The following is a 56046-nucleotide window of genomic DNA, read 5'->3' as shown; positions in this document are numbered from 1 at the left end:
GTGATGGTGTTGCCGTACTGGGTGGTGAGGCTGTGCCGGTCAACCCCTGTTCCAAGTATGAGGACATGAAGTTCTCACCGGATGCCGATGGCGTCTACGAGTTCTATCTGAATATGGCGGGTGAAACACCGACGGTATACGTCAAGAAGCCCTGATCTATCTCTGAGTGTTAAATCTCTCAGTAAATTAATCAGTTAAGTGCCTCGGCCCAGAAATCTGCTGGCCGGGGCATTTTTTTAGGTTAGAATCGGCGCCCTCATGGCATCAGGTGTACTATATGTTGTGTCATTAATTTTAGATGGCACCATTAGTTGTGTTTTCTGCTGTTGTTATGATGTCGATGCATTCACATAAGGTTGATTGAAAATGGCTAAATCGAACCCGGTGCTGGAGAGTGAGCTTGGCTCCCGCCTTATCCCCATGCAGGAAACGTCCCTCGAGATATGGGATAGCAAGTATCGCCTCAAGAGCAAGGATGGCACTCCCATCGACAGCTCTATCGATGAGACCTACCAGCGGGTAGCCCGTGCGTTGGCAGAGCAGGAGCTGGAACCGGAGGTCTGGTATGAGCCGTTCCTGTGGGCACTGCGCAATGGGGCCATTCCGGCGGGCCGCATCACCTCCAATGCGGGGGCGTTCGAGCACAAGCCTGCCACTTCAACCATCAACTGTACTGTTTCTGGCACCATCGAAGATTCGATGGACGATATCCTCGGCAAGGTGCACGAGGCCGGTCTGACCCTGAAAGCCGGGTGCGGTATCGGCTATGACTTCTCGACCTTGCGCCCGCGCGGTGCCTTTGTCTCCGGTGCCGGTGCCTACACTTCCGGCCCGCTCTCCTTTATGGATATATATGACAAGATGTGTTTCACCGTCTCGTCAGCCGGTGGCCGTCGCGGCGCCCAGATGGGCACCATGGATATCCGCCATCCCGATGTGATCGAGTTTATTCAGGCCAAGCGCGAAGATGGCCGCCTGCGCCAGTTCAACCTCTCTCTGCTCATCACCGAAGATTTCGTCAAGGCGGTGAAAGAGGATGCGCCCTGGTCGCTGATCTTCCCCTACACCGCCAAAGAGGTGGAGCAGGATGGCATTGGGCTGGATGATCCCGCTCAGGTGCTATGGGCCGACTGGCCCAACAAGGAAGGGGTTGTATTCAACGAGTTGGGGCAGGTCGCTTGCAAGGTCTACAAGACCATGCCAGCCCGCAAGCTCTGGAACGTTATCATGACCTCCACCTACGACTATGCAGAGCCCGGTTTCATCCTGATCGACAAGGTCAACCAGATGAACAACAACTGGTTCTGTGAGGAGATCCGTGCGACCAACCCCTGTGGTGAGCAGCCTTTGCCGCCTTATGGCGCCTGCCTGCTGGGTTCGGTCAACCTGACCCGCTTCGTTCGCGATCCCTTCACTGACAAGGCGGCCTTCGACTGGACAGCATTTCGCAAGGTCGTGGCCATCTTTACCCGCATGCTCGACAACGTGGTGGAGATCAACCAGCTGCCGTTGGCCAAACAGCGCGAGGAGATCACAGCCAAGCGCCGTCACGGCATGGGCTTCCTGGGGCTTGGTTCGACCCTGACTATGCTGCAGATCAAGTACGGCTCTGCGGCATCCGTGGCCTTTACCGAGCAGGTATCCCAAGAGCTGGCGATGACCGGCTGGCAGGAGTCACTGCGCCTAGCCAAGGAGAAGGGCTCTGCCCCCATCATGGAGCAGGAGTTTGAAGTGACTGGCAAGATGCTGCGTCTGCGCCCGGAAATGGCGGCTGATGGCATCAAGGTGGGTGACAAGGTGAAGGGCAAGGTGCTGCATGCGCGCTATAGCCGCTATATGCAGCAGGTTGCCGAAGTGGATCCTGCGCTGGTCGCCGAGCTGGCCGAAGTGGGTGGGCGTTTCACCCATCACAGTAGTATCGCGCCGACCGGCACCATCTCGCTGTCTCTGGCCAACAACGCCAGCAACGGCATTGAGCCGAGCTTTGCCCACCACTACAGCCGCAACGTTATCAAGCCGGGCAAGAAGAGCAAGGAGAGCGTCGATGTCTACTCCTTCGAGCTGCTGGCCTACCGCGAGCTGGTGAATCCGGCCGCCATGCCCTATGCCGATGATGAGGCGAGCCGTCTGCCGGACTATTTCATTACTGCCGATGACATCAGCCCGGCGCAGCATGTGGACATTCAGGCGGCGGCCCAGCGCTGGATTGACTCCTCCATCTCCAAGACTGCCAATGTGCCAACCGATTTCCCGTTCGAGCAGTTCAAGGACATCTACATGTATGCCTCGGACTCTGGCCTCAAGGGCTGCACCACCTTCCGCTTCAATCCGGAGGCTTTCCAGGGCGTGCTGGTGAAGGAGAAGGATCTGGAGAACACCCTGTACGATTTCACCCTGGAGGATGGCTCCGTCATCTCCGTCAAGGGGAACGAAGAGATCGAATACGATGGCGAGCTGCATACGGCCGCCAACCTCTACGACGCCTTGAAAGAAGGCTATTACGGTAAATTCTGAGAACGACATTATGGTCAAGAAGATCGACAAGAAAATCGTCGCCTACAAGGTGCGTACCAAGGATGAGCCGCAAGAAGATCTCTCTGTGCAGGATGACGTAGTGCATATGCACGAAACCGTGCTGCGCCCGGAGCGGCTGATGGGCACCACCTACAAGTTGAAGACGCCGGAGCATGTCTCCGAGCACTCGCTGTTCATCACCATCAACGACATCATTCTCAACGAGGGCACGGTTCACGAAACTCGCCGTCCGTTCGAGATTTTCATCAACTCCAAGAGCCTGGAGCACTATCAGTGGATCGTGGCGCTGACCCGCATCATCTCGGCGGTATTCCGCAAGGGGGGGGATGTCACCTTCCTGGTCGAGGAGCTGCGCTCGGTGTTTGATCCAAAGGGCGGCTACTGGAACAAGGGCAAGTATGTGCCGTCGCTGATCGCCGAAATTGGCAACGTGATCGAGAGCCATCTCACCGAGATCGGCATGCTCAAGGCGCCGGGACTGGATGAGCATCAGCAGGCGTTTCTGGCTGAGAAGCAAGCTGAGTTGAAAGCCGCTCAGGAGGTCGAAGAGCAACAGGCGGGCAGTGGTTTCCCGGCCAATGCGGCGCTCTGCTACAAGTGCCACACCAAGGCGCTGGTGCTGAAGGATGGCTGCATGACCTGCCTCAACTGTGGCGACTCCAAGTGCGGCTGAAAAACATGCCCAAGTAGTTGAACAATAGAGGAAAGACCGGCCACAGTGCCGGTCTTTTTATTGCTGTTTTTATGCGCAATCAAATCAGGCGGCCCAGTGATTTGTTGCACGATAGTAAAATCGGGCGTAGCGTTGAGGGTAATAAAACTGTCACGGCCGTGTGGTTTCAATGACATCTGAGATTCACACACGTGGCCCTTCAGTGCCAAGGAGGATGCTTATGGACAATACGGACCGAAAGCTGTTTATCCTGGATACCAACGTTCTGCTTCACGAACCCCTCGCTATCTACTCCTTCAAAGAGCACGACGTGCTCATCCCCATGACGGTGCTGGAAGAGCTCGATAACATCAAGGATCGCAACAAGGATGTCAGCCGCGACGCGCGGGTGGCCATTCGTGCGCTGGAAGATGTGTTCCGCGATGCAACCCCGGACCAGATCACCCAAGGCGTGCCGCTGGCTGGCGAAGCGAGCGGCAATATCTGCATCTTCAGTGATCACCATCTGCCGCAGGATGCCGAGGTCTTTACCGACAAGGAGGCCGACAACCGTATCATCAACGCGGCCCTCTATCTGCAAAAGCACGAGTTGAAGCGTCAGGTGGTGCTGGTCACCAAAGACATCAACATGCGCCTCAAGGCCAAGGGGGCCGGGCTTGCTCACGTTGAAGATTACCGCAGCGACCAGCTGATCGACGATATCCGCCTGCTGGCCAAGGGCTTTCAGGTGGTGCCCGGCAGCTTCTGGGAGCGGGTTGGCGAGTGCGAGAGCGAGACCCACGGCCGCGACACCATCCATGTGATTGATGCCAACCTGCTGGAGGGAGTTCACGTAAACCAGTATCTGGTGGATGAGGAGAATTTCTTCGCAGCCCGGGTGCTCAGCCACGATGGCAGCAAGATCCGCATCAAGGATCTGGGCCGCGAGCGACTGATGTCCCGCAAGGCGTGGGGTGTCCATCCCAAGAATGTCTATCAGGGGATGGCGTTGGATGCACTGCTCGATCCGCACATCGATCTGGTGATCCTGACCGGCCCGGCAGGTTGCGGCAAGACCTTGCTGGCAATGGCTGCTGCGCTGGAGCTGGTGATTGAGAAGGGCATTTACGAGAAGGTGATCGTCACCCGGAATACCCCGGAAATTGCCGAAAGCATCGGCTTCCTGCCCGGCACCGAAGAGGAGAAGATGATGCCCTGGCTGGCGGCGGTGACCGACACCCTGGAGGTGCTGCACAAGCAGGACGAGAACATGAGCGGCTCGCTCAGCTACATCATGGAGAAGGCCAATATCCAGTTCAAATCGGTCAACTTCATGCGCGGGCGCAGCATCCAGAACACCTTCGTGCTGCTGGATGAGTGCCAGAACCTGACCGCTTCCCAGATCAAGACCATCATCACCCGTTGCGGCGAAGGCACCAAGATCGTCTGCTCCGGTAACCTGGCACAGATCGACTCCAACTACCTGAGCCCGGTGACCTCCGGTCTCACCTACATCGTCGAGCGTTTCAAGGATTTTGACGGCAGTGCCAACATCTTCCTCAATGGTGTGGTGCGCAGCCGACTGGCTTCGTTCGCCGAGGAAAATCTCTGATTTAGCTGACTATCTTCATATGAAAAAGGGAAGCCACTTGGCTTCCCTTTTTTGATCCCGTCACCAGTTCAGTGTCCTTGGGTCACTGTCCAAGGTAGCGCAGCAGCCCCGGGTGGTCGCTGTTTTGCAGAATATCCGGCTTGCCTTGCAGGGCGATGCGCCCCTCGTCGACAAAGAGCACCTGATCGGCAATCAGCTGAGTATCTTCCGGATTGTGGGAGACCATCAGTACGGTAATGCCCTGTTCGCAGGCTAGCCTCGCCACTTCCGCCAGCATCTCCCGGCGCAGGGCGGGATCGAGGGCAGAGAAGGGTTCATCCAGCAGCAGCAGCGGTTTGCCGCGCACCAACGCGCGAGCCAGCCCGACCCGCTGCTGCTGGCCGCCGGAGAGCTGCTCCGGCAGACGGTTTAGCATCTCGCCAAGACCGACCCGCCCGGCTGCATCGATCACCTGTGCCCGTTGGGCGGCACTCAGGCGCAGCCCCGGGTGCAAGCCGATGGCGATATTGTCGAACACCGACAGATGGAGGAACAGGTTGTGATCCTGAAACAGGGTGGTGACTGGTCGCTCGGCCGGGCCCAGCGGCAGCAGATCTTCGCCATCGAAGCTGAGGCGGCCCGACTCCACCGGCACGAATCCGGCGATCATCCCGAGCAGGGTCGATTTACCTGCGCCGCTTGGGCCGATCAGTGCGGTGATCTCCCCCTTGGGCAGGGTTGCGCTGAAGCTGACGCGCCAGTCGGGGTAGCTGGTCACCAGCGTATCAATGTTCAGCATGTTTTCCTCCAAGCCCCCGTTCCACCAGCCAGAACAGGGAGAAACAGAGCGTCAGCAGCAGCAGAGCGGTGGCGGCCGCCTCGGTCAGGCGGTAGCTGCCGAGCTGTTGGTAGAGCAGCCAGGGCAGGGTGGTGAGCTCCTGACTGCCAAACATGGCGATGGCGCCGAGATCCCCCAGCGAGAGGATCATCGAAAGCGCCATCGCCAGTGCCAGCGGGCGGCGCAGCAGCGGCCACTCCACCAGACGCAGGCGATGCAGGCCGCGTACCCCCAGGCTATCCGCCAGCCGGTCGTATTGGCGCACCACCAGCTGCATGGGGGCGGAGAGGGTGCGCAGCACGTAGGGTAGCGCCATCAGGGCATTGACCAGTACCACCAGCCAGGGGCCAAGGGCAAAAACATCAGCAAAGGGCATAAACAGGATAAAGAGACCGGTAGAGAGCACCACCGCCGGGATCATCAGGATCACCGAGCCGCTGGCCTCCCACAGGGCGGCAGCCCGCCGCTTGCGAGCCCGTATCCGTAGATGACGGCTGGTCAGCAGCAGTGCACCGCCGAGCAAGGTGGCCAATGCACCGGCTGCCAACGCAATCAACAGCGACTGGCCGCTCGCCTGCCACAGTTTGGCGGAGGTGAGCGCCGTCAGCAGACCGGGGTGGAGGCCGGCGACGATGATGGCCAGCAGCGGTGGCAGAAAGATGGCGAGCCCGATACCGAGCGAGAGCAGATCCACCACCGCCGTGCCCGGCTGATGACGGTCCGGCCGCAGGCAGGGGCGACGGGGTGTCACCCTGCTGGCCGGGGTGCTCTGCAGCTTGTGCTGCAGGGCGAGCAGGGCGGCGGTCAGGATGAGCTGCACCAGCGCCAGTCCGCCCGCGGTGGCGAGATCGAAGTCAAAGCGCAGCGCCTGATAGACGGCCACCTCAAGAGTGGTCGATTTCGGCCCGCCCCCCAGCGCCAGTACGGTAGTGAAGCTGGTGAAACAGAGCATAAAGATGAGGCTGGCCAGCCCAGGCAATATGCCGCGAATAAGTGGCCACTCCAGCAGCCGGAAGATATGGGATGAGCGCATGCCGAGCTGGCTGGCGAGGCGCCAGCTCGATTCGGGGATGCTCTCTATGCTCTGCAGCATCAGGCGGGCCGCCAGCGGCATATTGAAGAAGACGTGGGCCAGCAGGATACCGAACAGGCCGTAGAGATAATTGCCGGGATCCAGCCCCAGTGATCGCAGTAGCTGCGGCAGCCACCCTTGCTTACCGTGTACCGCTACTATGCCGAAGATGGCGATGATGACCGGTAGTACCAGCGAGAGGCCAAACAACTTGATCAGCAGGGTTCGGCCAATGAAACGGCGCCGCGCCAGCGCGCGGGCCACCGGAATGGCCAGCCCGAGACTGAGCAGGGTGGAGAGCAGTGCCTGCCCCAGGCTGAACCCCAGCACATGACGCAGATAAGGATCTGCGAGCAGGGTGCGGGGTGCCAGCGAACCGGCCTGCCACAACAGGGCCACCAGCGGCCCGAGGGATAACAGCAGGATCAACAGGGTGGCAGTACTGCCCGGCAACCACCAGAGGGGACGCTCCTGTGGTTTCAGATGACGGCTCACTGGGTGACGGCTTGCAGCCACTCGCGGATCCATCCTTTGCGATTGGCGGCCACCTCATCGCTGCTGAAGGCGAGCGGCTTGGCTACGGTGATCATCTGCTCGAAGCCCTTGGGCAGCGGCGTGTCGATCACCGGATACATCCAGTTGCCGGTCGGGATTTCCTGTTGGAAGGCGGGGCTCACCATAAATTGCAGGAACTGGTCAGCCAGCTTCTCCTGTTTGGCTCTCTTCAGCTTGGCAGCCACTTCTACCTGACGGTAGTGACCCTCCTCGAAGGCGGCAGCCTGATACTGGGGCTTGCTCTCGGCAATCAGGTGATAGGCCGGAGAGGTGGTGTAGGAGAGCACCATGTCCGCTTCGCCATCGAGGAACATGCCATAAGCTTCTGACCACCCCTTGGTGACGGTGACCGTCTTTTTGGCAAGCTCGGCCCAGGCGGCAGGCGCCTTGTCGCCGTAGACAGACTTCATCCACAGCATCAGCCCCTGCCCCGGGGTGGAGGTGCGGGGATCCTGATAGATCACCTTGAGATCGGGCCGCTCCACCAGCTCTTTCAGGCTCTTGGGTGGTTGCTTGAGTTTGTCCTTGTCATAAACAAAGGCGAAGTAGCCGTAGTCGTAGGGGACGAAGGTATCATCCTGCCAGCCACCCGGCACCTTGATGCCGTCGAGCTTGGCGGGATGGGGGGCGAACAGGCCGCTCTGCTTGGCTTCACTGATGAGGGCATCGTCGAGCCCCAGTACCAGATCAGCCTTGCTGTGGTTGCCCTCCAGCCGCAGCCGGTTGAGGATGGCGACCCCATCTTCGAGGGGAACCAGATTGAGGGTGCAGTCGCACGCTTTCTCGAAGGCCTGTTTGATCTTGGGCCCCGGACCCCACTCGGCAGTGAAGGAGCTGTAGGTGTAGACGGTGAGGGTGTCGGCGGCGAACACATTGGCCGACAGCAGGCCGGTGGTGACCAGCAGCAGGGTCTTCATGGGTGGCACTCCCTATTACTTGTTAATAACGAGGTGCCAGCGGGTGAGGGCGCAAAAAATGAGCGCCATGCCTCAAATTCCTCCGCCAGCATTATCTGGATCAGGTACACGGGTATAATCTCAGCGGTAAACCGCACCCCGTTTGAGAAACGAACCGCATTGTATTAACGTTCTTTTGGGTAGACCAGCACAATTGTGCAATACCCATGAGATGACGCCCACCCAACAGAGGATGTTCGCGTGCTTACCAATACCAAGGAAAGGCGTGCCTTTGCGCGCATGGTCATCAATGCTCCGGTCACCGTCTATCAGCAGCAGCTGGTGCTGGAGGGGATCTGCCGGGATCTCAGTGCCAACGGCATGGGGATTGCGGTCTCTGAACACCAGCTCGACATCAATCAGCCCATCCGGATCAGTCTTGCCACCAACAACAACCTGTTGCCTCCCTTTGAAGCCCATGCCCGTATTATCCGAGTGCTGGAGGAGGAGAGCGGGTTGCTGCTGGCGGTGGAGTTTTTGCCTCAGGGTTAATCCTCTCTCCCCATCGGCAGAGGGAGGGGATTAGCCTTTTTCCTGAACCGGCTGCACACTCAACTGCTTGCTATCGACCAGCGTTTTGCTGGTCGATGCTATTTGGCCTGCAGGCAAGGTGGCGGGACCGGTAGGTTCGAGCAACAGGTAGTTCTGCCCCTGCCAGTTGAGGGTCACATCCCCCGGCTTGGCGGGCAGGTCAACGGCCAGCAGGGCATGGCCGGGGACGAACACCATGGCCTGTTTCAGCTCGGGAAAGAGTTGGGCCAGCATGGCGGCCATCAGGGTTACCTTGCTGTCGCAATCACCCCGGTTCTGCTCCAGCACCTGACGGGGAGATAGAAATCCCTTGCCCTGCCTGCCGTTCAGGCTGTCGAGCTGCTGATAGGGGATGCTCTGGATAAAGGTGAGCATATGGGCCACGGTCTTCTGGCGCGCTTCCGTTTCGGTACTGCCCTGCTGCTTGAGTTGATCCGCCAGTGGAGCCAGCCCGCTGCGACTCTCCAGCGCGATGCGCACATGATCCTGCTTCACCGCCAGCTGCCCGTCCGGGGTGTTGAAGTACTGGAAGTAGTGTTTGGTCAGCCACGCCTGCTCCTCTTTGCTCCGCTTGGACTGCAGAAAGGCCATCGCCTCGCGCGCCTTGTCCTGATTGCGGCTTTTCAGATGCAGCTCCAGCGAGGGACGGGCGAGGGTGAACTGCACCTCGGGGTAGTGCTGGCGCACCTCCCGCAGCAACACTTGCAATACCTCCTCCTGCATTCTCGCCGGGCGATAGGCGATAAGAGGCGGCAACTTGCCCTGTTCGAGCCGGTAGGTGAGCTGCTGGGGTTTGCCTTCGCTATCCTGCCAGCCGACGCTGATCTGGCCGAGGCTGTTGTTGAAGCTGGTTTGGCTGGCACCCGCAGGCAGGGCAAGCAGCAGGGCACAGAGCAGAGGAATTGCCGTCGGTCTCTTCATCATCCTTTCCTGTGGCACGGGCCAGTTCCGGTGGCCCAAAGTGGGAAGCGTAGCGGACAGTAAAACAGGGAGCCGAAGCTCCCTGTTGATTCTACTCGTTTTTTTGCAACTGGCGCGTTAAATCCAGCTCGGCTGCTTCGCCTCAAAGGCGCTGATGGCGGCCTCGTGCTGCAGGGTCAGACCGATGGCATCCAAGCCGTTGAGCAGACAGTAACGGCGGAATTCATCGATCTCGAAACCGAAGCAGAGGCTACCTGCACGTACCTGATTGGCTTCCAGATCCACCTCGATCTCGATGCCCGGTTTGGCGGCCACCAGCTGGAACAGGGCATCGACCTCCTTCTCCTTCAGGCGCACCGGCACCATGCCATTGTTGATGGCGTTGCCGTAGAAAATATCGGCAAAGCTCGGGGCTATGATGGTCTTGAAGCCGTAGTCGGCCAGCGCCCAGGGGGCGTGCTCGCGACTAGACCCGCAGCCGAAGTTCTCGCGGGCCAGCAGAATGCTGGCACCGGCGAATTGCGGCTGGTTCAGTACAAACTCGGGGTTGGGCTGCTGGCCGGCATCGTCCAGAAAGCGCCAGTCGTGGAACAGGTGCTTGCCAAAACCGATGCGGTTTACTTTTTGCAAAAACTGTTTGGGAATGATGGCGTCGGTGTCGACGTTGGCGCTGTCGAGGGGGACGACGATCCCTTTGTGCTGTTTGAATCCTGTCATCGCTCTTTCCTCTTACAGTGCGCGAATGTCGGCGAAGCGGCCGGTGACGGCGGCGGCGGCGGCCATGGCCGGGCTGACCAGATGGGTGCGGCCGGCGCGGCCCTGACGCCCTTCGAAGTTGCGGTTGCTGGTGGAGGCGCAGCGCTCCCCCGGTTGCAGCCGGTCGTTGTTCATGGCCAGACACATGGAGCAGCCGGGCAGGCGCCACTCAAAACCGGCCTCGATGAAGATCTTGTCCAGACCCTCGGCTTCGGCCTGCGCCTTCACCTGCTCTGAGCCAGGCACCACCAGTGCCTGCACGCCAGCGGCGACCTTTCGACCGCGGGCGATGGCGGCGGCGGCACGCAGATCCTCGATGCGGCTGTTGGTGCACGAGCCGATGAATACCTTGTCGATGGCGACATCGGAGAGCTTCTGGCCCGGTTGCAAGTCCATGTAGGCCAGCGCCTTGCGGGCGGATTGCTGCTCCATCAGATCGCTGAAGGATTCCGGCGCCGGAATAGGCTCGTTGACGGCAATCACCTGACCCGGATTGGTGCCCCAGGTGACTTGCGGGGCGATATCGGCGGCGTCCAGCACCACTTCGGCATCGAAGTGGGCACCATCGTCGCTCTTGAGGCTCTGCCAGTAGGCGATGGCCTGCTCCAGCACCTCGCCCTTGGGAGCAAACTCCTTGCCGCGAATGTAGTCGATGGTGGTCTGGTCGGGGGCAATCATCCCCGCCTTGGCACCCAGCTCTATGGCCATGTTGCACACCGTCATCCGCCCTTCCATGGAGAGGCTGGCAATGGCCTCGCCAGCAAACTCCACCACGTAGCCGGTACCACCGGCGTGGCCGACCTTGCCGATAATGGCCAGCACAACGTCCTTGGCGCTGATGCCCTCCGCCAGCTTGCCGTTGACCGAAATGCGCATGGTCCTGGCGCGACCCTGTTTCAGGGTCTGGGTGGCCATCACATGTTCCACTTCGGAAGTGCCGATGCCGAACGCCAGTGAGCCGAAGGCGCCGTGGGTGGCGGTGTGGGAGTCACCGCAGACGATGGTGGTGCCGGGCAGGGTAATGCCGAGCTCGGGGCCCATCACATGGACGATCCCCTGATATTTGTGGTTGAGATCGTAGAGGCGAACCCCGAACTCCTTGCAGTTATCGGCGAGCGTCTCCATCTGGATGCGGGCCATCTCGCCGGAGGCGGCGATGTCCTTGGTGGTGGTGGAGACGTTGTGATCCATGGTAGCCCAAGTCAGATCCGGGCGGCGCAGCTGGCGGTTCATGGCGCGCAGGCCGTCGAATGCCTGCGGGCTGGTCACTTCATGCACCAGATGGCGGTCGATGTAGATGAGGGGGGTCTCCCCCTCCACTTCCCGTACCACGTGGGCGTCGAATACTTTCTGATAGAGGGTCTTGGCCATTGCTTCTCTCTTCCTTGTTCTCTGTTATGCGGCTCAGATCCGGGCGGCGATCTGGCTACCCATCTCGGACGTGCTCTGCACAGGATGGCGGGCGCTGGCCTGATGCAGGTCGGCGGTGAAGTAACCCTCGGCCAGGGTCTGGGCCACAGCCTGCTCAATGGCCTGGGCGGCAGCCTCCATCCCTAAGCTGTAGCGCAGCATCAGGGCGGCGGAGAGGATCTGGGCGATGGGGTTGGCAATCCCTTTGCCGGCGATATCCGGGGCCGAACCTCCGGCCGGTTCGAACAGGCCGAAACCTGATTCGTTGAGGCTGGCGGAGGGGAGCAACCCCATGGAGCCGGTGATCATGGCGCACTCGTCGGAGAGGATGTCACCGAACAGGTTGGAGCAGAGCAGCACATCGAACTGGGACGGATCCTTGATGAGCTGCATGGTGGCGTTATCGATGTACATATGGTTGAGGGTTACGTCCGGATAGGACTTGGCGACTTGCGTCACCACCTCGCGCCACAGAATGGAAGAGGCGAGCACATTGGCCTTGTCAATGGAGGTGACCTTGCCACGGCGCACGCGAGCCGATTCGAACGCTATCTTGGCGATGCGCTCAATCTCGAAGCGATGGTACACCTCGGTGTCGAACGCCTTCTCGTTCGCTCCTTCTCCCTCACGCCCCTTGGGTTGGCCGAAGTAGATGCCGCCGGTCAGCTCGCGCACGCAGGCGATGTCAAAACCGCGATCGGAGATATCGGCGCGCAGCGGGGAGAACTGTTCCAGACCGGTGTAGATACGGGCCGGACGCAGGTTGCAGAACAGCTTGAAGTGGGCGCGCAGGGGCAGCAGGGCGCCACGTTCCGGCTGATCGTTGGGGGGCAGATGTTCCCATTTCGGGCCGCCTACCGAGCCAAACAGCACGGCATCGGCCGCTTCACAACCCGCGATGGTGCTTTGCGGCAGCGGGGTACCGTGGTTGTCGATGGCGATGCCGCCCACGTCATGGCGATCATACTCGAAGGCGAGGCCGAACCTGGCCTGCACCTTCTCCAGCACCTTGACGGCCTCGGCCATCACTTCCGGGCCAATGCCGTCACCCGGCAATACTGCGATCCGATAACTGCTCATACACTCTCCATCCTGATATTGTCGTTGAGATCCCTCTGTCCGGTTTCCCCGACGCTGCGCGCGGTTGCCGGTTCAGACGTTCCCCGTCCTGATGTTGTCATTCCATGCCGTCTGTGTGGCTGCGAGTCCTGCTCAGACGGTTTCCGATGTGATGCTGTCATTCCATTCCGTCTGTTTGGTTCCGAGCCCTGTTCAGACGGTTTCTGATTTGATGCTGTTATTGCGTTCCATCTGCTCGGCCACCTGATTGGCGCGCCAGATGCTGTTGATCACATGGAGCAGGGCATGGGCCGAGGATTCGATGATGTCGGTGGCCAGCCCCATGCCGTGGAATTTGCGCCCCTTGTACTCGGCGACGATATCGACCTGACCGAGGGCATCTTCCCCTTCGCCCTTGCTCTTGAGGGCATATTTGTCGATGCGGATCTCATAGCCGGTGATGCGGTTGATGCACTGGTAGACCGCATCCACTGGGCCATTGCCGGTGGCCGCTTCGCAGATCAGATCCTGTCCCACCTTCAATTTGACCGAGGCGGTGGCCAGTACCGAGCTGCCGCTCTGGACCCCGAGATACTCCAGCTTGAAGTGTTCCGGCTCTTCGTGGATCTGGCTGAAGAAGGCCAGCGCTTCGAGGTCGTAGTCGAACACCTGACCCTTCTTGTCGGCCAGGGTCAGGAATTTGCCGTAGAGGTGGTCGAGGTCGTAGCTGCTCTCGGCGTAGCCCATGGACTCCATCCGGTGCTTGATGACGTGGCGGCCGGAGCGGGAGGTCATGTTGAGGTTGTTCTGGGTCAGACCAATGCTCTCGGGAGTGATGATTTCGTAGGTATTTTTCGCCTTGAGCACTCCATCCTGATGGATGCCGGAGCTATGGGAGAAAGCGTTGGCCCCGACGATCGCCTTGTTGGGCTGCACCGGCATGTTGCACAGCTGGCTGACCAGCGTGCTGGTGCGATGAATTTCGTTGTGGCGGATATTGGTTTGCACCCCGAGCAGGTCGGCGCGGGTTTTGAGGATCATCGCCACCTCTTCCAGCGAGCAGTTGCCCGCCCGCTCGCCGATGCCGTTGATGGTGCACTCGATCTGGCGGGCTCCCATCTGCACCGCGCCGATGGAGTTGGCCACCGAGAGCCCCAGATCGTCGTGGCAGTGGACCGAGATGATCGCCTTGTCGATGTTGGGTACCCGGTTGAACAGGGTGTGGATGATGCCGGAGAACTCGGTCGGCACCGTGTAGCCCACGGTATCCGGGATATTGATGGTGCGGGCGCCAGCCTTGATGGCGGCCTCCACCATGCGGCAGAGATTATCGATCGGCGTGCGGCCCGCATCCTCGCAGGAGAACTCCACATCGTCGGTGTAGCGCAGCGCGTGCTTGATGGCGCCGATCCCCATCTCCAGCACATCCTCGAAGCTCTTTTTCAGCTTGCTCTCCACATGGATGGAGGAGGTGGAGATAAAGGTGTGGATGCGAAACGCCTCGGCGACCCGCAAGGCTTCACCGGCGGCATCGATATCCTTGGGCAGGGCGCGGGCGAGGGCGCAGACCCGGCTGTTTTTGATGTGGCGGGCTATGGTCTGCACCGATTGAAAATCGCCGGGAGAAGAGACCGGGAAGCCCACCTCCATGACGTCGACACCGAGCCGTTCCAGTGCCTGGGCGATCTGCAGCTTCTCCTTGACTGTCAAACTGGCCGCCAGGGCCTGCTCACCATCACGCAAGGTGGTGTCGAATATGATGACCCGATCTGACATGTGACTTCCCTCTTCCTAAGTTCGGTAACGTGCATCCTGCGGCGGCATAAAAAAACCCGTGCAGGGGGCACGGGTTTTTGTAAATTCCGGCTATGCCTTAGCCCGGCTACAAGGATCCCGCGCGAGTTAACGCGATTAGGGAGATTAGTAGTAGCGGGGTGGCGATACGCATGACGTTGTTATTCCTTCCAGTCGATAACGCTTTTACCAATATCGAGATTTTTATGCTGTGTCAACACGGAAGGTCAGGGGCAATCTGCTGACGTATTTAATCGGATTGTAAAGGATTGCAAATTTCCTTGTCCCATATTCGGCCCATGACCGATTATCTGGTCATTCCTGCTGTGCTCTATTCTCTGCACAACCAGATCGACTTATCAGCATTAGCTGAATTATCTGAGGTGTTAAATGGAAAAACGTAGACCTGGTCGTCCGGTCGGACGTTCTGACATTCGTGACAAGTTGCTTGCTGCCGCCCGTGAGCGTTTTCTCAATACTCCCTATAGCAAGGTAACTACACGCGAAATCGCGGAGCTTGCTGGCTCCAATCTGGCAATGATCCACTACTACTTCGGCAGTAAAGAGGGTCTTTACAAAGCGGTGCTGGGCGATGTCGCCGAGCCCCTCGACCATGCCTGGCAAGATGAACACAGCAATCACAGCCTCAACGAGCTGCTCAACACCTACTATCAGGTGATGGCGCCCAACAGCGAGCTGACCTCCGCTATCTCCAGCGCATTGTCGACCGAGAAGAGCCCGGGGCGGGATTTTGTGCTGAGCCGCCTGCTGGAGCGTCAACTGCCGCAGTTCGACGCCCTGCTGGAAACCATGAAAACCAACGGCGAGCTGGGTGACAATCTGGATCCCGAGATGCTGAAGATCTCCTTCCTCAGCATGATGTGGCAGCCGTTCGTGATGAAAGATCTTTACGAACAGGTATTTGGCCTGAAAGTGGACGAACAGTTCATGGCTCGTCTGGCGGATCACAACTGCCGCCTGATGGAGACCGGTCTGCGCGGCAGCCACTGATTTTGCCGCAACATCGAGATTAAAAAGGGCCATTCGGCCCTTTTTTCATAAATCTGTTATGCCTTGTTCAACGTAACGTCATCCCGCTTTCTTACTCTGCAAGCAGAATTCAGGGAAGGAGGGGATATGAACAAGATCCAGCAATGGGACCTGCAGGTGTGCCGGGTCTGCCTGCTTCACGGCTACAACCGGCAGCAGGCGAGGGTGAGTCGTCTCATTTCCCGCACCGGCGATGGCCCGCTTTACGCTGTGCTGGCCGCCCTGCTCTGGTGGCAGGGGGAGGCAGAGCGGGAGCTGGTGCGACTGGCGCTGTTAGCCTTCGCCATCGAACTGCCCCTCTATCTGCTGCTGAAAAACAGCCTGAAACGACAACGGCCGGTCGGCTTGCCGGTCTTTATCACTCCTTCCGATCGTTACAGTCTCCCCTCCGGCCACACCGCCGCCGCTTTTCTGATGGCCACCATACTGGCCACCGGCTTTCCGCTCTGGGCGCCCCTGCTGTTTGGCTGGGCGGCGCTGGTGGGGGCATCCCGGTTGCTGCTCGGGGTACACTACCTGAGCGATCTGGTTGCCGGTGCCCTGCTGGGTGGCGGTTGCGCCGTGCTGGCGCTCGGCTGGAGCCACTCATGAGGATACTGTTCGGGGTGCAAGGCACCGGCAACGGCCATATCAGTCGCAGTCGCACTCTGGCGCGGGCACTGCGCACGGCAGGGGTCGAGGTGGATTATCTCTTCAGCGGTCGCCCCGCTGACCGCTACTTCGACATGGAGGAGTTTGGCCCCTACCGCGCCTTTCCCGGCCTCACTTTTGTCAGTCACGAGGGGCGAGTTTCTCCGTGGCGCACCCTGCAAGCCGCCTCGCCGCTCACCTTCTGGCGGGATCTGCGGTCTCTCGATTGCAGCGAATACGATCTGGTGGTGAGCGATTTTGAGCCGCTAACCGCCCACGCAGCCCGCCGCTATGGCAAGCCGAGCCTCACCGTCAGCCATCAGGCCAGCTTCAACTGGCCCATCCCGCGCTGGGGGGAGGATGGGGTCAGCCGCCAGCTGATGCGCCACTTTGCTCCTGTGGATCAGCCGCTCGGGCTGCACTGGTTTCACTTCGGTCACCCCTTGTTGCCGCCGGTGATCGACCCCATCGCCGCCGCACCGGATAACGGCGAGATCCTGGTCTATCTGCCGTTCGAGCAGACCGAGGCGATCGCCGCCCTGTTGTCGCGCTTTGGTCAGCAGCGCTTCGTCTGCTTTCACCCCGCCATTCGCACCCCGAGCCAATGGCGCAATCTGCGCTTCGAGCCGCCGTCGCGACACGGGTTTATCGCCGTGCTGGCCGGTTGTTGCGGCGTAATCTCCAACGCAGGTTTCGAGCTGGCTTCCGAGGCGCTCACTCTCGGCAAGAAGCTGCTGGTCAAACCCCTCGGCGGCCAGTTCGAGCAGCTGACCAACGGCAAGACCCTCGAGATGATGGGACTGGCGACCCTGATGGATGTGCTCGATGCCAATCTGGTGCGCACCTGGCTCGACAGCGCCTCGCCCGGGGCGGTCTGTTACCCCGATGTAGCGGGGGAGCTGGCCCGCTGGCTGGCGGCGGGAGCCGACGAGAGCGTAGCCTCTCTGTCACGGCGGCTCTGGGCACGCACCCTGTTTCCGGAGGAGGTAAGTGATCGCCTGAGCGAGCTGGATGGGGGCGACTGTTTATCCAGTTGCTGGTTATCGCAAGTGAGCGTTGTTGACTAGACTGAAAGGCGATCCCACCAAGGAGAGGACGGAGCAAATGCGCTTTACCAATGAAAACGGCGAAGTCATGAACCTGGCTGACAATCTCACCCTGCACGAGTTGCTCGATATGGGTGTCAGCATCTCGGTCAGTGAAGAGACCGATCCGGATCAGCAGATCTGGCTGGCTGAGCCGGATCAGGACAACTGAGTCATCATTCGGCATCAAGCCCACCGCTGAGCGGTGGGCTTTTTTGTGGCTGTTTTTCCCCTCTGCGGAATGATCCGCTGGCCATTCCCCGACTTCCTTCCCATTTGTCTCATGGTCGCTGCGGCAAGTCATTGAATGTTAATAGCCGGTTGAAATGTATGACTGTTCTGGTCAGATAAAGCCGTGGACAAGCGTTATGAAGCGGGTTAAGTTGGTTTTTCACCCTATTTTCGGGTGAATGACGGAAAAATCCTTTTTTTCTACTGTCGACGGGGCTGAATTGGGCCGATCTGCATTCAGATAACAACAAGAAACGGATCGGGCCGTGCCGGGAAGCACAGCATCGTCGGTGGGATTCGCTAAACGGAGCAAAGCCTGGAGGGCTTTATCATGGAGATGTTATCAGGCGCCCAGATGGTGGTTAGAGCGCTGGAAGATCAGGGAGTTGAGCACGTCTTCGGCTACCCTGGTGGCTCAGTGCTCGACATCTATGACGCTCTCTTCGAAAACGGCAAGATGGAGCATGTCTTGGTGCGGCACGAGCAAGCCGCGGTTCACATGGCTGACGGTTACGCCCGTTCCACCGGCAAGGTGGGGACTGTGCTGGTAACGTCAGGCCCGGGAGCGACCAACTGCATTACCGGTATTGCCACCGCCTATATGGATTCCATTCCGTTGGTGATCCTCTCCGGCCAGGTGCCGACCAGCATGATCGGTGAGGATGCGTTCCAGGAGACCGACATGATCGGTATCTCCCGCCCGGTGGTGAAGCACAGCTTCCTGTGCAAGAAGGCGAGCGATATCCCTGAGGCCATCAAGAAGGCCTACTACATTGCCGCCAGCGGCCGCCCGGGGCCGGTGGTGGTGGATCTGCCCAAAGATGTGCAGAACCCGAAAGAGAAATTCCCCTACCAGTATCCCGAGACGGTCTCCCTGCGCTCCTACAACCCGACCAAGTCTGGCCATAAAGGGCAGATCAAGCGGGCAGCCAAGCTGCTGGTGGATGCCCAGCGCCCGGTCATGTACGTGGGTGGCGGCGCCATCAACGCCAATGCGGACCATCTGGTGACCAAACTGGCGGAGCTGCTGAACCTGCCGGTGACCACCACCCTGATGGGGCTGGGGGCCTTCTCCGGTGTCCATCCGCAATTTATCGGCATGCTGGGGATGCACGGCACCTTCGAAGCCAACAAAACCATGCACAACGCGGATCTTATCTTCGCCGTCGGTGCCCGCTTCGATGACCGCGTCACCAACAACGTGGCCAAGTTCTGCCCCAATGCGACCGTGGTTCATATCGACATCGACCCCACCTCCATCTCCAAAACGGTGCAGGCCCATGTGCCCATCGTCGGCTCGGTGGAAACCGTGTTGGAGCAGATGCTGGAAGTGATCCGCGAGTGTGGCTTCGATAACGACAAGGAGGCGCTGGCGGACTGGTGGAGCCAGATCAACCAGTGGCGCTCCCGTCACTGTCTGGCCTACGAAAAGTCGGCCACCCAGATCAAGCCGCAACAGGTTATCGAGACCCTCTACAAAGTGACTCAGGGTCAGGCGTTCGTTGCCTCCGACGTGGGCCAGCACCAGATGTTTGCTGCCCTCTACTACCCGTTTGCCAAACCGCGCCAGTGGATCAACTCAGGGGGCCTCGGCACCATGGGCTTCGGCATTCCGGCCGCCATGGGTGCCCAGTTTGCCAACCCGGATGCGGTGGTCTGCTGCGTCACCGGCGATGGCTCGGTGCAGATGAACATTCAGGAGCTCTCCACCTGCATGCAGTACGGCGTGCCCATCAAGATCATCTCCATCAACAACCGTGCGCTGGGCATGGTCAAGCAGTGGCAGAAGATGTTCTACGGCGGCCGTCACAGCCACTCTTACATGGAGTCCCTGCCGGACTTCGTCAAACTGGCGGAAGCCTATGGCCATGTCGGCATCGCGGTGAGCGATCCGGCGGAGCTGGAGAGCGCCATGGAGAAGGCCTTCGCCATGAAGGATCGGCTGGTGTTCATGGATATCTCGGTCGACCCGGATGAGCACGTCTATCCGATGCAGATCAAGTTTGGCGCCATGGATGAGATGTGGCTGAGCAAGACGGAGAGAACCTGATGAGACACATCATTTCAGTACTGCTGGAGAACGAATCCGGCGCCCTGAGCCGCGTGGTGGGTCTCTTCTCCCAGCGTGGCTACAACATCGAGACCCTGACGGTGGCGCCGACCGAGGATCCCACCCTGTCGCGCATGACCATCGTCACCATGGGTGACGAGCGGGTGCTGGAGCAGATCCAGAAGCAGTTGCACAAGCTGGTGGACGTGCTCAAGGTATGCGACTTGAGTGAGGGTGAGCACATCGAGCGGGAGATCGCGCTGGTCAAGGCGCGCGCCGCCGGTGGTGGTCGTGACGAGCTGAAACGGCTGGCGGATATCTTCCGTGGCCAGATCGTCGACGTCACCCCCGAGCTCTACACGGTGCAGCTGGTGGGTACCAGCGACAAGCTGGACGCCTTCATCAAGACGGCCGCCCAGACCAACGAGATCATCGAAGTGGTGCGCTCCGGTGTCTGCGGTATCTCCCGTGCCGACAAAGCGCTGCGCCCCTGATGACTGGCGGGACAGCTGATGATGCGTCAGCTGCCGCAGAGGAAAGGAAAGAGGGCTCTGCGGAGCCCTTTTTGTTTGGTTTTGCTTTACGAGGGGAGGGATGATGTTCGGTATTCATGATCTTGCACTGTTTATGGTCTCGGGCTTGCTGCTCAATATTATGCCGGGGCCCGACTCCCTGCTGGTCATGCTGCGCAGCGGTTCGCAAGGGTGGCGTGCCGGTTCGGTCGCGACCCTTGGCATCGGCACAGGTGTCATGGTGCATGTGCTGGCGGCGGCCCTCGGTCTGTCGGCCCTGCTCAGCGCCTCGGCCGAGTTGTTTGCCCTTATCAAGCTGGCTGGCGCCATCTACCTCATCTATCTGGGGCTCTCCCTGCTGCGCCAGCAGGCAACGGGTGCAATGGAGGGAGGGGTCACTCTGCCCGCCCTCTCCTATGGCCAGATTTACCGGCAGGGTGTGCTGACCAATGTGCTCAACCCCAAGGTCGCGCTCTTTTTCCTCGCCTTCGTGCCCCAGTTCATCGCGCCGGATGCCCCCGACAAGGCGCTCGCCTTTATCCTGCTCGGTTGCATCTTCAATCTGGGCGGCATCATCTGGTGTCACCTGCTGGTCTTTACCACCGTCTATGCCAGCCACAGGGTACGGCTGTCACGGCGTCTCGGTCGCTGGCTCAACCGGGGCATCGGCACCCTGTTTGTCGGACTCGGGATCAAGCTCGCCAGCGACTAGCTCGCCGCTTTCTGACCTGAGGCAGATTATCGTGCGCCGCGCTGTGGTATGGTCGGCAGTCAGCTGCGGGACCAGCCCCGCTCTCTCTTTTTCAGGTCAGCCCGACTGGCCGCAGCAGCGAGATCCCTTGCCCAGATGAACATCGCCCGGCTCAAGAACTTTACCGAGATAGTGAAGAACAACTTCAACATCTCGGCGACGGCGGAGAAGCTCTACACCTCCCAGCCCACCCTCAGCAAGCAGATGAAGATGCTGGAAGATGAGCTGGGGCTCGCCCTCTTTACCCGCAAGGGAAAGAATCTGGTCGGCTTGACCAGCGCAGGCGAGCAGGTGATGGAGTTGGCCAAGGGGGTGGTGGCGCAGGTGGAGCAGATCAACCAGCTGTCGCTCGGGGAGCAACTGGCTACCAGCGGGGTGCTGCGTATCGCCACCACCCACACCCAGGCGCGCTACAAGCTGCCAGCGGTGATTACCGAGTTCAGCCGTCGTTATCCCGATGTGGCGATCCAGCTCCATCAGGGGGCGCCTGCCCAACTGGCCCAGATGGTGCAAAGCGGCGATGTGGATATGGCGATCGCCACCGAGTCCATGTACCTATTCGACGAGCTGGCCGCCGTCCCCTGTTATCGTTGGGGGCGCAGTGTGGTGGTGCCGCACGGTCAACCGCTGATCGACTGCCAGCCGCTGTCAATGGCGGATCTGGCCCGCTATCCCCTCATCACCTATGTATTCGGCTTTACCGGCCGATCCAAGATGGACAAGGCTTTCAGCCGCCACGGCCTCTCGCCGAAAACCGTGCTGACCGCCACCGACACCGACGTGATCAAGCACTACGTCCGGCTCGGCATGGGGGTCGGGGTGATTGCCAGCGTGGCCTTTGACGAGGGGGATCGGGAGGATCTGGTGAGTCTCAATATCGACCACCTGATCGCCTCGAGCGCCACCCACATCTGCCTGCGAAAACATGCCCATTTGCGTGACTACATGTACGACTTTATCCACCTCTACGCCCCCCATATCAGCCGGGAGACGGTGCAACTGCACCTTATCAACCAGCCGCCCGCTGCCAATATGGCGGAGTTGCCGTGGCTCTAACCGCGGGTTGTTTGTCGTACACAGAGCAAAAATACAGAGACAAAAAAAGAGAGGCCTTGGCCTCTCTTCTGGTTTTATCGGTATGCGGGATTAAGCGCTGCGGGTCGCCAGATTGATAAAGATCTGGGCTCCGACCAGCAGGCAGTCGTCATCGAGGTAGTAGGGATTCGCATGCAGGTAGTTGCAGATCCCCTTGGCCTGACAGCCGCTGCCGAGGAAGAACATGGCCCCCTTGCGGCCACGGCAGGCGTTAACCATGTAGCTGAAATCTTCGCTGCCGGTCATCGGCTGCCCCTGAGCGTTGATCCCCTCAGAGGGCAAGACATCGGCGGCCGCTTGCAGCAGACGGGCGCAGGCATCGGCGTGGTTCTCGACCGCCGGATACCCGGCATAGACCATCTTGGTCTTGAAGCCGCGCAGTTCGCTCTGGGCCACGATCTCCTTGAAGCTGTTCTTCAGGATCTGGTCGGTCTCGGCATCCATGGCACGGATGGTGCCGCGCGCCTGCACATGGTCGGCGATGGCGTTGGGGATTGTGCCGCCGTTGATCATGCCGCAGCCGAATACCGCCGGGCTGAACGGACTGGTGCGCTTGGCGACGATGTAGTCCATATCCTCGATGATCCGCACCGCTTCGCGGATGGCATCCAGCCCCTTGTGGGGGGTGGATCCGTGGGCGGAGATACCGTGCACATCCAGCGTCCAGGCGGAGCCCCAGGAGGACATGACACCGTGGTTGAACTTGATGGTGCCGGTCTCCATGGCGCCGTCGTTATGGAGAGCATAGACCTCGTCTACCCCCTTCATGCAGCCCAGTTCGACCATCTTCTCGGCGCCCGGCACCCGCATATCCTCTTCCGCCATCTGGAAGATAAAGCGGACGTTGTACAGCAGGCGATCGCGGTTGGCGGCCAGAAACTTGGCCGCGGTCAGGGCGATCGCCATATGGGAGTCGTGACCGCAGTTGTGGGCCATTCCCTCGTGGGTCGACTTGAACGCAACGTCGCTCATGTCGAGCATCTCGAGGCCATCCATGTCGGCACGGAAGGCGATGGTCGGCAGCACAGGGTCAACCACCAGATCCCCGTGAAAACCGGTGAAGCCCGGGTAGTCGGTGAGGCGATAGCCGAAGCTTGTCATCAGCTCGCGGCAGTAGGCCGAGGTCTTGAACTCGACGCCGGAGGCCTCCGGAATGGTGTGCAGATGGTGGCGCACTTCCTGACTGAAGTCGCGCAGGGCCAGCAGGGCCGGTTCAATGTGGATGTTGTTCATTAGATGATCCCTTGAATGGAAAAGCCGAGCTGGGCCACCAGCGAGGCGCCGAAGAAGCAGCAGGTGGAGACGATCATGAAGATCAGGATCACTTTCCAGGACATCTTCTTCAGCTCTTCCAGCTGACCACCCACCGAGAGACCGGCAAAGGCCAGCAGCGGTACGCAGCAGGAGAGGAAGGAGATCTTGGCGACGGCGTCAATGAAGAGGCCGCGCACCGGGGTCTCCGGCAGGCAGATGAGAATGCCGATGATGGTGGCATAGGCAAACGCCGGCAGGGAGGAGGGCAGATAGCGTTTGGCAATCAGCGAAGCGAACACCACCAGTGACATGGCGACGAAGCTGTCACCCATCAGCCAGAGCGGAGTGCCGGTGGTCAGGGTCTGGGTAAACATGGCCAGCAGGATCGCCAGAAAGACGAACCGCATATCCATTACGATGCTTTTCATGCTTTCTCTCCTTTGGCAGTCAGGGCATAGATTTTTTCAGCGAGCGGCAAACCCAGATAGGTGAGGGAGAGGGCGCCGAGGGCAGACGAGAGCAGGTTCGAGGCTGCCGCGATACTCAGCACCTGCTGAGCCAGCGCTTCGTCGAGACCGTTGATCAGGGCGCCGGAGGCGGCACTCAGCATGGAGCCTGAGCCCACGCCGGAGCCGGCAGCCAGCGCCAGCGGGTGCAGGCCGGTGAGCGGGGCGATACTGCCCAGCACGCTGAACCAGAGGGTGCCGATAACGGAGCCGCACAGGTAGATGGCCAACACACCGATGTACTCCTGAGAGCCGGTGCCGAACTTGCCCTGAATTACCGCGACGGACGGCTCACGGCTGATGGAGGAGCAGGCCCCGATGGCGCGGCGGCCAAAGCCGAACTTCACTGCCAGCGGAATGGCGATCAGGATCGGCAGCAGGTTGCCAATCTCCTGCAGGAACAGCGGTACGCCGACGCTCAAGATCATCTTCAGGTTGGGGATGATCATCCCCGCGTACTGGGTACCCAGGATCAGCAGGCTGAAGCCCACCATCTTGCCGCAGAAGCCCTCTTCTTTCTCGGTGAAGAGCTGTTTCCAGCCGGGGATGCGATCCTTGACCGGTTTGGCGGAGACAATCATGCCGATGATGACGGCAAAGAGCATCGGCAGGATCGGAATGATGGCGATGCCGATCTTGATCTCCTGTTTGCCTATTAGGTACTGGGCCACAAAGATCAGCATGGCGGTTGCCAATATGCTGACCGTGACCGTCTTGAGGGGGCTGGTTTGCTGCATAGTCTTTTCTCTTGTTATTCCCATGTGTGGCCATCGTCAGGATTGTCCAGACCGATGATGGGGGCATCATAGGGAGCTAAGAGGGGCAGGTATGTGACCTTCATCAAGCTGGCCATATGGCATTTTTTCATGGGGTATGCCCTTTAACCCTCTGGATACCAAGGGTTAAAGGCCGTTAACAGAACGTCAGCATTGGCAGGACAAGATAAGCAAACAGGAGGGAAATGGTGACACCGCCCCGCAGGGCAGTGACGCGGATCAGACGGGCGTTTTGAGCCGTGCACTGCGCAGCAGCAGGGGCAGTTGGTAGAGCACCAGGGCGCCGAGCACCAGTCCGGCTCCGGCCAGTTTGGCGCCGCCGAGGGGTTCGCTGTAGAAGAGGGTGCTCAGCAGTAGAGTCCAGACCGGTTCCAGCAGCATCATCAGGGCGGCGTGGGCGGTAGTCATCTTGCTCAATGCATGGGTGAGCAGCCAGTAGCGTAATGTGGTGGCGATCAAGACGCTCGCTGCAAACCAGCCCCAGATGCCGTGGCTGACTCCAGCCTCTGGCCACTGCTCGGTCAGCAGGGAGAGCAGGGTGCCGAGCAGGCCGGTCATCGCCAGCTGGATGCAGGTGAGCCAGGTGGGGGCAATGGATTGGGCGAAGTGGCGATGGACGGCAAGCTGGATGCCGAGGGTGGTGGCCGCTGCCAGAAACCAGAACAGCGAGAGCGACACGCCCCAGTGGGTACTGCTGGAGAGCAGCAGCAAACCGGCGATGGCGATGGGCAGGGTGAGCCAGTAGTGGCGGCCGGGCTTGGCTCGAAAGGCTCCCCAGGCGGCCAGCGGGGCCATCAGGGTGGCGACGCTCATGATAAAGGCGCCGCTGCCCAGTGCATCGCTCTGGCTGATGGCGGTGACCCACAGCAGCAGGCTGGCGCCGAGGAGGGTGCCGCAACCGGCAGCGCGCACCAGCTGGGCGCGAGTCGGCGGTGGCTCGCGCAACCAGGCCAAGGGGAGCAACAGCAGCGCGGCCAGCAGAAAGCGGCTGCCGATAAAGGCGGCAGGGGGCAGTTCGCGGATCGCCTCTTTCGAGAAGAGCCAGCCAGCGGCGGCCAGCAGGGTGACCAGTACCATCAGCAGCAGGGGAGTGCGGTTCATCGGGGTCGCCATGGTGAAATGGATGGGAGAGCATAAAGGAAAGGCGCCAGGTATTGCTACCTGGCGCCTTTCGCATCTGCCTTGAACCGCCGTCGCGGCTCGCGGCCAGCAATCAGTTCATGCCGTAACGCTTGAGCTTCTTGCGCAGGGTGCCACGGTTGATACCCATCATCACGGCAGCGCGAGTCTGGTTACCACGGGTGTACTGCATGATCACGTCCAGCATCGGCGCTTCGACTTCGGAGAGAACCATATCGTACAGATCAATCACTTCCTGACCGTTCAACTGGGCCAGGTAGTTACGCAGGGCCTGTTGCACAGAGTCACGCAGGGGGCGCTGGGTCGGCTCGGCAGCGTGATTGTGAGTAGTTGTTACCAATGCATCAGAAGTCAGGGTTTGTTCGAACATATTCGGTCGGCTCTTTAGTTATCTTGTTAACCTAATCCATCGAAATACGCTTCGAGTGCCTCAAGTTGCGCGTCTGCGCAATCCAGGGCATTGAAGTGCTTACGGAATTCTCGGCCCGTCTCTTCTTCATCCAGATACCAGCCCACGTGTTTACGGGCTATGCGCGCTCCCAGATATGCACCATAAAACCGGTGCAGGTTGGTTACATGCTCGTTCATCAGGGTGCGAACCTCTTCCCTCTCGGGAGGCGGCAGCTTGGTGCCCGTCTCAAGAAAATGACGGATTTCCCGGAAAATCCAGGGTCGTCCTTGCGCAGCTCGGCCGATCATCACGGCGTCAACGCCGGTATAGTCGAGGACATACCGGGCTTTCTCCGGGCTGTTGATGTCACCATTGGCGACAACAGGAATCGATACGGCCTGCTTAATCGCCCTGATCGTGTCGTACTCCGCTTCGCCCTTGTAGAGGCAGGCACGGGTACGACCATGCACGGCGAGGGCCGCGATACCGCAATCTTCGGCGATTCGGGCGATCTCCACGCCATTGCGGTTATCCGGATCCCATCCTGTGCGGATCTTCAAGGTGACAGGCACCTCCACTGCATCCACCACGGCCCGGCAAATTGCTTTGACCTGATCGGGGGCACGCAGCAGGGCAGAACCTGCCAACTTCTTATTCACTTTTTTTGCCGGACATCCCATGTTGATGTCGACGATCTGTGCGCCCTGCTCCACGTTGTAGCGGGCAGCAAACGCCATCATCTCGGGGTCGGCACCGGCAATCTGGACCGATCGCAATCCGCCTTCTGCAGAGTGATCCATCCTCATCCGGGTTTTCTGGGTATCCCAGACATCCGGGTTGGCCAGCAGCATCTCGGAAACGGCCATGCCAGCCCCCAATCGCAAACAAAGTTCACGGAATGGTCGGTCAGTTACACCGGCCATGGGAGCCACAATCAAGGGAGTTTCAAGCGTGTGGGGACCTATCTGCATTCCACGGTTACCATCGGCTTAGGGCGGCGTATATTACGCATTTTTTAGGCAGGAGAAAAGGTTAGTATTTGAGCGTCAGCCATTTTTTTCTGAAAAAAACGTCGCGCCAAGGCTTGCAAATTCTGGAGTTATTGAAAAACGGCCAGATTGACGGAGAGTGAGCGCTGTACCATTCGGGTCGGACGCCTGCATAATTGTCAGTCCACTTGCAGGCCCGCTTTGCGTTATGATAGCGGGCTTAAATCGAGCAAATGCTCCAAACATTTATGCAACAAAAGCGGATTGGGGATCTATGACGTCAAGGTTCATTAAATCACTCTGGCCGTGTCTGATGGGTGTCGTGCTGGGGTCGGCGCAGGCGCAAACTATCAGCTTCGGTGAAGCCTGGACCCGGGTCATCCAGCAGGATGAAGGGCTGGCTGCCGAACAGGCCGGGGTCGATCGGGCCAAGCAGCTGCGCGAGGCGGCCAAGGACATGTATCTGCCCAAGGTGGATCTGGGGGCCAGCTATACCCATCTTGATCAGCCGATTGAACTTGATGCTCTCGATCTCAATCCGCTGGCCAAGCAGAAAGATCTGATCCTGGCGCTCGGCAGCCTGTTCGGGGTTGGGGCCAACGCATTTGTCACCCCCCTGACCAAACAGAATGTGGTGACCAGCTCGGTCAAGATGCTCTGGCCGCTTTTTGCCGGTGGCCGCATCGATGCGGCGCAGGATATCCGCCAGGCGCAGGTGAGCGAGGCGCAGCAGTTGCTGGTGCTCAAGCAGCAATCCACCTTCGAGAGCCTCTCCCAGACCTATTTCGGTGTGGTGCTGGCTGCTCAGGTGGTGCAGACCAAACAGGAGATCGAAGAGGGGCTGGCCCACCATCTGGATCACGCCAAGAAGCTCGAAGCGCAGGGCCAGATCGCCAGGGTGGAGCGCCTCTCCGCCCAGTCGGCATATGATCGGGCCCGCATCGATACCCAGAAAGCGCGCCGCAGCCTCGAGATCGCCGAGCTGGCCCTTGGCCGCATGCTGAAGTTGCCAAATGCCCAGCCGGGCAGCGGCCTGTTCGTCAACAAGGAGCTGCCGCGCCTCGAGGGGTTGGTAAGCCAGACCCTGGAGGTGCACCCCGGTCTCAAGCTGCTGAGTGCCAAGAAGGAGCAGGCCAAGGGGCTGATCCGGGTCGAGCAGGGCAAATATGCCCCCGAGGTGTTCCTGTTCGGCAACTACAACCTCTATGAAGATGATTCACTCGCCTCCAAGACAGCGCCGGACTGGCTGGTGGGGGTGGGGGTCAGCATGCCGCTGGTGAGCCGTGATGGCCGCTCCGAGACGGTGCAGGCCGCCAAGAGTGCCGAGCTGCAAGTCAATCTGCTGCAAGCCAAGACCCGTCAGGATCTGGAGTTGCTGGTCGAGAAGACCTGGCGCGAAGCAGCGCAGGGGCTGGAGGAGTATCAATCCCTCTCTTCCACCCAGGCGTTGGCTGAGGAGAACGTGCTGCTGCGGGACAAGGCGTTCGGGCAGGGGCTCTCTACCTCCCTCGATGTGGTGGATGCCCAGAACCAGCTGGCGGGGGTCAAGACCCAGCGTGCGGCGGCGGCTTATCAATATGTGGTGTCTCTGGCCCGTCTGCTGGCGCTCTCCGGCCAGATGAACAGTTTCAATCAATATCAGCACGGTCAGGTAATCGAGGTGAACTCATGATCGCACTCCAGTCCGTTCCTTTTTCTATCTCTGTTTCGACCGCCAAGGGTCGCCCGTTTGTCGAGGTGAAGTGATGAGCCATCCCCCCATCAAAAAGAAGATGAGCCAGGGTAAACCGCTGTTGTTGCCATTGGCGCTGGTGATCCTGGTGGTGTGGCTCGGCTGGCGTTTCTGGCTGGCCTATCAGCCGGAGCCGGTGCATCTGCAAGGGCAGATTGAAGCGCAGCAATATTCGGTCTCCTCCAAGGTGCCGGGGCGCATCGACGAGGTGCTGGTGAAAAAGGGTGATCAGCTGACCAAGGATCAACTGGTCTTTACCCTGGCGAGCCCCGAGATCGAAGCCAAGCTGAGCCAGGCCAAGGCCGGTGAAGCTGCTGCGGGGGCGCTGGCGCAAGAGGCAGAGAAAGGGGCCCGAGCCCAACAGATCGCCGCTGCCAAGGATCAGTGGCAAAAAGCCAAGGCTGCCGCCCAGCTGCGTGGCAAGACCTATGAGCGGGTGGCCAGTCTGCATCGCGACGGCGTAATGCCGCTGCAAAAACGCGATGAGGCCTGGACCGCCTGGCAAGCTGCACGCTACAGCGAAGGGATGGCGTGGCAACAGTACCAGATGGCGTTGGAAGGGGCGCGGGAAGAGACCAAGATCGCCGCTCGCGAGAAGGCCAAGATGGCGGCGGGTTCTGTTGCCGAGGTTGAGGCCTATCTGGCCGACACCCGCATCACCAGCCCCCACAATGGTGAAGTGAGTCAGGTGCTGCTGCGCAGCGGCGAGCTGGCGCCACAAGGTTTCCCGGTGGTGACCCTGCTCGATATGAGTGATGCCTGGGCCCAGTTCCACGTGCGCGAGGATCTGCTGCCCCGTTTCCCGGTCGGTATCGAGTTCGATGCCCGCATCCCGGGCCTTGGCGATCAGACCGTGCGCTTCAAGGTGACCCATGTGGCCGTGATGGGGGATTTTGCCACTTGGCGTGCCACCGATACCCGTCAAGGTTTCGATATGAAGAGCTTCCAGGTGGAGGCTCGCCCGCTGCAACCGGTTGAGGGGCTGCGGGTTGGCATGAGTGTGCTGGTTGAACTCTGATGGGACGTGAATTTCGGCTGCTTTGGCAGGATCCGTTCAGCCGTGCCCTGATGAGCTGGGTGCCGCTGCTGCTGATGGGGATCCTCTGCTGGATCTTCTCGGCAGGGCTGGCTCGCGACCTCAAGGTTGGGCTGGTGGATCTCGACCACAGCATGCTCTCGCGCCAGCTCGCCTTCTCGCTGGATGGCTCGGCCGGGCTCAAGGTGGCGCAACAGTTTGACTCCATCGATGCCGGGGCGCGCGCTCTGCGCAGCGGCGACATCTATGCGCTGGTGGTGATCCCCAACCATCTGGCGCGGGATGCCCGTCAGGGCACCCAGCCGCAGGTGACGGTGTTCAACAACGGTCAGTTCATCCTGATCGCCAAGCTGGTCAACTCGGCGCTGGCGCAGGTGGTAGGCACCCTTAACGGTCAGGTCGGCGTGCTGGAGGCGATGGCCGATGGCAAGGCGCTGCCCGGCGCGCTCGGGCAGTCGGTGCCCATCAGCAGTCAGGTCACTGCGCTCTATAACCTCAACTCCAGCTACGCCCAGTTTCTGCTGAGTGCCATTCTGCCCGCGGTGTGGCAGATCCTGGTGGTGCTGTTCGGCCTCAATGCGCTGGCCCGTACCGATCGGCTGGGGCTGGACTGGACTACTCGCGGCGTCTGGTTTGGCCTCTGGCGCACCCTGCTGCCCCACGTGCTGATTGGCTGGGGCTGGGGGATTGTCTGGACGCTGCTGCTGTTCAAGGGCTTCTCCTATCCCATGCACGGTAGCTGGTTGGTATTGCTGGTGGGGCTGGGGCTCGCCTCGGCCGCCTGCGTCACCATGGGGGCTTTTTTCTACGGCATCATCCGGGATCCGGCCCGCGCTCTGTCGTTAGCGGGGGCTTACACTGCGCCCGGTTTCGCCTTTATGGGGGTCACCTTTCCGGTGAGTGCCATGGGGGATTTCGCCCGCTTCTGGCGCAGCCTGTTGCCGGTCTCTCACTATGTCGAGCTGCAGATTGGTCAGAGCAACTACGGTCTGCCGCTCGCATCGGCGCTGCCGCAACTGGGGGCGTTGCTGCTGTTCCTGCTCCCCTTGCTGCTGGTGGTACGCCGTTACAAGCAGCAGGCCGAGCTGGCCCGTCAATCAGCCGTTGTGGCCGTCGCCGAGAAGGAGCCCGAGTGATGCTGGGATTTGTCGATCTGTTGCGCCTAGAGCTACGCACCCTGCTGGCGGATCGCGCCATCATGCTGACCCTGTTTGGCGGGGTGATCTTCTACTCGTTTCTCTATCCCCAGCCCTATCTGCATCAGCTGCCGCGGGAAGAGGCGGTAGTGGTGGTCAACGACGATGGCAGTCAGTTGTCCCGTCAGCTGGAGTTTATGGCCGATGCCACGCCGCAGGTAAAGCTGGTGGCGCGAGCCAATTCGCTGGCCGAGGCGCGACAGCTGATGATGGCCGGGGAGGCGAGCGGGATCCTGCACATTCCCAACCACTTCTATCGGGATCTGATGCTGGGCAAGAGCGTCACCCTGAGCTACGCCGGTGATGCCTCCTACTTCCTGGTCTACGGCACCATTGCCGAAGGACTGGCGCAGGCCAGTGGCACCCTCGCCGCGCAGGTGAAGGTGGCGCGGCTGTTGAGCCACGGCGAGGCGCTGCCACAAGCGGCCATGGGCTGGAATGCGGTGGCCCTCAACGTGGTGCCGGTGTTCAACCCCACCATGGGCTATGTGAATTACGTGGTGCCGGCGGTGTTCGTGCTGATCCTCCATCAGGTGTTGCTGATGGGGGCGGGGATCCTGGGGGCGACCCAGAACCAGCGCAGTTGCCGTGGCGAGCATGGTTATTGGCAAAGCGCGCCGGTGTTGCCGCTGCTGCTGGCCAGAACCCTGGTGCTGGCTGGGTTGTTCCTGTTACCGGTGAGCTACTTCCTCGGCTTCTGCTTCGATCACTACAATATCGCCCGTCATGCCGATCCGCTAGAGCTGTGGTTGTTCGCCCTGCCGTTCCTGCTGGCGACCTGCTGGTTCGGGATTGTGCTGGGGGCGATCTTTACCCGGCGGGATCTGCCGACTCAGGTGGTACTCATCTCCTCCCTGCCGCTGGTCTTTCTGGCGGGCTTTATCTGGCCGCTCGAGCTGATCCCGGCGCCTCTCAACTGGCTGGCTCAGTGGGTGCCAACTATCCCCGCCATCGAGGGTTTTCTGCGCCTTAACCAGATGGGGGCCGACTTTGCGCAGGTTTCCCGTTACTGGTGGCAGCTGTGGGGTCTGGCGCTGCTCTACGGCGCGCTGGCCTGCATGCTGCTGCGTTGGCGGCAGCAGTCACTGCCGGTGGCCAGTCAGCCGGTCGTACAGAGTGAGACGACCGCCGGTTAAGCGGGATGGTGCAAGCGCCCGTGAGATGGCGTGTGCGGTATAGCGAAAACGGTCAGCCCTTGGGCTGACCGTTTTGTTATGTGGTGGGATTAAGCGGTTTTACTGCTGCTTTAGCCGCGCTGGATCGCGGGATCTCCGATGGCGTAGATCTGCTCCACCGCCGTCTCATCCGCCAGCAGGCGCAGTCCTTGGGCGGCCACATCGGCACGGCGTACCAGTCCATGGACCTCCTTGCCCTGACTCAGTTCGGTGCGGCCGGTGGTGTCGCCATCCTGAAGGCCCGCCGGGCGAAGAATGGTCCATGCGAGGGAGCTGGTCTGCAGCCAGCTCTCCGCCAGACTCTTGAGACGTACCTCGTGACCGAAGGCGGCGCGGGCCCGCTCCGGCAGATACTGCCAGCTGTCGCCGCAGCCGAGGGAGGTGACCAGCAGCAGCCGTTTCAGGCCGGCCTGCTCCATGGCATCGATCACATGGCGGTTGCCCTGATAGTCCACCGGCGCGGCTTGACGGAAGCTGCCGAGGGTAGAGACGACTTGTGCATTTTGCCCTGCCCGGACACATGCCTGCTGCACCGCAGCCAGATCCAGCGCATCCCCTTCGATCACCTCAACTCCCAGCGCACTCAGTTCGGTGGCCATCCCGGGGTTGCGTACCAGCGCAACGACCCGGTGACCCTGGCTCAGGGCTTGGTGAGTAAAGGCGCGGCCCAGCCCGCGGCTGGCTCCGAAAATCAGTGTGGTTGGCATAGATGAGCTCCCTTGGCAAAAGGGGCTAGCCTAGTGGCTTGTTCGCTTGCTGTAAATGAGAGTTGTTTTTATTTGTGAGCTGACAGGGAGGAGAGAGTGCGAGCCGCCAGCGACTCGCACTCTTTGAGAGGGATCAGCCGTTGTAGTTGCCGATGCTGGGGCGACGGCTGAGACCGCTCAGGTGGATATCCACCGGATTGAATGCCTTGATCGCTTCATAGCTGAAATCACCGATCGCCTGATGCAGGCTCTGGGGCGTGTGGTTGGTGATGATGATGACGCTCTTTGACAGGTTGCGACGGCGGCGCAGCAGGTGGCCGAGGAAGCTGGACTGGCTCTCCGCCATCTTGGCGCGGTTGGCCGATACCTCGTCGATGATCAGCAGATCCACCTCTTCCAGCGCGCGGCGGTACTGGTTGCGCTCATCCTGGTCGGGGATGACGTTGAAGAACAGCCGATCGACGATGGAGGCCCACTGCTGGAAGATCACCGATTTCTGGTGACGGGCGATCAGCTCATGCGCCACCGCTCCCGCCAGCGTTGACTTGCCGGTGCCGTAGTCGCCGTAGATCAGCATGCAGCCGCCACCGCTCTTCTCCCAGTGCTCGAAGCCGCTGATAAAGTAACGGGCTGTTTCGATGGGGTATTGCAGCGCCGGGTCACCGGCATCCATCTTGTCAAATACCCAGTCGGGGTTGAGGTCGGCCTGGGCGATCAGCTTCTGGATCCGCTCCTGGCGGGCTGCCTTCTGCAGCTCGCGCACCTCGGCGTTGGCCTTGGCATCATACTCCTTGCGCAGGGTCTCGTAGTCATACTGGCCGCCACCGGTCTCTTGTTGCAGGCGACGAATGCGCTCCAGCAGGCCACCCACATGGCGGCTCAATTCCGGGTCGTGAATGCGGTGATCCTGCTTGGCCTTGGCGATCTTCTGGCGCTTGGCTTCGATCTCTTCCAGCTCCTGGCGCAGGGGATCTTGCGGGTCAGTCATGGAATGCTCCTTCTGCTCGATCAGGGATGGGTAGACAAGGGGTTGATTCTGCCTGCAGGCGGGGGCCGCTATCAATCATTATCCGGCTCCTGCTGCGCTGCGGGTTCTTGCGTCTGCTGTTGGGCCAGTCGCTTGGCCTCTTCAATCATCTGTTGGGCCCGTTTGCTGGGGCCCGACTCTGCCGGGGCCGGCGTCACCTGCTGGTAGCCCTGCACCTCCATCGGTTTGCGACGGGTATAGCGGCGGGTCTTGAGGGCGCGAATGAACTTGAGCATCCATTGATGCTGGGAGTCGAACACCTCGGGGCGCCCCAGCCAGTAGGCGATAAACTCCCCCAGATCTTCTTCGCTATAGCTGGCATCGATCACCCCGCACAGACGGGCGAGGGCGGGCAGCTCCTCGTCCGGTCGCCACTGCAGATGCATCTGGAAGGGGCGCTCCGGCAGCGGGCTGCGCAATTTCTGGGTCAGCAGCGGCAACTGGAACGGGCACTGATGATAGTGCTCACTCTCGGGCTGAGCCTCGACTTGCAGCAGGCCCGCCTCCATCAGTTCATCGAACAGCTCGGTGAGCTGGCGGGCATTGACCTGAAACGAAAAGCCGCAGGGATCACCCGGATCGACCACTGCCAGCGCCCGACCCAGCTCGGGATAGTTGAGCCTTGCCGCCTGATTTTCCAGCACCAGTCGGCGCAGCTGCAGGGTATAGAGACTACGAGCCGGATGGGACAATCTGGGGTGGGCAAGGGCGCTGTATTCGGCTGGGGTCATGGTCTTCTTCACGAGCTGGAGTGGGGGCATTATCCCTTATGGCGCCCACTTGCACAATTCGGATGGCGGTCGTAGTCGTGTGGCCTCCCGAGTGAATAGAGCTGCGCGGACGGATGGGGTTCTTTTGATGCCATCGTATGATCGAGGTCTACTTTTGACGCAGGGTTTCCGCGCTGACCGTACTTTTGAGCTAGTCTTAATACCTAAATAACCAATTGACTAATAAGAGCTTTATCAAGATGTCAAAAGCCGGGCTACGGATCCTGGTGGTGGAGGACGAGGCCGTTTTTCGCCACTCGTTAGTGAGTTACCTCGCACGGGACGGGGCAACGGTGTTTCAGGCCGAAGATGGTATTGAGGGGCTATCGGCGGCGGCCCTCTACCATCCCGATGTGGTGCTCTGCGATCTCAATATGCCCAATATGGATGGCCACGAGGTGATCGCCTGCCTCTCTGCGCGCTATCCCCATATTCCGGTTATCGTCATTTCGGCCCAGAGCACCATGGAGGCGGTCGCCAGCGCCTTGCGTGCCGGTGCGCGGGACTATCTGCTCAAACCTCTTGAGGATTACGCGCTGGTAGAGCGCAGCATCGAACAGTGTCTCAACGGCAGCGTCAACCGGGCGCAGCAGCTGGAGCTGATGGATCACATCGACTATTTCAGTGCCCATGACAAGGCGGCTAGCCGCCTGCTGGCGGGGCTCAAGCCGCCGGGCTTGCAGGAGTGGGGTCCCTGGCAGGTCACGTTCAAGGGGCTGGGGCAGTTGTTTATTCCAGATACCTTCAAGGTGGAAGACAAGCTGCTGGTGCTGGTGATGGAGCTGCCGATCATGGGGACGGATGCGGCATTTTGTGGTGCGCTGGTGCGATCCTTGATGAACGTCCCCTACCGCCAGTTTCAGCAGAACGAGAGCCGGTTGCTGAGCCAGCCGCACCGGTTGCTCGACTACCTCAACCATCAGTTGATGGCGTCAGGGCTTCGCCACTCTTTTGCCATGGCGGCGCTGCTGTTTGATCAGCATGATGGGTTGGTGTTTGCCAACGCCGGGCTTACCTCTCCCCACTGGCTGATGCGCTCAGGCGGCCTACCCCTTGGCCTGATGCGCAGCAGCCACTACGCCCTGCACAAACGCAGCTGGCATGAACCGTTCGCCCTGCAGTTTCGCAGCGACAGCGGCGGCTCGCTGGATGTGCAGGTTCGTCATCACTGATGCCGCCTGATAAACAGGCTAAAACAAACAGGGCGCCGATGGGCGCCCTGTTTGTTGTTTACAATCCTGACCGTTTAGACGGTGGCGGATTGCAGTTTCTTCTCTTGAGCTTGCGGCTCTTTGGCCGGGCCTTCGGCACCGTGCATCCAGTAAACCAGGCGGTTGGCCATGGTCAGCAGGATCAGGGCGCTCAGTACCGCCGCCAGGGCGATGCCACCGAAGATGGCGATCGGACCGGCTTCACCAACGAAGGAGCCGATAAAGCCCGCAGCGTAGTTGGCCAGGGCAACGAAGCCAAACCAGGCGCCCATCATCAGGGAAGCCAGACGCAGCGGAGCCAGCTTGGTCACCATGGAGAGGCCAATCGGGGAGAGGCAGAGCTCGCCCAGGGTGTGGAACAGGTATGCGCCAACCAGCCAGAACATGGAGGTCTTGACGGTGTTGTCACCACCCTGCTGCAGCACGGCACCGACCATGAACAGGAAGCCGATAGCCAGGAACAGCAGACCCATGGCGAATTTCACCGGAGAGTTCGGCTCTTTCTTGCCGAGCTTGATCCAGATGGCCGCAACGACCGGTGCCAGAGTGATAATGAAGAAGGGGTTCAGGGACTGGAACCAGGCGGTCGGCACTTCGAAGCTGCCGATCATGCGGTCGGTATACTCCTGGGTGTAGAGGTTCATCAGACCACCGGCCTGCTCGAAACCGGCCCAGAAGATGATAGTGAACAGACCCAGTACCAGGATAACCTTGATGCGATCCACTTCCTGCTTGGTCAGCGGTGCTTTCTGTTCGGTAGTACGCAGGGCGGCTGCGCGCTGGGCGGCAGTGACGCGACCGATGTCACCCAGGAAACGTTGGGCCATGGTGGCCTGGATCACCAGAGAGAGCAGCATACCGATACCGGCGCCGACGAAGGCTGCTTGCCAGCCGTAGGCAGTCGCGGCAGCACCACAGATCACACCTGCCAGCAGGGAACCCAGGTTGATACCCATGTAGAAGATGGTGAAAGCACCATCACGGCGGTGATCGCCCTCTTCATAGAGGTCACCCACCATAGTGGAGATGTTCGGTTTGAACAGGCCGTTACCCACGATCAGCAGCGCGAGGCCCGCGTAGAACATGGTGTTGACCATATCCGGGAACATGGCGTGGGGCAGTGCCAGAGTGAACTGACCTGCGGCCATCAGCACGGCACCGATCAGAATGGCGCGACGTTGACCCAGGAAGGTGTCAGCCAGCCAGCCGCCGATCAGCGGAGTGATATAAACCAGACCGGTATAGATACCGTAGAGTTTGAGGGCATCTGCCTGACTCCAGCCCAGACCGCCGTTGGCAGTCAGGTCGGTCAAATAGAGCACCAGCACGGCACGCATGCCGTAATAGGAGAATCTCTCCCACAGTTCGGTACTAAAGAGCAAAAAAAGCCCTTTAGGGTGACCTAAAAAGGTCCCTTTTGACGGGTTATTCATTGGAACTTCCACCTGTGTCTTATATTTTTTTGAGTTTTTTATGCAAGGGCGAGAAACACGCCTCAATCCTTATAGAGCATGTGTGAATAAATTACAACATTATGATTTGCTGAGAGTTTATTTACTCTTGATTGATTTTTTGTTGCAAAAATGAAAAAGGAGCATCATTTGATGCCCCTTAAATACGTCTATAAAAAACAGATTTATCAGCGATTACAACTGCTTGACGAACTGCTTCAGCCAGCCGATGAATTCACCATTTAGCTCGTGATGGCGCACACCATATTCCACATTGGCTTTCATGTAACCCAGCTTGCTGCCGCAATCGTGGCTCTTGCCCTTCATGAAGTAGGCGTTGACTTGCTCCTGCTCCATCAGCATGGCGATGGCGTCAGTCAGCTGGATCTCGTCACCGGCACCGGCCGGGGTTTTCTCCAGCAGCGGCCAGATATTGGAGGAGAGGACGTAACGACCCACCACCGCCAGATTGGAGGGGGCTTCGTCACGGGGTGGCTTCTCGACAATGGCCTGCATCGGCAGGGACATCCCCTCGCTCAGGGCCTCGCCCTTGATGTCGGCGATGCCGTACTTGTCCACTTCGCTCTCCGGAACCGCTTCCACCATGATCTGGCTGATCTGGTTCTCTTCGAACATGTGCACCATCTCGGCCAGGTTGTCTTTTTTCGGGTCGCTGGCTACTTCATCAATCAGTACATCCGGAAGCAGCACGGCAAACGGGTTGTCACCGATCAGCGGGCGGGCGCACAACACAGCGTGGCCCAGACCTTTGGCCTCACCCTGACGGACGTGCATGATAGTGACGTCTTTCGGGCAGATCTGTTGCACCTCTTCCAGCAGTTGACGCTTGACCCGCTTCTCGAGGGTAGCTTCCAGTTCGAAACTCTTGTCGAAGTGGTTTTCGATGGAGTTCTTGCTCGAGTGGGTGACCAGCACGATCTCTTTGATCCCGGCGGCGATAGCTTCGCGCACTACGTACTGGATCAGCGGTTTGTCGACCACCGGCAACATCTCTTTCGGGATGGCCTTGGTGGCTGGCAGCATACGGGTACCCAGACCGGCTACCGGGAGCACGGCCTTACGAACAACAAGAGGAGTCTTTTTCATGGAAAACTATCCAGCGGGATTAAAGTGCGGCAATCATACCCCAAGAAAAATGGGGCAGCCACAGGCTGCCCCATTTGCAACTGATCCATTCGACTTTATTTGACTATTATCATGTCACGGTTGGCTTCCAGCGTGGCCGGGCCAATGCCATTGACATCCGCCAGCTGATCGACCGAGGTGAACTTTCCCTGTTTTTCCCGATAGTCGACGATGGCTTGTGCCTTCTTGTCGCCAATCCCTTTCAGGCTGGTGAGTTCGGCAAGGGTGGCCGTATTGATGTTCAGCTTACCGGTCTCCTTGGCGACCTCGGTCGTGGTTGTTTGCTTGGGTGCTGCCTTATCTGCGGCCAGCACAGGTTGGCTGAACAGGGGCAAGCAGGCCAGCAGCATGATTGCAGAGAGCTTCTTCATCAGCATTTCCATTCCTCCATGATGTGGATATTGCCGAGTGGCACCTTGATGAATAGCGTATCGAACGGGTCTTTTTCACTGCTATTTCTAACAGGTCAAATCCTCATGCCGATGGCGAAATATTTGCTATAAGCGCTTCACTACGAATGCCCTCATAAATCCAACCGTATGATCTTGAATCTATTTTAGATGCATCATAAAGGTGGTGGGCACGCTTTCCCGCGGCGCTACGCTCGAGACATTTCTGGCACATCACATGGCATTATTCTGTGCAAAACTGCACTGATGGCATGTTTCACTGGTCTTCAAAAGAGAACCAATAAAAAAGGCTGCTCACCTGGGGTGAGCAGCCTTTGTGATCGGTTTTTTCAGACAGGCACTGATTAGGCTTGTTCGTCAGCCTGGGCAGCCTGGATACCGGTCAGGGCGATGGTGTAGACGATGTCGTCAACCAGGGCGCCACGGGAGAGGTCGTTGACCGGCTTGCGCATGCCTTGCAGCATCGGGCCGATGGAGACCAGGTCAGCGGAGCGCTGCACCGCTTTGTAAGTGGTGTTACCTGTGTTCAGGTCAGGGAAGACGAACACGGTGGCTTTACCGGCAACCGGTGAGTTCGGTGCCTTGGACTTGGCCACGTTCTCCATGATGGCCGCGTCGTACTGCAGGGGGCCGTCGATGATGAGGTCGGGGCGCTTGGCCTTGGCCAGCTCGGTCGCTTCACGCACTTTCTCTACATCGGCACCGGCGCCAGAGGTACCGGTGGAGTAGGAGATCATGGCTACGCGCGGCTCGATGCCGAACGCGGCAGCGGAGTCGGCGGACTGGATAGCGATCTCGGCCAGCTGCTCGGCAGTCGGATCCGGGTTGATCGCGCAGTCACCGTAGACCAGAACCTGGTCAGGCAGCAGCATGAAGAAGATGGAGGAGATCAGGGAAGAGCCCGGCGCGGTCTTGATGATCTGCATCGGCGGACGGATGGTGTTGGCAGTGGTGTGCACCGCGCCGGATACCAAGCCGTCAACTTCATTGCGCTCCAGCATCATGGTACCCAGTACCACGTTGTCTTCCAGCTGCTCGCGGGCAACCACTTCGGTCATGCCCTTGTTCTTGCGCAGCTCGACCAGACGCGGCACATAGCGCTCGCGCACAACGGCCGGATCGATGATCTCGACGCGATCGGTCAGAACTACACCCTGCTGCTCGGCAACACGACGGATCTCTTCCGGGTTACCCAGCAGTACCGGACGGGCAATGCCACGCTCGGCACAGATGGCGGCAGCCTTGATGGTGCGCGGCTCGTCGCCTTCCGGCAGCACGACACGCTTGTTGGCCTGACGGGCCAGCTCGGTCAGCTGATAACGGAACGCCGGCGGGCTCAGGCGACGGGAACGGGTAGAGCTGACGGTCAGCGACTCGATCCAGTGCTTGTCGATGTGGCCAGCGACGTAGTCCTGTACCAGCTCGATACGCTCGCGGTCATCTTCCGGAATATCGACGTTGAAGTTCTGCAGGCTGACGGCGGTCTGCCAGGTGTTGGTACCGGTCATCATGATCGGCAGGCCGGTGGCCATAGCCTGTTGGCACAGCGCCATGACCTGCGGCTCCGGATGATAGTTACCGGTCAGCAGCAGGGCGCCCAGCTTGACGCCGTTCATGGCTGAGAGGCAGGCAGAGACGATGACGTCAGAGCGGTCGCCGGAGGTGACCAGCAGGCTGCCCGGACGGAAGTGCTCGACCATGTTATGGATGGAGCGGGCACAGAAGGTCACGGTCTGCAGACGGCGGCTGTCCAGCTCGCCCTTGTGCAGGATCTTGGCGGCCAGATGCTTGGCGAGATCCTTGGCGCGCGGGGCGATCAGCTGGGTGTTCCAGGGGATGCAACCCAGGATGCGCAGCGGGCTCTTGCCAAACACTTGCAGCACTTCCAGGTTGTGAGCCGCGTCGGAAGCGTGGTGATGGGCTTCGAACATCTCGGTCAGGTCAGGGCGGGTTACGCCATGCTCGTCAACCGGCGCGCCAACCTTGTTGATTACGCAACCAACGATACGGGGGTTGTTGACACCACCGAAGTTGGAGCAGGCCAGTTCGATGCGCTCTTTCAGCTTCTGGCTGGAGTCATGGCCCGGGTGGGTCACGAATACCATGTCGGCATCCAGAGCTTTAGCGACGTCGTAGTTCAGCTTGTTGGCAAAGGGCTGCTTGTCGGTCGGCACCATACCTTCGACAACCAGCACTTCGGCACCACTGGATTTCACGTGCTCTTCGAAGCGGGCAACGATCTCTTCCAGCAGGATGTCGGTGTTGCTGGAGCTGATCATGTTCTCGGCGTAGGAGAGGGTGAAGGGCTCGGGCGGATTGATGTTGGCAGCTGCGCGGATAACGGCGGTTGAGCGCTCGGCACCGGTTTCACCCGGACGCGGCTGGGCAACCGGTTTGAAGAAGCTGACATTGACACCGTGGCGTTCCATGGCGCGAACAACGCCCAGACTCACGGAAGTTACGCCGACACCAGTGCCGACCGGGATAAGCATAATAGTGCGTGCCACTTTATACCCCTTGTTCATTTTTTGGGATCAGGAAAAGGCCGCCCTGGTGGGCGGCCTCGAGTTACTGCGTCAATTAAGCGCCGACCAGTTCCAGCGCGTCGTGGGCGATAACCCACTCTTCGTTGGTCGGGATAACCAGGGCCTTGGTAGAGCCAGCCTTGGTGATCTCGCCACCCTTGCCGAAACGAGCCTTCAGGTTGGCGTCGTGATCAACGTCAAAGCCCAGCAGACCCAGCTTGTTCAGGGTGATTTCACGGATCGGGGCGGAGTTTTCACCGATACCACCGGTGAAAACAACGGCGTCCAGACGACCGTCCATGGCGGCAGCGTAGGCGCCGATGTACTTGGCCAGGCGATAGCAGTAAACGTCCATAGCACGCTTGGCTTCTTCTTTGCTGTCGTAGTTGTCTTCAACAAAACGGCAGTCGGAGGTCACTTCAGTCAGACCCTGCAGGCCGGACTCTTTGGTCAGCATGGTGTTGATATCGGCCACGCTCATGCCCAGCTTGTCGTGCAGGAAGAAGATGATGGCCGGGTCCAGATCGCCGGAGCGGGTACCCATCACCAGACCTTCCAGCGGGGTCAGACCCATGGAGGTATCAACGGATTTGCCGTTCTTGATAGCGCAGACGGAACCGCCGTTGCCCAGGTGGCAGTTGATGATGTTCAGCTCTTCAACCGGCTTGTTCAGCTGCTTGGCTGCTTCCAGGCTGATGTAGTAGTGGCTGGTGCCGTGAGCGCCGTAGCGACGGATGCCGTTCTCTTTGTAGAGCTTGTACGGCAGGGCGTACAGGAAGGCTTCTTCCGGCATGGTCTGGTGGAACGCGGTATCGAATACGGCCACGTTCTTGTCAGCCAGCGCCGGGAATACGCGGCGAGCTTCACGGATACCGATCAGGTGAGCCGGGTTGTGCAGCGGTGCGTACGGAACAGCAGCTTCGATGCCGGCGATCACGTCTTCGCAGATGACAACGGAAGAGGTGAAGCGCTCGCCACCGTGAACAACACGGTGACCGATGGCGATCAGGTTCTTGGACAGTTCCGGATTGAGCGGCAGGATCTTGTTGACGATGAAGTCCAGCGCTTCCTGGTGAGCGGCACCCGCGCCCAGATCGGCACTGCCTTTCTCGCCATTCAGTTTCCACTTGATGCGGGCATCGTCGAGGTTGAAGCACTCGGCCAGGCCGGACAGCAGGTCATCACCGGTGGTTGCGTCAATGACGGCAAACTTCAGGGAAGAGCTGCCACAGTTAAGAACAAGAACCAGCTTACTCATGAATAAATCCTATCGCAGATTGGGTTGTGTAGGCGGATGCGTTGGACGCGGTGCGGCCAAAAACTTTCAACTTATCCTTATGAGGGTTGGCAATCTGTTGCTTGCCCCTTGTATAGTGATACAAGACCCGAAATCCAGACGTCCCTGACAGGTCAATAGCAAGAAGCTTTTGACGCAAAAATGGGCGTACAAAGGATAACCCGATTGTTGAAAAATAACAAAGTCATCCTCAACCTTTGTTACTTTGCATCAAATTTTGTCGAGGTTTTGCCGTTGGTACGTTCAAAAAGCGCTCGGAGGTAGTATGAGCATGAACATTTTTGGAACTAAGTTACAGCAAGGCCGCCATTATATGACGCTTTGGCCGCGCCGTCCCGAGCTCAATTCGATGTTTCCTGAAAATCGGGTGATCAAGGCGACCGAGTTCGCCCTCAAGGTGATCCCCGCGCTGGCGGTGCTGAGCGTGATGCTGCAGTTCCAGTTTGGCGAGCTGCACTACTGGCCCTCCGTCATCACCTCGGTGCTGTTTCTGCTCAGCTTGCCGCTGCAAGGTTACTACTGGCTCGGCCAGCGTGCCGACACCCGCTTGCCCCCGTCGCTGGCGAGCTGGTATCGGGAGATCAACGACAAGATGAACGAGCAGGGTGGCCGCCGCCAGCTGGTTTCCCAGCCGCGCTATGAAGAGCTGGCCGATACCCTCAAGGCCGCCTTCCAACAGCTCGATAAATCCTTTCTCTACGAATAACCTGTTTCAGATGCCAAAAGGCGCCAGTGGCGCCTTTTTTGTTGCGGTCGGTGTGTGGATCAGGCCGCCAGCACCTTGCGGATCTCCTGGATGGAGAGCTTGTACTGACGAGGGCACTGACGCCACACCTGCAGCATCCGCTGGTACTTGTCGCGCATGGCGATGTCGCTGGAGAGCTCGTCGCACGGGCACTTGAGCTCGGGGAAGCGCTTGTCCACCTCCAGCAGGAAGCAGACGTAGTCAGCCAGCTCACGCTCCTGGCTGCGGCTGTAGCCGTTGAACTCCAGACGGCTGGCGTTGATCTCGCCCTGATCGGCTGCATCCAGATTGCCCCATGAGATGGCCAGTGCGTGGTGCAGCTCCAGGGTGTCGATCACCTCTTGGCAGGTCGCCAGATCCAGATGGCCGAAGCTCTTCTCCAACTCGAGGATCTGCAGGCAGTAGCCGCGCTCGATGATGGTGCTGGCGCGTTGGTAGACGTCCGCTTTCTCCGGATTGAGTTTCGCCAGAATTTCGTACTGGTTGCTCAGGATCAAACGCTCAGTGTTGCTCATGTTCATGGGATATCTCGCTGGAAGATGATTCTGGGGTCACGTTAACCCATATATAAAATGAATTTTTTGATCTGGGCGGGGGAGTTGGTGAGAAAAATCCGCTGGCAAGGGGCGGCTGACCAGACGAAAAAGGCCTGCATGGCAGGCCTTTCAATGACGCAGGGGAGGGTTATCCCTTGAGGAAATCCAGTACCACCTGATGGTGATCGCTGGTTTTGAACTTGTCGAAGTGGTGGGCAATCTTGCCCTCTTCATCGATCAGGAAGCTCTGGCGGTGAATGCCGTCATACTCCTTGCCCATAAATTTCTTCGGGCCCCAGACGCCAAAGGCATCGGCGACGGCGTGGTCTTCATCAGCCAGCAGGGTGAAGTTGAGCTGGTCCCGCTCTTCGAACTTTTTCAGCCGTTTGGCCGGATCCGGGCTGATGCCAAGCACCACCACATTGAGGGCGGCCAACTCGGCGTTCACATCGCGCAGGCTGCAGGCCTGGGTGGTGCAGCCGGGGGTCATTGCCTTGGGGTAGAAATAGACCAGCACCTTCTTGCCGCGCAGGCCAGCGAGGCTGACCTGATTGCCATTCTGGTCGGGCAGGGAGAAATCGGGGGCGGGGCTGCCAGCTTGTAGTGGTTGCATGGGGTCTCCTCGGGTAAAACGCCCTCAGGCGTGTTTGCGATTGACGATAAACTCGAACGATTCGGCACCCAGTTGACGACAGAATTCGGCGAAGGCGGTTTGCGAACCCTCCACTTCACCCTCTCTGGCCAGATTGAGCTGAAAACTGATCTTCAGCAGGTTGAACGGCTGCTGCTCCAGGGTCATGGATTGCATCGCCTGAATGTTCCAGCCATGTTCGCTGAAGAACTGGGTGCACTGGCTTACGATGCCGGGCTCGTCGCGGATCAACAGGTCGGCACTGGCGCGGACGTCATACTGCAGGGACTGGTGACGTTCGGTGCGTTTCATCATGGTGATGAGATCCCACTCCTGGCTACGCAGGGGCAGGCTGATTTCGAGTTGCATCATGCTGTTCCAGTCGCCCGAGAGCAGCATGATAAAGGTAAATTCATTGCCGAAGATGCCAAGGCGGCTGTCCACAATGTTGCAACCACAGCCACTGACGTGGCGGGTCACTTCATTGACGATGCCAGGCCTGTCCGTGCCGATGGCCGTTACGACCAGGTAGTGAGTCATAAATCTTCTCTCGTCCGTTATTTCGTTGCGAAAGCCGCGCTGGCAAGCCAACCCTCCGGCCCTGATGACCACTCCCTGAGGGACGCTGCCGACTTTCGTCCATTACTTTTTGTTCAGGATGGTATCACGGCTTGCCCCCTCTCTCCCTTGTTTTTCAAAGGGGTCAGCTTTACCATTACGCCCCTGAAAATCGGGAGAAAAGTCCATGTTACGCGGTAGTATTGTTGCGCTCGTTACCCCCATGCTGGCTTCAGGTGAAGTCGATTGGGCCAGTCTGGCCAAACTGGTCGACTATCATGTCAGCGCCGGGACCAGCGCCATTGTTGCGGTGGGTACCACAGGGGAATCGGTGACCCTGAGCGAGCAGGAGCATATCGCCGTCGTTGAAAAGACCGTTGAGTATGCCGCCGGACGCATTCCCGTCATCGCCGGTTGCGGCTCCAACAATACTGCCCATGCCATTGAATTGGCAAAGCGACTGGCCAAAACCGGCGTGGTGGCGGGTCTCTCGGTGACTCCTTACTACAACAAGCCCACTCAGGAAGGTCTCTATCGCCACTATTGTGCGATCGCCGAGGCTAGTGGTCTGCCCCAAATTCTTTATAATGTGCCCGGTCGCACCTGTTGCGATCTCAAACCGGAGACCGTGGCCCGTCTGGCCAAGGTTCCCGGCATTATCGGTTTGAAAGAGGCAACCGGCGATTTGAGCCGCACCCCGCTGCTGCGCGAGCTGTGCGGGCCGGAGTTTGCTCTCTACAGTGGCGACGATGCCACTGGTTGTGATTTTATGCTGCAAGGTGGCGATGGCGTGATTTCGGTCACCACCAATATTGCAGCGGCCCAGATGGCCGACATGTGTCGTGCTGCGCTGGCCGGTGATGCCGGGCAGGCGCATGACATCAACAATCTCTTGATGCCGTTGCACAAGACTCTGTTCTGCGAACCGAGCCCCACCCCGGTGAAATGGGCCTGTGCCCAACTGGGGTTGATTGCAACAGCCACCTTGCGCCTGCCGCTGGTTGACCTCACCCCCGAGGGCGAGCAGCTGATGGCGCGAGCACTGACCACAGCGGAGTTGATGGCGAGTGTTTAAATCTAATGGAAAGGGAAATAGAGCCCGTCTGGTGCTGAGCGTTGCGACTGTGGCCGTCTTGGCCGGTTGCAGCACCCCCCAGGATCGCAAAATGGCCAACCGCGACTTCGGTTATGAAGATGCCCGCCTCGAGGGCCGCGCGTTCTTGATCCCCGCAGGATTGAGTGCCCCCACCTTCAACAGCCAGTACGACATCCCGCCGCTTCCCGAGAGCAGCCGTGAAGGTGCCCTCGGCGCCCAGGTCGATGTGCGCCCACCCGCTCAATTGCTGACCGTGGTACCGGGCAGTCAGGTGGTGCAGAGCGCAACCGAACCGACCGTTGCCTTCTATGCCCTGAGCACCAGCCAGAGCGTGGAGCGCGATACCTGGTCGTTCCTGATGAACTTCCTGGCCAAATACAAGGTCACCACCGAGAAGCTAGATCAGCAGGATGGCGTATTGCAGACCGGCTGGTTTGACAACACAGTCGCCCTCGATGGCTGGGGTGAAGATGACGAAGACTTCAAAATCCGTCAGCGTTACCAGTTCACCGTGCGCAACGATGCCCAGCGCCACGCCGTCAACATGTCGGTCCGGGTACTGGATCACGAAGAGACCATCGACGGCGAGACCAGCAACAAGCTGACCCCAGCCGATGCCCAGCGCTATGCCGCGCGAGTGCTGAACCAGTTCTCGCTCTATTACGACAGCCAGCTGAAAGCCCGCGAGCAGCACAAGTCCAACGATGGCATGGGTCTGCAACTGGGTCTGGACAACAACGAGCTGAGCGCCTGGATTGCCGAAGGCTCCTTTGATCAGGTGTGGCGTCGCCTCAATCAGGTACTGCCCGCTTACGGTTTCACCATCAAGGATACCCAGCAGTCTCTGGGCTGGATCGACGTCGAGTACGAAGAGCCGGGTGCCGAGTTCTGGAAGGCGAAAGGGAGCGAACCGTTCAAACTGGAGGAGGAGAAATACCGCTTCCAGCTTGGCGAAATGGCGGGAGGCAAGACCTCCATCACCCTGTTCGACAAGGACAAGAAGCCTGTATCGTCCGGGGTTATCTCCCAGATGTATATCAGCCTGTCCGAGGCGTTCGCCAAGGGGCTGGCCGATCAGGCAGCAGCAAAAGCAGAATAAATACAGGGGCCTTGTGCCCCTGTTTTGTTATCAGAATCCCCCTGAAAACGCGGGGATTCCGAGTGGTTTTCGATGATGCGAGCCCCCTTGCCAGCCCGTTGCAAACAGAGCGTGCAGGTGAGGGACTCGCGATGTTTACCCCCCACAAACAGGAAGTGTTATTAGCCATGAGTCTTGCAGATCAAGTATTGGCGGTGAATGACGATTTACCGATCCGTACCGATAAACCTGTCCATTCCGGCAAAGTGCGCAGCGTCTACTGGTTGACCCCCGAAGACAGTGCCCGGCTCATAAAAGAGAAAGGTTATGATGTGCCGGCCGATGCGCCCCTCGCCCTCATGGTGATCAGCGATCGCATCTCGGCCTTCGATTGCATCTGGCAAGGTGTGGATGGCCTGAACGGCGTACCGGGCAAAGGGGCTGCGCTCAATGCCATCTCCAGCCACTGGTTCAAGCTGTTCAAGGAGAAGGGACTGGCCGACAGCCACATTCTGGATATTCCGCACCCCTTTGTCTGGATTGTGCAAAAAGCCCGTCCGGTGATGATCGAGGCGATTGCCCGCCAGTACATCACCGGCTCCATGTGGCGTGCCTACAAGGATGGCGAGCGCGAGTTCTGCGGCATCACTCTGCCGGAAGGGCTGAAAAAGGATCAGAAACTGCCGGAGATCCTCATCACTCCCTCCACCAAGGGCGTGTTGAAAGGGCTGGATGGCGTGCCGGAAGCCGATGACGTCAACGTTTCCCGTGCCGATATCGAGCGCCACTACAAGGGCTTCAACTTCAGCAAGCCGGCCGATATCGACCGTTACGAAGTGCTGCTCAAAGAGGGCTTCAACGTCATCAGCGACGCGCTGGCCGGGCTGGATCAGATCTTCGTCGATACCAAGTTCGAGTTTGGTTACGTCCACGATGCGGCGGGCAACGAAAAGCTGATCTACATGGATGAAGTGGGCACCCCCGACAGCTCCCGTATCTGGGATGGCGCGGCTCTGCGCGACGGTCAGATTGTCGAGAAGTCGAAAGAGGGTTTCCGTCAGTGGCTGCTAAACCACTTCCCGGATCCGGACATCCTGCTCAACAAGAACCGCATGCCGGAACGTTTTGCCCTGGCCCGCGACAACAAGCTGCCGACCGAAGTGATGATGGATATCTCCAACACCTATGTCGGGATCGCCGAGAAGATCATCGGCCACAAGTTGGCGCGTTCTGCCAATCCCAAGCAGGAGATCATCGAGGTGCTGCGCGATCAGTACGGTCTGATCGACTAAGGGTTGCTCTTTTTTTGTCGCCAACAAACAAACGTTTGCTGGTGGCGATGGAGAGAGGCAGAGAAACAGACGGGCCCCGCTATGGGGCCCGTTTTTATTGCTGGTCTGGCGGCAAGCGAGCGGCGATTAGCCGTTGACCCTGAACACCTGACCGGTCTGGATGCCCAACACCGATTTTTTGTAAGCCTGCGCCACCTTGGCGGCGGGCACCGGCACGAAGCCCGGGAAGAAGTCGGCGTATTTCTCCATCGACTCCGCCAGCACGGTGGGGCTCACCACGTTGATGCGAATGCCCCTTGGCAGCTCGCAGGCGGCCGCTTTCACAAAGTGATCGATGGCGCCGTTGACGGTGCTGGCGCTCACGCCCCAGTTGATCGGCTCCTCGCTCAGAATACCGCTGATCAAAGTGATGGAGCCCTTGTCAGTCAGATAGGGAATGGCGGCTCGGGTCAGGTTGATCTGGCCCATTAGCTTGCTCTCCAGTCCCACCTGCCACTGATCGTCGGTCATCTCGGTCAGGCCGTTGAAGGCCACGCTGCCGCTGGCGACAACCAGTGCATCAAACTGGCCCACCTGGGCAAACAGCGCCTTGATGGAGGCGGGATCGCGCATGTCGACCGTGGCATCGCCACGGCTGTGGCCGACCCGGATCACCTGATGATCTTTGGCAAGCAGTTCACTGACAGCGGAGCCGACGGTGCCGGAGGCACCCACAATCACAATTTTCATCTGCATCACTCCTGGTTGGGATGTATCGATTCTAGCGCAACAGAAAATGCGAAAAAGCGCGTAAAATAAACCAATTGTTTCCATATTGGAGCTAATGATGGATATTGCCCATCTGGCCAGCTTTTACGAAGTGGTGCTGCGCGGCAGTTTCTCGGCTGCTGCCGATACGCTGGGGGTCAGCAAGGGGATGCTGAGCCGCCATGTCAGCGCGTTGGAGACCTCCCTCAATGCACAACTGTTGCAGCGCACCACCCGCCGCCTCAGCCTGACCGAGGCGGGCAAGACCCTCTATCAGCAGGCGGGGGAGATCTTCGCGCTGGCACGGCAGGCGGAGCAGGATATTCAGGCGCTGACCGAAGAGGATTGTGGCCGCCTGCGTTTTACCTGCCCGGTCAGCACCGGCGATCGGATGGTGAGCGAGCTGCTGACCAGCTTTGCCGCGCTCTGCCCGGGAGTGGAGGTGGAGCTCAACTTCACCAACCAGATGGTCGACATGAGCCAGGGAGAGAACGACATCGCCCTGCGCGCCATGAGCGAGGTGCCGGATAATCTGGTGGCCCTGCCGCTGGGGCGGCTCAAGGATGTGGTGGTGGCGAGCCCCGCACTGGTGGCGCGAGAGGGGCGTCCCGCCACTCCCTATGAGCTGAGCGGGCGCAGCTGCCTGTTGCAGGGGCACAATCCGGCCTGGGAGCAGTGGCACTTTATCCGTGAAGGGGAGGAGGCTCACATTCTGGTGCAGGGCAAGGTGCGAGCCAACCACTACAGTACCGTGTTACAACTGGCGCGTGCCGGTGTGGGCTATGCCAAGTGCCCGCTGATGCTGGTGGAATCGCTGCTGACGGCGGGAGAGCTGGTGACCGTGCTCGACGAGTGGCAGAGTGGTCTGCATCAGCTTCATGTGCTGCATGCCCAGCAGCGGCGAGTGCCGCGCAAGATCCGGCTGTTCAAGCAGGTGCTGGCCCAGTGGTTTGCCGAGCGACCCCACTACCTGCTCTGAGCGGCGTTATTTTTCTGTCATCTTCGGCTGCTACCCTGCGCCCATCATCGGCATCAGGAAGATCAGCTGGAATGAAGAGTAATAGAAGGTTGACCGGTTTTGTGCTGCTCTGTGCAGTGTTGGGGGCAGGCAGTGTACAGGCCATGGTGGACGTGAAGGTGCCGGAGAATTTCCGCATTCTCGCGGTGAGCAACGGTACCTTGCAGGACGAGCAGCATGCCACCCTGGCTGATGGCGAGCAGCAACTGCTGGTGCGCTTCGAGGGGGTGATCCCCAGTCGCAGCAGCAGCGAGAATGATCGGCAGGTACGCTCCGAGCCGCAGGTGGTGCGCTATCAGGGCAGCAATCAGCATTTGCAGCTGACGGCCAGCGTACCGGGAGACGAGCGGGGGATGCAGGCGTATGCCAAGGCTCCTGTGGTAGCGCTGCAGGAGAATGGCCGCGCGCTTGCCATCCAGCAGGACGCGCTGGTGACCAGTGGCATGCTGCTTGGGGTGGACTGGAGCGGCAAACTGGCCGAATACAACCGCAGCGGCGGCAAGGCGGCGCTGACGGCTGTCGCTGTTACTACACAACCAACGGCTACGCTCTCCGGTGGGGCGCAACCCGTTGTGGCTGCCAGCGAGCTGGAAGGGCAGTTGCAGCAGTTGTTCCTCCTGGCAGACCCGGCCCTGCGCAAGCGCTTTATCGGTTGGGCCGTCCCACAGCTTTAAGTTTTCTGCCCGTTGCAGTAACGTGGACACTCCTTTTTTCAGGCGCTCTGTTCATCGTACTCAACGAGGTTTTCATGTTTGAATTGCATTCACGCCTGCAGGCAGATACCCGGTGGCTCGGGGATCTGCCCCTCTGCCGGGTCTTGCTGGCCAAAGACAGCCAGTATCCCTGGCTGATCCTGGTACCGCGAGTAGCCAACCTGCGGGAAATTCACCATCTGGCGCCAGAGCAGCAGCAACAGCTGATGCAGGAGTCCTGCGCCGTCGCCGCCCTGATGGAGCAGGCCCTCAGCCCGGACAAGATCAACATCGGTGCGCTGGGCAATCTGGTGCCGCAACTCCATCTTCACCATGTCGCCCGCTTTGCAACGGATCGTGCCTGGCCCGGTCCCATCTGGGGTGCTCATCCGGTCGTGCCTTATGAGCCACAAGTTTTGGCCCAGCAGGCCGATATATGGCGTGCCCGGCTCGCCAAGCTGAGCGGTTTCACCCCTGTGGCTGCTGATAACGGAGTCAACTGAGAGGCGTGTCGCTATTTCAGTCTCCGGGCCGCGCCATCTGTTAGAGTTATGGTATAGATAAGCCCATTTTCGATGTTCAGGAAGGTCCCATGATAGTGACAAGATCCGATGACGATGCCGTATTGACCACAGAGGATGTGCTGCTCAGCCTGTGCAACTCGGTGACGGACGTTTTGAGTGCCGCGACCATGAGTCAGGTGCGGTTTTCCGGCATGGTGCAGCGGATCAGCAAGACCTGCCTAAAACCGGATATCGGCTGCTTCGTGCTGTTCGATGGCGGTTTTTCCGGTCTGGTGGTGATCAACTTCTCCGCCGCTGCCGCTATGGAGCTGTACGAGAGTTACATGCTCAGCATGGGACTCTCCAAGGAGGATCTCGCCATCTCCCACACCTCTGACGAGGTGAGCAACGTGATGGGCGAGCTGATGAACCAGATCGTCGGCAGCTTTACCGTCAAGGTGGGCCGGGATCTGCAGACCCACATCACCCAGAACCAGCCGAAGATGCTGGCCCTCAACAAGCAGGTGATGCTGAGCGTCGATACCAATCTCGACAGCCCGGAGTCCCGCCGCGTCACCTTCTTCACCGCCCGCAACAACATCTTCTATCTGGAGCTGGCGATGGACAAAACCGAGTTCATCCGCATCCACAATGAGGGGATGGAGCACGAGGAGCTGGATCCCGATGCGCTGATCGCCCAGGCCAAGCAGGATGCCGCCAAGCCGGTTCAGGCTGCGGCCCCGGTCGCCAACGATCACGACGATCTACTCGACTCTCTGGGTATTTGAGTCAAACGCCGGATAGCAACAAGGCCACCTTCGGGTGGCCTTGTTGTATCGGTGCGAACAACAGTTGTTAGAAGTTGTAGAGCAGGCCGGTGTTGAACATCACGGATTCAGAATCGTAGAAGTTGATGTCGGAATCGGACTTGGCGTAGCCAGCGGTAAAGGTTGCGGAGAGCGGCGCAATACCGAACAGGCGGTGCCAGAAGAAGGTACCGGTCAGGGCAAACTCGTCGGAGTCGGCGTTTTGGCCAAAGATCGGGTTGGCCTCATCATATTTGGTCTGGCCCAGATAGGCGTTGCTGACGAAAGACCACTGGGAAGCGCGCATGCCGTAGGTCAACTGGAGGCCGTTGCTCTTGTAGCTTTGGGCGCTGCCATCCAGATCGGCTTGGCGGTAGATAAAGGCTGGCTCCAGCATCTGACCGGGTGCCAGCTGCCATTTGTAGGAGAGGTCGAGGGCGTGGATCTTGCCGTTGCGATCCAGTTTGGCGGCAGTATCGGCGCCGTACTGGCTGCCGCTACGCTCCTCATCCACCTCGATGTTGCGGGTGGTCAGGCTGCCATTGAAGTTGCTCCCCCAGATGCTGTCCCAGGCGAAGCGAACCCCTTTTGACTTGATATCGGTCGACTGGCGATCAACGCCTACGGCGAAGGGATCGCTCCACTGCTCGGTCGGCATGGCATTAAAGACCACGGAGCCAGCTACGATGCCCTTGTCGCTCATCTCCTGACGGATACCGAGCTGCTGGGTGAAGTCGAAACGGATGGCATCCTGGATCAGGTTACCGAGGAAGACCTGGGTGCGGGTATCGGCAAAGGTGTAGCGGATATCGGCGTTGAGCAGCGGGGCAACGGCGGAGCTGCTCTCGGCACTGCCCAGTCCGCTCAGGCGGCGGTTTTCATCATCACCACTATAAAAATTCGATTCGTAATTGATGACATTGACCCCGCCAAGCAGGAAACCGGACCAGCCAGACTCCTTGGGAATTTCGCCCAAATCAGCATAAGCACTATTTGCGACCAGCAGGCCCAGGCCCAGCAAGGTGGTATTGCGCATCGGATAACTCCTAAATTAAATGGTGGTGAATTTTTTCGGCCGGTGAGTATAAAGAAAAAACCTTAATGGCAACTGACTCAATATTGCCAATTATCCTAACCCACTCATTTCATTCGGCGAATCGTTAATTAATTGTGCGAGATTAAGAAGAGTTCACTCGGTTGTGCTGGTATTCTGTACCGCGAATATCGGGGGAAAACAATAAGATGAAACAGATTAAATCCTGGGCGCAATATTATGTCGATCTGATGACCAAGCTGGGACTGGTGCGCTTTAGCATGTTCCTGGCGGCGGGCATTATCGTGCTGGCGGTCGCCATCCAGATGGGGGTGACCCTGTTCCTGCGCGGCAATATCGATGTGATCGACTTCGTTCGCTCGGTCTTCTTTGGCCTGCTGGTGACTCCCTGGGCGGTCTATTTTCTCTCCATCGTGGTGGATCAGCTGGAGGATTCCCGTCAGCGACTGAGCCGTATGGTGCGCAAGCTGCAAGATATGCGTGAGCGGGATCTGGAGCTCAATACCCAGCTGCAGGAGAACATCAGCCGCCTCAACGCCCAGATTGCCGAGACCAACCGGGCCGAGAGCCTGCGTCTGCAGGCTATCGAGGATCTCGAGAACGAGGTGTTCCAGCGAGAGAAAGCCCAGCTCCATCTGGGGGAGCGCACCGCTCTGCTGCGCTCCTTTATCGACTGCTCCCCGGATCTGGTCTACTACCGCAACGAGGATGAGCAGTTCTCCGGTTGCAACCGCGCCATGGAGGAGCTGACCGGCAAGGTGGAGGCCGAGCTGATCGGTCTGACCCCGTTCGATGTCTACAAGCAGGAGATTGCCAACAAGGTGGTAGAGACCGACAAGCAGGTTTTTGCCAGCAACGAGCCGCTCACCTACGAGCAGTGGCTGGAGTATCCCGATGGCCGCAAGGCTTATTTCGAGCTGCGCAAGGTGCCCTTCTTCGACCGCTTCGGCAAGCGACTCGGCCTGCTCGGCTTTGGCCGCGACATCACCGAGCGCAAGCAGTATCAGGACAAGCTGGAGAAGGCGAGCCGCGACAAGACCACCTTCATCTCCACCATCAGCCACGAGCTGCGTACTCCACTCAACGGCATCGTGGGCTTAAGCCGGATGCTGATGGATACCCCCCTCGATCCCAAGCAGCACCAGCAGCTCAAGACCATTCACCTGAGTGCGGTGACCCTTGGCAATATCTTCAACGACATCATTGACTTGGACAAACTGGATCGCCGTCGTCTCGAAATTGCGCCGACCCGTATCGATCTGCCCGCCTTCCTCGACGAGCTGGAGACCCTGTCGCGCATTCAGGCGGAGCAGAAGGGGCTCTATCTCCATTTCGATCGCGATGGCGACATGCCGCAATTCGTGATGGCTGATGGCACCCGCCTGCGTCAGGTGCTGTGGAATCTGGTGGGCAACGCGGTCAAGTTTACCGATGAGGGGGGCGTCACCGTGCGTTGCCTATCCCATCCCGCCGACGAGCCGGGCAAGCTGGCCCTGCACTTCGAGGTGGAGGATACCGGTATCGGCATCCCGCGCGCCCAGCAGGAGAAGATCTTCGCCATGTACTATCAGGTGCAGGGCAAGAAGCACGCCACCGGCACCGGCATTGGGTTGGCGGTCTCCCGTCAGCTGGTGCAGGCGATGGGCGGGCAGCTCTATGTGGACAGCGATCCGGGCGAAGGCTCCTGCTTCACCGCCGAGCTGGAGGTAGCTTGCGCCGAGCCAGTGTTGCCAGAGCAGGAGGAGGAGATGCCCTCTCTCGATATCCTGCTGGTGGAGGATGTGGAGCTTAACGTGACGGTGGCCTGCGCCCTGCTGGGCAAGCTGGGTCATCAGGTGCAGGTGGCACGGGACGGCACCCAGGCGTTGGCGATGGCCAATCCGGATGATTTCGACCTCATTTTGCTCGATATCCAGCTGCCGGACATGACCGGCTTCGATGTGGCGAAAACCCTGCTGGAGCGTTATGGCGACAGCCTGCCACCCATGGTGGCGCTCACCGCCAACTCCACCGGCGATCGCCAGTACTACCGGGATCACGGCATGCAGGATGTGATCAACAAGCCGCTTGGCTCCAAAGCGGTGCGGGAGGTGATTGGTCACCTGTTTGCCGATCTGGCCGAGGATGAAGCGGACGAGCAGGCGGATGCGGGCAATCAGGATGCCCTGCTGGATATCCCCTTCCTCACCGATTACGCCGATACCGTGGGCAAGCCGGTGCTGCTCTCCAGCGTTGATCTGTTCGAGAAGATGATGCCGGACTACATGGCAGTGCTCGACTCCAACATGATTGCCAAGGATCAAGCTGGGGTGGTGGAAGAGGCGCACAAGATAAAAGGGGCGGCAGGCTCCATCGGTCTGCGCCGTCTGCAACAGACAGCCCAGCTGATCCAGAGCCCGGATCACCCCGCCTGGTGGGAAAACGTGGAAGACTGGATTGAGACGCTGCGCCGGGAATATCCGGGCGATATCGCCCGT

General features: G+C 59.5%; 54 protein-coding genes and 1 riboswitch (2 of these 55 only partly in view). Of the genes, 27 read left to right on the top strand and 27 right to left on the bottom strand.

Going from position 1 to position 56046, the window contains the following annotated elements:
• The 4 genes from AB5Y71_RS17235 to AB5Y71_RS17220 form a co-directional block, all read left to right on the top strand.
• On the top strand, window positions 1-155 hold the final stretch of the coding sequence (locus AB5Y71_RS17235) for a pullulanase (protein WP_139732807.1). 298 nt of this gene lie to the left of the window's left edge; the window shows 155 of its 453 coding nt (coding positions 299-453); its start codon lies beyond the left edge, outside the window; its stop codon occupies window positions 153-155.
• Window positions 156-366: 211 nt separating this feature from the next.
• Entirely contained in the window at window positions 367-2514 is a 2148-nt protein-coding gene (locus tag AB5Y71_RS17230; RefSeq protein ID WP_368172073.1) for an adenosylcobalamin-dependent ribonucleoside-diphosphate reductase, read from the top strand.
• Between the two features lie 10 nt (window positions 2515-2524).
• Window positions 2525-3208: an NrdJb gene (locus AB5Y71_RS17225; protein WP_368172072.1), complete on the top strand. Its 684-nt coding sequence runs from the start codon at window positions 2525-2527 to the stop codon at window positions 3206-3208.
• A 220-nt stretch (window positions 3209-3428) separates the two neighbouring features.
• Entirely contained in the window at window positions 3429-4799 is a 1371-nt protein-coding gene (locus tag AB5Y71_RS17220; RefSeq protein WP_005339173.1) for a PhoH family protein, read from the top strand.
• Between the two features lie 82 nt (window positions 4800-4881).
• Here the strand turns inward: AB5Y71_RS17220 and thiQ are convergent, their stop codons facing one another.
• Genes thiQ through thiB form a run of 3 tightly spaced genes read right to left on the bottom strand, consistent with a single transcriptional unit; the run spans window position 4882 to window position 8160 of the window.
• The gene (gene thiQ / locus AB5Y71_RS17215; protein WP_236367593.1) at window positions 4882-5577 is read right to left on the bottom strand and encodes a thiamine ABC transporter ATP-binding protein; all 696 of its coding nucleotides are present in this window, start codon (window positions 5575-5577) and stop codon (window positions 4882-4884) included.
• Entirely contained in the window at window positions 5564-7183 is a 1620-nt protein-coding gene (gene thiP, locus AB5Y71_RS17210) for a thiamine/thiamine pyrophosphate ABC transporter permease (RefSeq protein ID WP_236367600.1), read from the bottom strand. Before thiP ends, thiQ begins: the two co-directional genes overlap by 14 nt.
• On the bottom strand, window positions 7180-8160 hold the full coding sequence (gene thiB, locus AB5Y71_RS17205; protein WP_236367592.1) for a thiamine ABC transporter substrate binding subunit: 981 nt from the start codon (window positions 8158-8160) through the stop codon (window positions 7180-7182). Before thiB ends, thiP begins: the two co-directional genes overlap by 4 nt.
• A gap of 60 nt (window positions 8161-8220) precedes the next feature.
• Window positions 8221-8311, bottom strand: a riboswitch (TPP riboswitch).
• Between the two features lie 89 nt (window positions 8312-8400).
• On the opposite strand from thiB, the gene AB5Y71_RS17200 reads away from it, so the two are divergent.
• On the top strand, window positions 8401-8691 hold the full coding sequence (locus AB5Y71_RS17200; protein ID WP_005339160.1) for a PilZ domain-containing protein: 291 nt from the start codon (window positions 8401-8403) through the stop codon (window positions 8689-8691).
• A 30-nt stretch (window positions 8692-8721) separates the two neighbouring features.
• Here AB5Y71_RS17200 and AB5Y71_RS17195 read toward each other — a convergent pair whose 3' ends face one another.
• The 5 genes from AB5Y71_RS17195 to leuA form a co-directional block, all read right to left on the bottom strand.
• The gene (locus AB5Y71_RS17195) at window positions 8722-9651 is read right to left on the bottom strand and encodes a transglutaminase domain-containing protein (protein ID WP_368172076.1); all 930 of its coding nucleotides are present in this window, start codon (window positions 9649-9651) and stop codon (window positions 8722-8724) included.
• 117 nt (window positions 9652-9768) lie between these two features.
• Window positions 9769-10368 (bottom strand): 3-isopropylmalate dehydratase small subunit, encoded by a 600-nt coding sequence (gene leuD / locus AB5Y71_RS17190; RefSeq protein ID WP_257687159.1) that lies wholly within the window; start codon window positions 10366-10368, stop codon window positions 9769-9771.
• A gap of 12 nt (window positions 10369-10380) precedes the next feature.
• Window positions 10381-11778: a 3-isopropylmalate dehydratase large subunit gene (leuC, locus tag AB5Y71_RS17185; RefSeq protein WP_368172071.1), complete on the bottom strand. Its 1398-nt coding sequence runs from the start codon at window positions 11776-11778 to the stop codon at window positions 10381-10383.
• A gap of 33 nt (window positions 11779-11811) precedes the next feature.
• On the bottom strand, window positions 11812-12897 hold the full coding sequence (leuB, locus tag AB5Y71_RS17180) for a 3-isopropylmalate dehydrogenase (protein ID WP_201952726.1): 1086 nt from the start codon (window positions 12895-12897) through the stop codon (window positions 11812-11814).
• A gap of 192 nt (window positions 12898-13089) precedes the next feature.
• Complete coding sequence (gene leuA / locus AB5Y71_RS17175) at window positions 13090-14652, bottom strand: 2-isopropylmalate synthase (protein WP_368172070.1); 1563 nt, start codon at window positions 14650-14652, stop codon at window positions 13090-13092.
• A gap of 408 nt (window positions 14653-15060) precedes the next feature.
• Between leuA and AB5Y71_RS17170 the strand changes: the two genes are divergently transcribed.
• The 8 genes from AB5Y71_RS17170 (at window position 15061) to AB5Y71_RS17135 (ending at window position 22035) form a co-directional block, all read left to right on the top strand.
• Entirely contained in the window at window positions 15061-15681 is a 621-nt protein-coding gene (locus AB5Y71_RS17170) for a TetR/AcrR family transcriptional regulator (protein WP_368172069.1), read from the top strand.
• 126 nt (window positions 15682-15807) lie between these two features.
• A complete protein-coding gene (locus tag AB5Y71_RS17165) occupies window positions 15808-16311 on the top strand; it encodes a phosphatase PAP2 family protein (RefSeq protein ID WP_005339149.1) in 504 nt (167 codons plus the stop codon).
• Window positions 16308-17417, top strand: a complete 1110-nt coding sequence (locus tag AB5Y71_RS17160) for an MJ1255/VC2487 family glycosyltransferase (RefSeq protein ID WP_368172068.1) — start codon at window positions 16308-16310, stop codon at window positions 17415-17417. Before AB5Y71_RS17165 ends, AB5Y71_RS17160 begins: the two co-directional genes overlap by 4 nt.
• Window positions 17418-17454: 37 nt before the next feature.
• Window positions 17455-17607 carry a hypothetical protein gene (locus tag AB5Y71_RS17155; protein WP_005341188.1) on the top strand — a complete coding sequence of 51 codons (153 nt, stop codon included), beginning with the start codon at window positions 17455-17457 and terminating at the stop codon, window positions 17605-17607.
• A gap of 390 nt (window positions 17608-17997) precedes the next feature.
• Window positions 17998-19716: an acetolactate synthase 3 large subunit gene (locus AB5Y71_RS17150; protein ID WP_043823044.1), complete on the top strand. Its 1719-nt coding sequence runs from the start codon at window positions 17998-18000 to the stop codon at window positions 19714-19716.
• Window positions 19716-20210 (top strand): acetolactate synthase small subunit, encoded by a 495-nt coding sequence (ilvN, locus tag AB5Y71_RS17145; protein WP_011704829.1) that lies wholly within the window; start codon window positions 19716-19718, stop codon window positions 20208-20210. Before AB5Y71_RS17150 ends, ilvN begins: the two co-directional genes overlap by 1 nt.
• Before the next feature lie 103 nt (window positions 20211-20313).
• A complete protein-coding gene (locus AB5Y71_RS17140; RefSeq protein WP_368172075.1) occupies window positions 20314-20940 on the top strand; it encodes a LysE family translocator in 627 nt (208 codons plus the stop codon).
• A 135-nt stretch (window positions 20941-21075) separates the two neighbouring features.
• Entirely contained in the window at window positions 21076-22035 is a 960-nt protein-coding gene (locus AB5Y71_RS17135; RefSeq protein WP_368172067.1) for a LysR substrate-binding domain-containing protein, read from the top strand.
• A 90-nt stretch (window positions 22036-22125) separates the two neighbouring features.
• On the opposite strand, the gene AB5Y71_RS17130 is transcribed toward AB5Y71_RS17135, so the two are convergent.
• The 6 genes from AB5Y71_RS17130 to dusB form a co-directional block, all read right to left on the bottom strand.
• Window positions 22126-23307 carry a M20 family metallopeptidase gene (locus AB5Y71_RS17130; protein WP_368172066.1) on the bottom strand — a complete coding sequence of 394 codons (1182 nt, stop codon included), beginning with the start codon at window positions 23305-23307 and terminating at the stop codon, window positions 22126-22128.
• A complete protein-coding gene (locus AB5Y71_RS17125; protein WP_005349183.1) occupies window positions 23307-23756 on the bottom strand; it encodes a hypothetical protein in 450 nt (149 codons plus the stop codon). The genes AB5Y71_RS17130 and AB5Y71_RS17125 overlap by 1 nt, the downstream gene beginning before the upstream one ends.
• Window positions 23753-24571 carry a DUF3100 domain-containing protein gene (locus AB5Y71_RS17120; RefSeq protein WP_005339140.1) on the bottom strand — a complete coding sequence of 273 codons (819 nt, stop codon included), beginning with the start codon at window positions 24569-24571 and terminating at the stop codon, window positions 23753-23755. Before AB5Y71_RS17120 ends, AB5Y71_RS17125 begins: the two co-directional genes overlap by 4 nt.
• Before the next feature lie 258 nt (window positions 24572-24829).
• A complete protein-coding gene (locus AB5Y71_RS17115) occupies window positions 24830-25711 on the bottom strand; it encodes a DMT family transporter (RefSeq protein WP_005349188.1) in 882 nt (293 codons plus the stop codon).
• Between the two features lie 112 nt (window positions 25712-25823).
• Window positions 25824-26120 carry a DNA-binding transcriptional regulator Fis gene (gene fis / locus AB5Y71_RS17110; protein WP_005309538.1) on the bottom strand — a complete coding sequence of 99 codons (297 nt, stop codon included), beginning with the start codon at window positions 26118-26120 and terminating at the stop codon, window positions 25824-25826.
• 26 nt (window positions 26121-26146) lie between these two features.
• Window positions 26147-27112, bottom strand: coding sequence for a tRNA dihydrouridine synthase DusB (dusB, locus tag AB5Y71_RS17105; protein ID WP_019445016.1), 966 nt, complete (start codon window positions 27110-27112; stop codon window positions 26147-26149).
• A gap of 292 nt (window positions 27113-27404) precedes the next feature.
• Between dusB and AB5Y71_RS17100 the strand changes: the two genes are divergently transcribed.
• The 4 genes from AB5Y71_RS17100 to AB5Y71_RS17085 all read left to right on the top strand — a co-directional run bounded on the left by AB5Y71_RS17100 (window position 27405) and on the right by AB5Y71_RS17085 (window position 32230).
• Window positions 27405-28802: a TolC family protein gene (locus AB5Y71_RS17100; RefSeq protein WP_368172065.1), complete on the top strand. Its 1398-nt coding sequence runs from the start codon at window positions 27405-27407 to the stop codon at window positions 28800-28802.
• A gap of 73 nt (window positions 28803-28875) precedes the next feature.
• Window positions 28876-29880: an HlyD family secretion protein gene (locus AB5Y71_RS17095; RefSeq protein ID WP_368172064.1), complete on the top strand. Its 1005-nt coding sequence runs from the start codon at window positions 28876-28878 to the stop codon at window positions 29878-29880.
• Entirely contained in the window at window positions 29880-31034 is a 1155-nt protein-coding gene (locus AB5Y71_RS17090) for an ABC transporter permease (RefSeq protein WP_368172063.1), read from the top strand. Before AB5Y71_RS17095 ends, AB5Y71_RS17090 begins: the two co-directional genes overlap by 1 nt.
• Window positions 31034-32230 (top strand): ABC transporter permease, encoded by a 1197-nt coding sequence (locus AB5Y71_RS17085; protein ID WP_368172062.1) that lies wholly within the window; start codon window positions 31034-31036, stop codon window positions 32228-32230. The genes AB5Y71_RS17090 and AB5Y71_RS17085 overlap by 1 nt, the downstream gene beginning before the upstream one ends.
• Before the next feature lie 110 nt (window positions 32231-32340).
• On the opposite strand, the gene AB5Y71_RS17080 is transcribed toward AB5Y71_RS17085, so the two are convergent.
• From AB5Y71_RS17080 to AB5Y71_RS17070, 3 genes are all read right to left on the bottom strand, one after another.
• A complete protein-coding gene (locus tag AB5Y71_RS17080) occupies window positions 32341-32976 on the bottom strand; it encodes an NAD(P)-dependent oxidoreductase (protein ID WP_368172061.1) in 636 nt (211 codons plus the stop codon).
• A gap of 133 nt (window positions 32977-33109) precedes the next feature.
• Window positions 33110-33964 carry a DnaA/Hda family protein gene (locus tag AB5Y71_RS17075; RefSeq protein WP_368172060.1) on the bottom strand — a complete coding sequence of 285 codons (855 nt, stop codon included), beginning with the start codon at window positions 33962-33964 and terminating at the stop codon, window positions 33110-33112.
• A 71-nt stretch (window positions 33965-34035) separates the two neighbouring features.
• Complete coding sequence (locus AB5Y71_RS17070) at window positions 34036-34734, bottom strand: DnaT-like ssDNA-binding domain-containing protein (protein WP_005349201.1); 699 nt, start codon at window positions 34732-34734, stop codon at window positions 34036-34038.
• 239 nt (window positions 34735-34973) lie between these two features.
• Between AB5Y71_RS17070 and AB5Y71_RS17065 the strand changes: the two genes are divergently transcribed.
• The gene (locus AB5Y71_RS17065; protein ID WP_021231964.1) at window positions 34974-35945 is read left to right on the top strand and encodes a response regulator; all 972 of its coding nucleotides are present in this window, start codon (window positions 34974-34976) and stop codon (window positions 35943-35945) included.
• Between the two features lie 74 nt (window positions 35946-36019).
• On the opposite strand, the gene AB5Y71_RS17060 is transcribed toward AB5Y71_RS17065, so the two are convergent.
• From AB5Y71_RS17060 to AB5Y71_RS17040, 5 genes are all read right to left on the bottom strand, one after another.
• On the bottom strand, window positions 36020-37417 hold the full coding sequence (locus AB5Y71_RS17060) for a peptide MFS transporter (protein WP_021231963.1): 1398 nt from the start codon (window positions 37415-37417) through the stop codon (window positions 36020-36022).
• 213 nt (window positions 37418-37630) lie between these two features.
• The gene (gene galU, locus AB5Y71_RS17055) at window positions 37631-38542 is read right to left on the bottom strand and encodes a UTP--glucose-1-phosphate uridylyltransferase GalU (protein ID WP_111900684.1); all 912 of its coding nucleotides are present in this window, start codon (window positions 38540-38542) and stop codon (window positions 37631-37633) included.
• A 95-nt stretch (window positions 38543-38637) separates the two neighbouring features.
• Window positions 38638-38958 carry a ComEA family DNA-binding protein gene (locus AB5Y71_RS17050; RefSeq protein WP_019445026.1) on the bottom strand — a complete coding sequence of 107 codons (321 nt, stop codon included), beginning with the start codon at window positions 38956-38958 and terminating at the stop codon, window positions 38638-38640.
• 377 nt (window positions 38959-39335) lie between these two features.
• Complete coding sequence (pta, locus tag AB5Y71_RS17045; protein WP_005339119.1) at window positions 39336-41516, bottom strand: phosphate acetyltransferase; 2181 nt, start codon at window positions 41514-41516, stop codon at window positions 39336-39338.
• A 55-nt stretch (window positions 41517-41571) separates the two neighbouring features.
• Complete coding sequence (locus AB5Y71_RS17040; RefSeq protein WP_005349210.1) at window positions 41572-42774, bottom strand: acetate kinase; 1203 nt, start codon at window positions 42772-42774, stop codon at window positions 41572-41574.
• 304 nt (window positions 42775-43078) lie between these two features.
• Here AB5Y71_RS17040 and yfbV point away from each other — a divergent pair, with 304 nt between their 5' ends.
• Entirely contained in the window at window positions 43079-43519 is a 441-nt protein-coding gene (gene yfbV / locus AB5Y71_RS17035; protein ID WP_368172059.1) for a terminus macrodomain insulation protein YfbV, read from the top strand.
• 59 nt (window positions 43520-43578) lie between these two features.
• Here the strand turns inward: yfbV and AB5Y71_RS17030 are convergent, their stop codons facing one another.
• From AB5Y71_RS17030 to AB5Y71_RS17020, 3 genes are all read right to left on the bottom strand, one after another.
• Window positions 43579-44079 (bottom strand): YfbU family protein, encoded by a 501-nt coding sequence (locus tag AB5Y71_RS17030; protein ID WP_005341125.1) that lies wholly within the window; start codon window positions 44077-44079, stop codon window positions 43579-43581.
• Between the two features lie 163 nt (window positions 44080-44242).
• Window positions 44243-44707: a thioredoxin-dependent thiol peroxidase gene (gene bcp, locus AB5Y71_RS17025; RefSeq protein ID WP_005358255.1), complete on the bottom strand. Its 465-nt coding sequence runs from the start codon at window positions 44705-44707 to the stop codon at window positions 44243-44245.
• Between the two features lie 24 nt (window positions 44708-44731).
• Complete coding sequence (locus AB5Y71_RS17020) at window positions 44732-45265, bottom strand: glycine cleavage system protein R (protein ID WP_005349229.1); 534 nt, start codon at window positions 45263-45265, stop codon at window positions 44732-44734.
• 205 nt (window positions 45266-45470) lie between these two features.
• Here AB5Y71_RS17020 and dapA point away from each other — a divergent pair, with 205 nt between their 5' ends.
• The 3 genes from dapA (at window position 45471) to AB5Y71_RS17005 (ending at window position 48749) form a co-directional block, all read left to right on the top strand.
• A complete protein-coding gene (gene dapA, locus AB5Y71_RS17015) occupies window positions 45471-46358 on the top strand; it encodes a 4-hydroxy-tetrahydrodipicolinate synthase (RefSeq protein WP_005349232.1) in 888 nt (295 codons plus the stop codon).
• Window positions 46351-47478 (top strand): outer membrane protein assembly factor BamC, encoded by a 1128-nt coding sequence (gene bamC / locus AB5Y71_RS17010; protein WP_005349235.1) that lies wholly within the window; start codon window positions 46351-46353, stop codon window positions 47476-47478. Before dapA ends, bamC begins: the two co-directional genes overlap by 8 nt.
• A gap of 167 nt (window positions 47479-47645) precedes the next feature.
• Window positions 47646-48749 (top strand): phosphoribosylaminoimidazolesuccinocarboxamide synthase, encoded by a 1104-nt coding sequence (locus AB5Y71_RS17005; RefSeq protein WP_040065098.1) that lies wholly within the window; start codon window positions 47646-47648, stop codon window positions 48747-48749.
• Between the two features lie 126 nt (window positions 48750-48875).
• On the opposite strand, the gene AB5Y71_RS17000 is transcribed toward AB5Y71_RS17005, so the two are convergent.
• Window positions 48876-49478, bottom strand: coding sequence for a short chain dehydrogenase (locus AB5Y71_RS17000; protein WP_107682604.1), 603 nt, complete (start codon window positions 49476-49478; stop codon window positions 48876-48878).
• A gap of 97 nt (window positions 49479-49575) precedes the next feature.
• Here AB5Y71_RS17000 and AB5Y71_RS16995 point away from each other — a divergent pair, with 97 nt between their 5' ends.
• The 4 genes from AB5Y71_RS16995 to AB5Y71_RS16980 all read left to right on the top strand — a co-directional run bounded on the left by AB5Y71_RS16995 (window position 49576) and on the right by AB5Y71_RS16980 (window position 52497).
• Entirely contained in the window at window positions 49576-50475 is a 900-nt protein-coding gene (locus AB5Y71_RS16995) for a LysR family transcriptional regulator (protein ID WP_368172074.1), read from the top strand.
• A gap of 71 nt (window positions 50476-50546) precedes the next feature.
• Window positions 50547-51188, top strand: a complete 642-nt coding sequence (locus AB5Y71_RS16990) for a DUF2057 domain-containing protein (RefSeq protein ID WP_368172058.1) — start codon at window positions 50547-50549, stop codon at window positions 51186-51188.
• 74 nt (window positions 51189-51262) lie between these two features.
• Complete coding sequence (locus tag AB5Y71_RS16985) at window positions 51263-51709, top strand: HIT domain-containing protein (protein WP_005358267.1); 447 nt, start codon at window positions 51263-51265, stop codon at window positions 51707-51709.
• 89 nt (window positions 51710-51798) lie between these two features.
• Entirely contained in the window at window positions 51799-52497 is a 699-nt protein-coding gene (locus tag AB5Y71_RS16980; protein ID WP_021231953.1) for a DUF3334 family protein, read from the top strand.
• A 67-nt stretch (window positions 52498-52564) separates the two neighbouring features.
• Here AB5Y71_RS16980 and AB5Y71_RS16975 read toward each other — a convergent pair whose 3' ends face one another.
• Window positions 52565-53551 (bottom strand): DUF2860 family protein, encoded by a 987-nt coding sequence (locus AB5Y71_RS16975; protein WP_199428625.1) that lies wholly within the window; start codon window positions 53549-53551, stop codon window positions 52565-52567.
• Window positions 53552-53757: 206 nt separating this feature from the next.
• On the opposite strand from AB5Y71_RS16975, the gene arcB reads away from it, so the two are divergent.
• Window positions 53758-56046: the 5' portion of an aerobic respiration two-component sensor histidine kinase ArcB gene (arcB, locus tag AB5Y71_RS16970; RefSeq protein ID WP_005339096.1), read on the top strand. It continues 24 nt past the right edge of the window; the window shows 2289 of its 2313 coding nt (coding positions 1-2289); it begins with the start codon at window positions 53758-53760; the stop codon falls past the right edge of the window.

It is taken from the genome of Aeromonas sp. R9-2 (genome assembly GCF_040908025.1).
In the GTDB taxonomy this organism is placed as follows: domain Bacteria; phylum Pseudomonadota; class Gammaproteobacteria; order Enterobacterales; family Aeromonadaceae; genus Aeromonas; species Aeromonas veronii.
Note: the sequence above shows the minus strand (reverse complement) of the source record. Positions and strands in the feature narration are given on the sequence as shown.

Bases quoted from the DNA above. Each gene is read 5' to 3' on its own strand.
- AB5Y71_RS17230 (WP_368172073.1), top strand. From the start codon at position 367: ATGGCTAAATCGAACCCGGTGCTGGAGAGTGAGCTTGGCTCCCGCCTT.
- AB5Y71_RS17225 (WP_368172072.1), top strand. From the start codon at position 2,525: ATGGTCAAGAAGATCGACAAGAAAATCGTCGCCTACAAGGTGCGTACC.
- AB5Y71_RS17220 (WP_005339173.1), top strand. From the start codon at position 3,429: ATGGACAATACGGACCGAAAGCTGTTTATCCTGGATACCAACGTTCTG.
- thiQ (WP_236367593.1), bottom strand. From the start codon at position 5,577: ATGCTGAACATTGATACGCTGGTGACCAGCTACCCCGACTGGCGCGTC.
- thiB (WP_236367592.1), bottom strand. From the start codon at position 8,160: ATGAAGACCCTGCTGCTGGTCACCACCGGCCTGCTGTCGGCCAATGTG.
- AB5Y71_RS17195 (WP_368172076.1), bottom strand. From the start codon at position 9,651: ATGAAGAGACCGACGGCAATTCCTCTGCTCTGTGCCCTGCTGCTTGCC.
- leuD (WP_257687159.1), bottom strand. From the start codon at position 10,368: ATGACAGGATTCAAACAGCACAAAGGGATCGTCGTCCCCCTCGACAGC.
- leuC (WP_368172071.1), bottom strand. From the start codon at position 11,778: ATGGCCAAGACCCTCTATCAGAAAGTATTCGACGCCCACGTGGTACGG.
- leuB (WP_201952726.1), bottom strand. From the start codon at position 12,897: ATGAGCAGTTATCGGATCGCAGTATTGCCGGGTGACGGCATTGGCCCG.
- leuA (WP_368172070.1), bottom strand. From the start codon at position 14,652: ATGTCAGATCGGGTCATCATATTCGACACCACCTTGCGTGATGGTGAG.
- AB5Y71_RS17170 (WP_368172069.1), top strand. From the start codon at position 15,061: ATGGAAAAACGTAGACCTGGTCGTCCGGTCGGACGTTCTGACATTCGT.
- AB5Y71_RS17165 (WP_005339149.1), top strand. From the start codon at position 15,808: ATGAACAAGATCCAGCAATGGGACCTGCAGGTGTGCCGGGTCTGCCTG.
- AB5Y71_RS17160 (WP_368172068.1), top strand. From the start codon at position 16,308: ATGAGGATACTGTTCGGGGTGCAAGGCACCGGCAACGGCCATATCAGT.
- AB5Y71_RS17155 (WP_005341188.1), top strand. From the start codon at position 17,455: ATGCGCTTTACCAATGAAAACGGCGAAGTCATGAACCTGGCTGACAAT.
- AB5Y71_RS17150 (WP_043823044.1), top strand. From the start codon at position 17,998: ATGGAGATGTTATCAGGCGCCCAGATGGTGGTTAGAGCGCTGGAAGAT.
- ilvN (WP_011704829.1), top strand. From the start codon at position 19,716: ATGAGACACATCATTTCAGTACTGCTGGAGAACGAATCCGGCGCCCTG.
- AB5Y71_RS17140 (WP_368172075.1), top strand. From the start codon at position 20,314: ATGTTCGGTATTCATGATCTTGCACTGTTTATGGTCTCGGGCTTGCTG.
- AB5Y71_RS17135 (WP_368172067.1), top strand. From the start codon at position 21,076: ATGAACATCGCCCGGCTCAAGAACTTTACCGAGATAGTGAAGAACAAC.
- AB5Y71_RS17130 (WP_368172066.1), bottom strand. From the start codon at position 23,307: ATGAACAACATCCACATTGAACCGGCCCTGCTGGCCCTGCGCGACTTC.
- AB5Y71_RS17125 (WP_005349183.1), bottom strand. From the start codon at position 23,756: ATGAAAAGCATCGTAATGGATATGCGGTTCGTCTTTCTGGCGATCCTG.
- AB5Y71_RS17120 (WP_005339140.1), bottom strand. From the start codon at position 24,571: ATGCAGCAAACCAGCCCCCTCAAGACGGTCACGGTCAGCATATTGGCA.
- AB5Y71_RS17115 (WP_005349188.1), bottom strand. From the start codon at position 25,711: ATGAACCGCACTCCCCTGCTGCTGATGGTACTGGTCACCCTGCTGGCC.
- fis (WP_005309538.1), bottom strand. From the start codon at position 26,120: ATGTTCGAACAAACCCTGACTTCTGATGCATTGGTAACAACTACTCAC.
- dusB (WP_019445016.1), bottom strand. From the start codon at position 27,112: ATGCAGATAGGTCCCCACACGCTTGAAACTCCCTTGATTGTGGCTCCC.
- AB5Y71_RS17100 (WP_368172065.1), top strand. From the start codon at position 27,405: ATGACGTCAAGGTTCATTAAATCACTCTGGCCGTGTCTGATGGGTGTC.
- AB5Y71_RS17095 (WP_368172064.1), top strand. From the start codon at position 28,876: ATGAGCCATCCCCCCATCAAAAAGAAGATGAGCCAGGGTAAACCGCTG.
- AB5Y71_RS17090 (WP_368172063.1), top strand. From the start codon at position 29,880: ATGGGACGTGAATTTCGGCTGCTTTGGCAGGATCCGTTCAGCCGTGCC.
- AB5Y71_RS17085 (WP_368172062.1), top strand. From the start codon at position 31,034: ATGCTGGGATTTGTCGATCTGTTGCGCCTAGAGCTACGCACCCTGCTG.
- AB5Y71_RS17080 (WP_368172061.1), bottom strand. From the start codon at position 32,976: ATGCCAACCACACTGATTTTCGGAGCCAGCCGCGGGCTGGGCCGCGCC.
- AB5Y71_RS17075 (WP_368172060.1), bottom strand. From the start codon at position 33,964: ATGACTGACCCGCAAGATCCCCTGCGCCAGGAGCTGGAAGAGATCGAA.
- AB5Y71_RS17070 (WP_005349201.1), bottom strand. From the start codon at position 34,734: ATGACCCCAGCCGAATACAGCGCCCTTGCCCACCCCAGATTGTCCCAT.
- AB5Y71_RS17065 (WP_021231964.1), top strand. From the start codon at position 34,974: ATGTCAAAAGCCGGGCTACGGATCCTGGTGGTGGAGGACGAGGCCGTT.
- AB5Y71_RS17060 (WP_021231963.1), bottom strand. From the start codon at position 37,417: ATGAATAACCCGTCAAAAGGGACCTTTTTAGGTCACCCTAAAGGGCTT.
- galU (WP_111900684.1), bottom strand. From the start codon at position 38,542: ATGAAAAAGACTCCTCTTGTTGTTCGTAAGGCCGTGCTCCCGGTAGCC.
- AB5Y71_RS17050 (WP_019445026.1), bottom strand. From the start codon at position 38,958: ATGCTGATGAAGAAGCTCTCTGCAATCATGCTGCTGGCCTGCTTGCCC.
- pta (WP_005339119.1), bottom strand. From the start codon at position 41,516: ATGAACAAGGGGTATAAAGTGGCACGCACTATTATGCTTATCCCGGTC.
- AB5Y71_RS17040 (WP_005349210.1), bottom strand. From the start codon at position 42,774: ATGAGTAAGCTGGTTCTTGTTCTTAACTGTGGCAGCTCTTCCCTGAAG.
- yfbV (WP_368172059.1), top strand. From the start codon at position 43,079: ATGAGCATGAACATTTTTGGAACTAAGTTACAGCAAGGCCGCCATTAT.
- AB5Y71_RS17030 (WP_005341125.1), bottom strand. From the start codon at position 44,079: ATGAACATGAGCAACACTGAGCGTTTGATCCTGAGCAACCAGTACGAA.
- bcp (WP_005358255.1), bottom strand. From the start codon at position 44,707: ATGCAACCACTACAAGCTGGCAGCCCCGCCCCCGATTTCTCCCTGCCC.
- AB5Y71_RS17020 (WP_005349229.1), bottom strand. From the start codon at position 45,265: ATGACTCACTACCTGGTCGTAACGGCCATCGGCACGGACAGGCCTGGC.
- dapA (WP_005349232.1), top strand. From the start codon at position 45,471: ATGTTACGCGGTAGTATTGTTGCGCTCGTTACCCCCATGCTGGCTTCA.
- AB5Y71_RS17005 (WP_040065098.1), top strand. From the start codon at position 47,646: ATGAGTCTTGCAGATCAAGTATTGGCGGTGAATGACGATTTACCGATC.
- AB5Y71_RS17000 (WP_107682604.1), bottom strand. From the start codon at position 49,478: ATGAAAATTGTGATTGTGGGTGCCTCCGGCACCGTCGGCTCCGCTGTC.
- AB5Y71_RS16995 (WP_368172074.1), top strand. From the start codon at position 49,576: ATGGATATTGCCCATCTGGCCAGCTTTTACGAAGTGGTGCTGCGCGGC.
- AB5Y71_RS16990 (WP_368172058.1), top strand. From the start codon at position 50,547: ATGAAGAGTAATAGAAGGTTGACCGGTTTTGTGCTGCTCTGTGCAGTG.
- AB5Y71_RS16985 (WP_005358267.1), top strand. From the start codon at position 51,263: ATGTTTGAATTGCATTCACGCCTGCAGGCAGATACCCGGTGGCTCGGG.
- AB5Y71_RS16980 (WP_021231953.1), top strand. From the start codon at position 51,799: ATGATAGTGACAAGATCCGATGACGATGCCGTATTGACCACAGAGGAT.
- AB5Y71_RS16975 (WP_199428625.1), bottom strand. From the start codon at position 53,551: ATGCGCAATACCACCTTGCTGGGCCTGGGCCTGCTGGTCGCAAATAGT.